We start from the raw sequence: 56,020 nt of genomic DNA, 5'->3' as shown, positions 1-56,020 counted from the left end.
AGATCGAGCAGCCCGCTCCGGCTGCCGGGCGGGTACGACTGCGCATTGAGGCGTCCGCGTTCAACGCGGCCGACAACGGCATGCGAGGCGGATTCCTTCCGATCCCGATCGAGCTGCCACACGTGCCGGGCTACGACGTCTCAGGCACCATCGACGCAGTGGGCGCGGGCGTGGATGGGCTCACGATTGGCGCCCCGGTGATCGCCTTCCTGCCGATGGAGCGCGACGGCGGAGCAGCCGAGTACGTCGTAGCACCGGCGAACGCTGTTGTCCCAGCCCCGACGAGTATCCCGCTGGCCGATGCAGCGGCGCTGCCCTCTGTAGCACTGACTGCATGGCAGGCGCTGTTCGACGAGGGCGAGCTCGAGGCGGGCCAGCGGGTCCTGATCGTCGGCGCCGGCGGCGTCGTAGGTAAATACGCCATTCAACTCGCCAAAAGAGCAGATGTGCACGTCATCGCCACGGCCAGCCCGCGCAGCATCGATGCCGTCCGCGCAGCCGGCGCGGACCAGATCGTCGACCACACCGATACGGACCTGCTCGGCGCCCTCGACGGGCAGGTCGACGTGCTGTTGAACCTTGCACCGATCGATCCGGAGCAATTCACCGAGTACGTCGCCGCCGTGCGCGACGGCGGGATCGTCGTGAGTACCACAGCGTTCATGACCACGCCCGGCGACGACACCAGAGGGGTGCAAGCGCGGACGGTGTTCGTCCTGCCCAACCGTGACCGGCTCGCTCAGCTGGTGTCCCTCGTCGACGACGGCGCACTCACCGTCGAGGTGACACGCCGGATCCCGCTCGCGGAATTGCCCGCCCTCCATGCCGAGGCCAGCACCGGTCGCATCTCAGGGAAGGTCATCGTCATCCCAGCCTGAACCAGGACGGGCGACAAGGGCTGAGTGGAAGCGCCTCTTCATTTACCTGGGCGAGTGGCTCGACCCGCGGCGCAAGGCGGTTCGACCCCAGCTGTCTCCATGTGCCTTCACATAGTGCTTCCAGACGTAGTCCCAGGGAGTGACAACCAGGATGGCGGAGACGAAGAGAATGCTGAAGAGCATGTCGGCAGTGGCTTTATTCATGTCGTTGGCAATGAGGTGGGGCAGGGCTACGAGGCCCAGCCAGAGCACTTTCCAGATCACCTCGAACAAGAGAATCGGCAGCATCTTGATGGGATATCTGAGGCCCAGGAGTGCCAGGAGCGACATGGCCGTCAAAAGGCAGAGGACTACGCCGTCCATCAGGGGCAACGACGCGGCCTGGAGGAGGAGTGGCCATTTGACGATGATGAGGCCTACTGCCATGAGGAGGTAGCCGCCACGCATCATGTGCAAGCGGAAGGTAGGCAACTCAGCCTCGGTGGGTCGCTCCATTCCGGAAATCGGGGCTCCGGGATGGCGGTCGGTCTGGCGTGGGGTTGCGGCATGCAGTGACATGTTCATGTTCCTTTGATTGATTCTGTTCGATCGGCCGATGTGGCGCGGGGAGTTGCTGGGTCACCGTCCACGGTTTCGAAACGCCTTTGTGCCGGCTGAGGTAGCCGGCCCTCGACCAGCTGTTGTGTTCATGGCTCAACGGTGGCTGAAGGGGAGGGCACCGCACATCGGCCGGCAGGCTAGGACTCCTCGTCCGAAAGGACGGCTCATGGACCCAGCTGGTACCGCCTTTCGTCGCCGTCGCATCGACGTTGGTCGCTGTTGTTCCCGCCAAGGAGCCTCTAATGTGGGCTCATGTCCGAGTCGCCGCCCCGTTTGTGGGTCGAGCTCGTGCGGCCGGCGTCACTGCTGGCCCCGAGCACGCTGCCCCACTTGGACTCGACCGGCGTACGGACCGGCCGGGACAGGGCCGTCGACGCCGTCGCCTGTTGTGTCGGCGCCGTGCTGGGGGCGCTCTTCTTGAGCCCGGATCTGCGCGACAGCGCCGTGACGTTGTCAGCGATGCAGGTTGCCGTCGACGTTTCCTGTGGAGCGCTGGCCTGCGTCTCATTGTGGTGGCGGCGGCGTTGGGCGCTCGCCGTCGCGCTCATCTGTCTCCTGTTGGGGACGTTCTCGAGTTCTGCAACGCCAGCAGGGCTCCTGGCGTTGTCCTCCCTCGCGGTGCATCGCCCGGTCCGGTCGTCGCTTCTCGTTGTTGTGCTGTGGATCCCGTCCCTTCTGCTCTTCGCCGCCTACAGCCCTACCACCGACCCCCTGACGGTGTTCTTGCAGGTCACTCCACTGGCCCTCGCAGTTACCGCGTGGGGCATGTTCATCCGGGCCCGACGGCAGCTTCTCCTCACCCTGCAGGAGCGTGCCTTGCGGGCGGAAGCCGATCAGCGTCTGCATGAAGACACCGCGCGAATGGCGGAACGCACCCGGATCGCTAGAGAGATGCACGACGTACTCGCCCACCGCATCTCCCTGCTGGCATTGCACGCTGGTGCGCTGGAGGTCCGGCCCGACCTGCCACCGGCGAAGATCCGCGAGACCGCCGAGTTGTTGCGCTCCACCGCCCGCCAGGCGCTCGAGGAGTTACGCGATGTCATTGGACTGCTCCGGGAAGAACCCGGCCAGCAGTCGGGGCCACCCGCTCCACAGCCGACCCTGTCCGACATACGGCGCCTCGTCGAGGAATCCCGCCGAGCCGGCGCGAACATCGACTTCCAGATGCACGTCGAACACCCCGAGATGGCCCCGAGCGGACTGGGACGCGATGCCTTTCGTATCGTGCAGGAGTCACTCACCAACATCGGCAAGCACGCCAATGGCACTGCCACGACGGTGCGGGTCACCGGTGCACCTGGTGCCGGCCTGCATGTGAGCATCCGCAACCGCGAGCCGCTCCACGCCCACGCCGGACCGGTACTGCCAGGTGCGGGTGCCGGTCTGCTCGGGCTTCAGGAACGAGTCGCACTGGCCGGCGGCACCCTCGTGCACGGCCCCGACGGCTCAGGGGACTTCGTGGTGGACGCCGAGCTGCGATGGTGACGGTGAAGGTACTTCTGGTCGACGACGACCCGCTGGTGCGTGCTGGATTGCGGATGATTCTGTCGTCGGCCGAGGATGTTCAGGTCGTAGGTGAAGCGGACGACGGCGTCCGCGCCGCGGCGGCGGTGCGCGAGCACCGGCCCCATGTGGTGCTGATGGATATCCGTATGGCCGAGATGGACGGTATTACCGCCACGGCCGAGTTGCGCCGGCTCGACCCACCGCCGCAGGTGATCGTGCTGACCACCTTCCAAGCCGACGAGCAGGTGATGAACGCGCTTCGGGCCGGGGCAAGCGGGTTCCTGGTCAAGGACACTCCGCCCGCCGACATCATCAATGCCGTGCGCCTCGTCGCCTCCGGCGAGGCGATCCTTTCACCGTCCGTCACCCGTACGCTGCTCTCCCACTTCAACGACGCCGCGGCGTCAGAACGCCACCGGATGGCCGCGCATCGGCTTACCCTGCTCACCGAGCGAGAACGTGAGGTTGCCGCCGCGATCGGGGCCGGTGCCTCCAATGCCGAGGTGGCTGCGACCCTGTTCATGAGCGAGGCGACAGTCAAAGCCCACGTCTCACGCCTGTTCACCAAACTGGACGTCACCAGCCGGGTGCAGATCGCCATACTCGTGCACGACGCCGCCCAATCGTGATGCTACCGAGCCTCCCGGACCAGGCTGCGTCGACCTCGGTGCTCGTCGATGGCGCAACCATCGTTTCCGACGGCGCAGGCGGTACCGGGGTTGACCTCACCAGCTACATGATTTGACCACTATCTCGATGATCGGAGACCAAGACGATGCAGGCGACACCATTTCTGACCTTCCAACCTGCCACCGGTAGTAGCGCTGCTGAAGCAATGACCATGTACGTGGAACTATTCGACGACGGCCAGATCCTTTTCGAGCAACGTCGCGGACCCGGTGACTACGGGGATGAGGGCACGATCTTTCTTGCCGAGTTCATAGTGGCCGGCCAGAAGTTCCGCTGCAGCGACAGTGCGATCACTCATGAGTGGAACTTCAGTCCTGCTATCTCCCTGTGGATCGACTGCCCCTCGATCGATGAGCAGCAGAGACTCTTCACTGCGTTGGCAGTTGAGGGTCGCGAGCACATGCCGCTCGGTGACTACGGCTTCGGGCCCTTCGGCTGGGTACAGGATCGCTTCGGGGTGAACTGGCAACTCGCAGCTCCGGCTTAGTCCTCACCGACCCGCTGCACGCGTCCTCGGCAAAAAGCGCGGCGTTGGCAGCCACTTCATCACTGAGAGCCGGCGTACTCTCCCGCTGCCGTCCTAGTGGCTATCGGTGTCGGCCCACCAAGGACCAGGCAATATCTCAAGGGACTGTCGGGGAAACTTCGTCGTTCTGGCCTGATGTAGGGTGCCTGTTTATGCCTGATGAACAAGAGCTTGGCCGGGAAACCGAAGATGAACCGCTTGCTGCCGTGTTGCAGGACGTGGTCCTGGATAGCCAGGACGTCAAGGAGTTCCTGACAGGGCTGACAGAAATCGCGGCTTCGGCGTTCTCCGGGTCTCACGGTGAGGTGTTCTGCGGTATCACTCTGCTTCGCCCCCGATCGAAAGTCACCGTTGCCAGCAGCAGCGAGAGGGCCCGCCAGATGGACGAGGTCCAGTACGGTTTCGATGACGGGCCCTGCCTGCGCGCCGCCCGGGAGGACTACACGGTCCACATCCGGGACTTCCTCACAGAGTCCGAGTTTCCCGAGTACCGCCGGGCTATCGCCTCATTCAGTATTCGCTCTGCGCTGGGAATCCCTGTCCGGCTCGACGACGGCGCAAGTGCCGGCCTGGACTTCTACTCCACGGAACCGGACGCCTTCGATGAGAAGGGAATCTCTGTTGCGGAAGGTATCGCCCGGGACGCCTCGAAGTCGCTGCGCCTGGCAGTGCGCATCGCGATACTCACCGACGCCACGAGGAACCTTGAAGCAGCGATGACCTCACGCACCACTATCGACCTGGCCGCCGGGGCGATCATGGCGCAGAACCGGTGCAGCCACGACCAGGCTATGGACATCCTGCGCTCGGCGTCATCGACCCGGAACATGAAACTGCGTGACCTCGCCGCTAGCATTCTGGCATCCATCGGACAACCAGCCCCCGTGACCACGCACTTCAACTACTAATCTTGGCTCCTCGGCTTCCCGCACCGGACACCCTCCCCAGTATCAGGTGATAGCCGAATCAACGCGCGCACCATGATGGGTCCCGGCTGTTAGTCTGGCGCCACCGCAGATCAAGGAGCACAGTGACGCCGAGTATCGACCCGCAGAACCTGACGCCCCAGCAGATCGAGCTGATCAACGAGGGCCGGAAGCTCGAGGGTATCGATCTGAGCCTGTTCGGCTACTTCGGCGGCCCCGAACTGCAGGGCGCGTGCATCGGCCGGATGCAGCTCGACGAGGACGGCCAGCTGCCGGCGTCGAACTACGACTCACCCGAGGACCGCCTGAAAGCTTTGGTACTCGCGCAACTCCTCCGCGGAGCGCTACGGCAGTCGGTACCCATCGTCCTGTCCGGGATCTTCGACGACATCTTCGCCCTGCGCACGATCGAGGCCGCCGGCACGGACGTGCAGGGGTACATCACCTCGGCCGGGGCGAACGTGGTGTCCATGCTGCCCTCGGCGTACCGGCGCCATTACACAGCTGACTTCATGCAGCGATTCGCGGTCGTAGCGGCCGAGGTGGCCGCGGAGTTCGAACTCGGATGGGACAGCCCCCGCACCTTCGCCCATGAACTTGCTGCCTATTGCTTCGCCAGGAAGGGTATTCGGCACGCCGACGCCGAATACGACACGAACCTGGGCGCAGTGAACCTCGACCGGATGACCATCGGTCTGCTTGGCGACGGCACAGTGCTGGAGGAGACATACTTTTCTGCCCCGGACGGTCAGGATCCTGAGGCGCCGGCATGGTTCGTACCCTACGACCCGGCGTCGCGCGTGAACGCGTACCTGTATCCGGAAGGGATGCCCACGACCGAACAGGTCGACCTGCTGGAGCATCAGGTCACCAGCGAGGTGCCGGAGAAGTACGCGGGAGCGCATCGGCGCCAGGCGCTGGAGGACGGGACCCTGGTAGACATCAGCCCCTACGCCTCCAGCAGGTACTTCCTGTGCCCGGTAGCCGTCGAGAAGACCGTTATCGACTCCCTGGGGTTCACGGGCCTGCCGGCTGATACCGGGTGGGTGGACCTGCTGCTGCACATCGCCTGGCACGGCGCCGCCGAACACCCTGCCTGGAAGAGCTACGACTACGTCGCATCCGGTTTCGAGGGAGAGCAGGTCTACGTCGCACTGGTCGCCGGGACCGACGGGACGGACAGTCCGGTTCTGACCATCCAGTACCTCGGTGAGGTCGAGGAGCCGGGCGTCGATTAGACGGCAGTAAGTGCGTAGCGGACCTTCACGCTGAGGCCGCACGCTTCGCCGCGGTCCTGCCGGGGGTCGTTCAGGCGCATGCCACCTGGAGGTGCGCCGCCCGACGCTGGAAGCTGCAGAGTCCCCAATGGGGTAGGTGTACTATCTGGGACATCAGCGGAGGTGGGGGACCTTGGAACGTTCTGTGGGTATGTTCGCAACCGCACGGCATCTCCTTCCAGCAACGTTGGTCGCCGTGGCTTTAGCGGGATGCTCCAGCGGACCCGGGGTGAACCCGGACACCTCGCCGATAGCCACGTCCGACTCGATCCAGGTCCCGCTCCCAGCCACTGCCGCAGCACAAACGACATCGCCGTCGGTCGAGTACGTCTCGTCCGACGGACCGTTTCCCACCCTGTGCAGCGATATCTTCGGCGAGCTGATAGCCAATGCGGCAGGTGTCGGTGAATTCGGTGCGGCTGTTTTCGTCGACACACCCGACGCTGCGTCCAATGCAGAGTCATCAGTTTGTGCCTGGAGATTTGAGGACCCCGACGCTAGGACACAACTTGGCCTGGAGCCCCCCTCCAGTCGAACCGACTACGACGTGGAAGTTGAGACGAACAAGTACGCGGGGCTCGACTTCCAGGTGGACGACGCCCAGCCGGACCTCCGGTGGACTGACGCAGATGCAGAGATCCTCATTCGCTCATTCGTAGAAGCGCATGAACGCCTGGACAGAGGGACGGAAGTCCCAAGAATTGTGCCTGACAGTAGATATCCGACTGCGAGGCATGGATCCGATGTTGTCACGGCGGTTACCGGTGATCTGTGGACTCGAATAACCTTCTGTGAATGTTTCTCGGCGGTCTGTGGTCAGGCCGCGGTAAGCATCGCTGCAGCTATAACCCCACGCGTCATGGCCGACTCGCCATCGTCCCGGTGAAGGAAACGGTGGAAGGGTGATGCACCGACTGCAGCTGTGATTGCAGCCCGGTCCATCAGTCCGGCCACTCTGCTCGAGGCTCCCACAACACCGAGGGCTTCACCGCTTGGGTCCTTTCGGACTTCTGGCCGAAATCCTCAGGAAATGAGCACTCGGTACGGTCGACTCTTCAACGCGCGTGGAGGAGATCATCGTGAGTGACAATTTCGGTCGGGATGCAGCGGAGACCCTGGTCAGTGGTCTTGGCAGGCGCAGGTTCATGGGGGTTGTCGCGGCGTTCGGGACGCTGACGGCGGCGACGGGGTGCACCAGTACGCAGGCGGCGGCGCCCGGCGGTTCGGGGACCGCCTCAGCTGCGGGGACCGCGTCAGGGGCCGCGGGGAGCACGCCGTCGGGCGGGTTCGGGGAGATCCTTCAACCCAACAGTGGAACCATCTCCGGCGACGCGTACCTGGCGTCGACCCCGGAGGACGTCCTGTGGGGGTATGTACCTACGGTGCATGCCACTCCGGTGCTGTCGATCCCCTCAGGGCAGACCGTCACGATCGATGCGTTGTCCCACGAGGGGATCCTCGAAGACCAGGGACGAAACCCGCTCGAGTACTTCGGTGGGCTCGGTGTGCCGGAAAGCAGCATCCTCCAGGACGCCGTGAGCATCGCGGCCGAGTACAACAGGACGCCCAGGAACTTCGACAAGGACGGCCCCCATATCGTCACCGGCCCGGTAGCAGTCGAGGGAGCGGAACCAGGTGATGTCCTGAAGATCGAGACCCTCGAAGCAATTCCACGCGTGCCATACGGCGTGGTATCCAGCAGGCACGGCAAAGGTGGCCTTGCCGTGCAACCGGACGTCCTACCACCGGCGGGCATCACCCTCGAGGAAGTGATGCCTCCCGTCACTACTGACAACAGGGCATCAGGTATCCCCTCGGACTACGGGAACGTTTCGGTGTTCACGGCCATCGAAGACGGCAAGGCAGTGATGACCAGTGGCGACATGAAAGTGAGGTTCGCCCTACGTCCCTTCCTGGGAATGATGGGTGTCGCGTTCGCCGAGTCCGATGGACTGACATCACCGGAAGCCAATTCTGTACCGCCCACGCTCGGCGGAGGCAATATCGACATCCGCCACCTGGGCCCCGGATCCACTTTCTACCTACCAGTGAAGGCAGACGGGGCGCTGTTCTACGTGGGTGACCCGCATATGGGCATGGGTGACGGCGAAGTCGCTCTGACTGCAATGGAAGGTTCACTACGCGGCACGTTCCGGCTCACCGTGTGCAAGCCCGGATCAGGAGATGCTCCTTCGGTTGCCTATACGTACCCCTTCGGCGAGACGAAGGACGCATGGATACCGATCGGGCTCTCCGATCCGGACGGTCTCGCTGGGGGAGGAGTCACCGGGGACCTGAACGTGGCCATGCGGCGGGCCATCATCAATGCCCTGGACTTCCTCCAGAATGATCGAGGGATGGACCGCGCCATCGCGTACGCCTATCTTTCCGCCGCCGCGGACTTCGCAGTATCCCAGGTCGTGGACAGGACCGTGGGCGTCCACGGCCTCATCAACAAAACCGACTTCGCCTAGCGACATCTTGGTGCTCAGGGCCACCAGGCATAGCGGCCCCGATCCACGGGGGAGGAAAGTGCCTCAGCCACGCAGCGCCGCTGCTTCGCCGAGCCATCGCGCGTACAGCGCCCACGGATCGTCGACGCCCGCGGAGAGGCGCCGAACATGCTCCACGAGCTCCGGTGTCACGGTGAACCACTCCGACCGATCGAGGCGGGAGTCCGCGAACTGGACGTGCCGACGGTGTTCCACCAGCCGGTCGCCGCGTTCGAACGCCAGGAGCTCGTCGTGCCAGATCTTCGCCAGGCGCTGTCGCGGGTTCGCCGTCGTACCGATCTTGATGCGGTCCCGGAAGCGGAGGTAGTAGACGACGTCGACGCGCGGCGGGGGGAGGCCGTCGTCGAGGATGTCGCCGACGCGCCACTCGCAGGCCGCGCAGGCCCAGCCGGACGGATACCGGACACCGAGCCTCGAGCCGCAGGCCCGACAGGGGCTGGGTAGCAGGTCCGTGGTTCCCCAGAGCGCGTCCGACCATTCGGCCACCAGGGCCACATGCGCCGCACAGAGCGCGAAGGGGGCGTCACCGAGGACGCGGCCGCACGGCCGCCCGTCGTCTGCCGGCAGGACGCAGCCGGACGGAGGGGTCGGGGAATCGAACACGTCGTCGATCCTTCCGGTCGGTCCGGGTCCGCGCAAGCCGACGGCCTGTCCGGGCGGGCAGGGGGCAAGCTGGCAGAATGGCGGGGTGACTTTCCCCGAGCGTGCTGCAGAGATCGACCTCGACGCCCTGCGGCACAACATCCGGCACCTGCGCGATGTCGCGCACCCTGCCCGCGTCATGGCCGTCGTCAAGGCGGACGCATACGGGCACGGAGCCGTGCCGGTCGCACGCGCCGCCGTCGAGGCCGGAGCGGCCTGGCTCGGGGTCGCCCATGTCAGCGAGGGCGTCGCGTTGAGGAAGGCCGGCATCGAGGCACCCATCCTCGCCTGGCTGCACACCTCGGGCACGGACTTCACGGCCGGCGTCGAGCATGGTCTGGACCTCGGCATCTCCGGCTGGGAACTGGAGCACGTCGTCGCCTCGGCGCGCGAGTTGGAGCGGCCAGCCATCGTGCACCTGAAGATCGACACGGGCCTCGGACGGAACGGCTGCCCACCGGACAGGTGGGACGCCCTGCTGGCCCGGGCCGTGGAGTACCAGGAGGCGGGGCTGATCCGCGTCGTAGGGATCTTCTCGCACCTGGCCGTCGCCGACGAGCCCGCGCGGCCCGAAACCGACCTGCAGGTGCAGGCCTTCCGCGAGGCGGTCGCCGCCGCGGAGAGCGCGGGGATCGACGTCGAAGTGAGGCACCTCGCGAATACCCCGGCCACCTTCTCCCGCCCCGACTGCCACTTCGACCTCGTGCGTGTGGGACTCGGCATCTACGGACTCTCACCCTTCTCGGACCAGGGCTCCGCCGATCTGGGCCTGCAACCCGTGATGACCTTCAGCACCGTCGTCTCGAACTGCAAGGAGGTGCCCGCGGGGCAAGGCGTGTCCTACGGGTACGCCTACCGGACGCACAAGCCGACGACGCTCGGGCTGATCCCGGTCGGCTACGGTGACGGCGTGCCCCGCATCGCGACGGGAGCGCCGGTCCTCGTCGGCAACCGCATCCATCCCGTGGTCGGGCGGATCGCGATGGACCAGCTCGTGATCGACTTCGGGACCACGGGCCTGGTCGATACCCCGGACAGTCCGCTGGGGAAGCGCGCGGTGCTGTTCGGCGCAGCGGACTCGCCTGCCGTCGAGGATTGGGCTGCCGCTGCCCAGACGATCAACTACGAGATCGTCACCCGGATCAGCGACCGCGTGGAGAGGGTGTACCTCGAGGCACCACGGGAGGAATCCGCTGATGGATACGCCTGAGTGGAGCGCCGCGTTCGAGGTCCGCTCGGCCGCGCAGCTGCAGCTTCTCGCCGGGAAGCTGGCGGTGCATCTCCGGCCGGGTGACCTGCTGGTGCTGTCCGGTGAGCTGGGCGCCGGCAAGACGACGTTCACGCAGGGACTCGGGCGGGGGCTCTTCGTCGCGGACCGGATCATCTCGCCCACTTTCGTGCTCGTGCGCCAGCATTCGGCGGTGGGCGGCGGACCGGGCCTCGTCCACGTCGACGCCTACCGGCTGGAGAGCGCTGCCGCCGTGGACGATCTCGACCTCGAGGCAACCATGGCGGCCAACGTCACCGTCGTCGAGTGGGGAAGGGGCCGGGTGGAGCACCTGAGCGAAAGCCGGCTCCACATCGACATAGGGCGTCCCCTCGGTGGCGGTTCAGGGGGTCTTCCCGCTGCCCTGACCACTACGTTCGACGACGACGGCGAGGACGAGGTACGCAGCGTCACCCTCTCAGGGTTCGGTCCGCGCTGGTTCGGACGGCAGCCGGCACTGGCGCTCGACTAGGCTGGACCGGTGCTTCTCCTCGCCCTCGACACCTCCGCCGCGGCCACTGTCGCGCTCCTGCACGACGACGTCGTCGTCGGCCGGTTCAGCAGTGCCGACACCCGCTCGCATGCCGAGGTCCTCGCTCCGGCCGTGCAGCGCATCCTCGCCGACGCCGGCGTCTCGGGCTCCGACCTCGATGCCGTCGTCGCCGGAGTGGGACCGGGTCCGTTCACGGGCCTGCGCGCCGGACTCGTCACCGCGAGGACCCTCAGCTTCGTGTGGGGCGTCCCGCTCCACGGAGTCATGAGCCTCGAGGCGCTGGCGTACGACGCCGTGGCGGGCGGCGCCGTCGCGGACGGGCGCGGTTTCCTCGTCGGCACGGACGCGCGCCGGGGAGAGGTCTACTGGGCGGCGTACCGAGCTCCCGCTTCCTCCGGCCGCCGGCTCCCGGAACTGGTGAGCGGTCCACACGTAGGCGCGGCGAGCACCCTCCCGAAGGGTCAGCCGCTGGTGGGCCGTGCTGCGAGCCTGTACCCGGACGACGTCGAGGGGGTCCAGGCGTTCGCCGCCGCTGACCCTGACGCCGTGTCGCTCGGTCGGGTCGCCCGATCGCGCCTGCTCGCCGGCGAGTCGCTGCCGGACACCACGCCGCTGTACCTGCGTGATTCCGATGCCAGGGTCCCCGGTCCACGGAAGCGGGCGACGGCGTGAACTTCACGCTTCGGGACCTCGCGTTCGAGGACATCGAGATGATCGGGCGGCTCGAGAACGAGCTGTTCCCGACCGACGCCTGGCCTCTCGAGATGTTCTACGCCGAGTTCTCCCGGACGGATACGCGACGGTACATCGTGGCGGAGGTCGATGGCCGGGCCGTCGGCTACGCGGGCGTCATGGTGATCGACACGACGGCGGACATCCAGACCATCGGCGTGCTTCCCCGCTTCGAGGGTCAGGGCATCGGGCGGGCCATGCTCACCGAACTGCTCGATGAGGCCCGCCGCCGTGGGGCCGACAACGTGATGCTCGAGGTCCGTGCCGATAACCCGCGCGCTCAGCAGCTGTACACGAGGTTCGGCTTCGAGAAGATCCACACGAGGAAGACCTACTACCGCGACGGCGTGGACGCCTGGGTCATGCGACGTGTCCTGTCGGACGGCGGAGGCACCACGCCATGACAGCCATGCAGCCCCTGGTCCTGGGGATCGAGTCCTCCTGTGATGAGACCGGCGTCGGCATCGTCCGCGGTACGCAGCTGCTGACCAATACGGTGTCCTCCTCGATGGACGAGCATGTGCGCTTCGGTGGCGTCATTCCCGAGATCGCCTCGCGTGCCCACCTCGAAGCTTTCGTGCCGACCCTGCAGGCGGCGCTCGACGACGCCGGGGTCACCCTCGATGAGATCGACGCCCTTGCCGTCACCGCCGGTCCGGGTCTCTCGGGAGCCCTGATGGTCGGTGTCTCAGCCGCCAAGGCGCTCGCCGTCGCCACGGGCAAACCGCTGTATGCCATCAACCACCTCGTGGCACATGTGGGCGTCGGGATGCTCGGCGGGACCTTCGCGGACGGCCTGCCGCCGAATCTGGGCGCGCTCCTCGTCTCAGGCGGGCACACGGAGATCCTCCGCGTCGGTAACATCGCGAGCGACGTCGAGTTGCTGGGGTCCACGATCGACGACGCCGCAGGCGAGGCCTATGACAAGACAGCGCGCATCCTCGGCCTCGGCTATCCGGGCGGCCCGGCCATCGATCGTCTGGCCAGGGAGGGCGACCCGAAGGCCATTCGTTTCCCCCGCGGCCTCTCGCAACCCAAGTACATGGGTACGGCGGAGGAGCCCGGACCGCATCGCTACGACTGGTCCTTCAGTGGGCTCAAGACCGCGGTCGCGCGCAGCGTGGAGCAGTACGAGGCCGCGGGACTCGAGATTCCGGTCGCCGATATCGCCGCGTCCTTCCAGGAAGCCGTGGTGGACATCATCACCATGAAGGCCGTCCTCGCCTGTCAGGAGCACGGCATCTCGAACCTGCTGCTCGGGGGAGGGGTGGCGGCGAACCGGCGGTTGCGCGAGGTGGCTGCCGAGCGCTGCGCCGCCGCGGGCATCACCCTGACCGTACCGGCGCCGTCGCTCTGCACCGACAACGGCGCCATGGTCGCAGCCCTTGGTGCGCAGATCGTACTGAACGGGGGGCTGCCGAGCGGCATCGCCTTCGGGCCGAACCCCTCGTTGCCCGTCACACGCATCGTCATCGCCGGCGAACCGGGGCCCGACGGGCCATAGACACCCGACGACTGTGACCGCGTCTCCGTCGAGCTCGAAAGGCGGGAGGAACAGGAGCGCGAGCGCCCTGCCGGGTCTGCCCGCCGCTCCTCCTTCCGAGACAACACGTTGGAGGATGTCCTGATCCGGAACGTCCTGCTGAATGCGCACAAGCGGAGGTTGTTGGCCATGCCCGACTGAGCTGGATGCCCGATGAGATCTGTTGACCGGGCTGCGGCCGCGGGTCCGACCCCGATGTCAGCCCTCCGGCTCGGGAGAACGGTGGATTCCACGGCAGTGGGCCGGATCCACGGGGAATCCGGCCCACTGCGTTGCACCAGGTGGAGCTAGAGGGAGCCCCTGCGGTCGGTCGCGTTGCCGTCCAGGAATGTGTCGTCCTGGAGCCCCGCGCTGTCCGAGGGGACGCCGGTTCCCGGGACGCCGTCGACGGCGGGAACAGGATCGACATCGATGACGTCGTCGTCCACCATGATCGGCGTGGACTCCGGCACCACCGGTGCGGAGTCGACCACGGGCACCGTCTCGACCGGGGCAGATTCGACCACGGTCTCGTCGTCGTGCTTTTTGCCGGCAGCTGCCGCGGCGACGCCCGCAACCGCGGCCGCCGCTGCGACGCCCACTCCTGCGGCGACCTTGCCGGAGACGCCGGCCTTGCCACTGTCACCGCGTGATGACGCAGCATCATCCACAGTCGGGGTTCCCGCCGTGCCGGCGACGGATCCGCGCCACGCACCGGTGGCGTAGCTTTCGGACTCGATGAATTCCTTGAACTTCTGCAGGTCCGCCTTGGCCTGGTTCTCGACGACGTTCAACTTGTCGCCGACCTTCTCGATGAGTCCCTCGGGCTCGTACTCGAGGACGAGATTGACACGGGTGGTTCCGCCGAGGTCCTCGAAGGATACGGTGCCTGCGTTGGTTGCACCTTCCGTCGCAGCCCACGAGACCTTGCGGTCGGGCACCTGCTCGAGGACTTTCGCCTCCCACTGGCGCCGGATGCCGCCGATCTCCGCGACCCACTCCAGGCGGTCGTCGCTGAGCTGCGTGATCTGCTTGATGCCGCCCATGAACTGGGGGAATTCCTCGAACTGCGTCCACTGGTTGTACACGGTCGTCACTGGAAGATTCACTACAACGGTTTCTTCGACCTTCGTGCTCATCATGCCTCCCTCAGATTGTGCGTGCGGTCGCTGACCACATCATCATCAGCATGCTTAGCTTATGGTCTGAGATCGAGTCCCGCCAGTGCCGCGCATCGCCAGGAAGGCCGTCAGGAAGGCGGATCGCCGACCGTGGCGTATTTCCTGCGCCAGTCGCGGCCTTCCTCGCCGCCGTACATCGTCCAGTACTCGCGGCCAGAGGTGATGACGTCGTCGGCCACGGTCCAGAAGGACACGACGCGGAAGATGCCTACGTCCTCCTGGGGCACCTGGACCTCGGAGACCACGACGTCGCCCGCGTCATGGATGGAGAGGACATCGATGCTCCAACCATTGGGTTGCTCGGAGTTGACGGCGACCATGTTGTCCCGGCCGCGGATGATCTCGCGCGTGACGGGCCAGAAGACCTCCACGTCCTCGGCGAGCGTCTGCCCGACGGCGTGCCAGTCCCTGCTCCACACCGACGACCAGTACCGCCGGACGACCTCGGTAGATTCCATAGGCCGATGCTACCGGCGAGCGCCCGCTTGGAGGAGGTGCGGAGAGACCGCTGACCCGAACCCTTCGATGGTCCTTGCGATGGCCGTACCGGGTGGCGTGTCCCAGATCTCCTGGTTGAAGATCTCCACCTCGATGTCGCCCCGATAGCCGGCCTCCTGCACGTCCGCCGTGATGGCCGCGAAGTCGATGACCCCGTCGCCCGGGTAGTGGCGGGCCAGCAGCACATCGGCAGGCAGGGGAGTCTGCCAGTCACAGACCTGGTAGCTCGCGATGCGGTCCTCCTGCCCTGCGCGGGCTATTTGCTTCGTCAGCTCGGGGTCCCACCAGACGTGGAAGGTGTCGACGACGACGCCGACCACCGCGGGAGCGAAGGGAGCGGCGAGGTCGAGTGCCTGCCCGAGTGTGGAGATGACGGCGCGGTCCGACGCATACATGGGGTGCAGTGGTTCGAGGGCGAGCCTGACGCCGGCCGCCTGTGCCTCCGGCGCGAGTTCGGCGAGGGCATCCTCGACCATCGAGCGTGCCCCGACCAGGTCCCTGGAACCCTGCGGGATTCCGCCGGCCACCATGACGAGTACGGCCGCAGAGCCGGGGGCTCCTGCTGCAGCGAGCTGCGCGGTCTCCTCGATGGCCCTCCGGTTGTCGTCCATGGCCACCCGGCGGGCCGGACCCTCCGGGACCGTGAAGAACCCGCCGCGGCACAGGCTCGAAAAGCGGAGCCCCGAGCCGGCGAGGAGTCGTGCAGCCTCGGGTAGCGACGCGGCCTCGACCGAATCCCGCCAGAGGCCGATGCTCGTGATCCCGGCGCCGGCCGTAAGATGCAGGGCCTCGGCGAGGGGTGCGTATTTGATGGTGGCCTGGTTGATGGACAGGCGCGGATCCGGCGCCGTCATGCCGCCACCCCGCTGACCCGCAGGAGACCGTGCCAGCGCTCGCGGGCGAGGTCCGGCTGCTCGAGCGCGCCGCACTCGTTGGCGAGGCGAACGATCTCCGAGAGGTGCGGCAGGCTGCGGGCAGCATGCAGGCCGCCGACCATCCCGACACCGGGCTGATGCCCGTTGAGCCAGCTGAGGAAGGCCACACCCGTCTTGTAGTAAAACGTGGGCCGGGCGAAGATCTGGCGGGACAGCGCCTCGGTGGGGCCGAGGATCCGCTGGTAGGCATCGTGGTCCTCGGCGTCGAGCGCCTGCACCGCTGCCGAGCCGTGCGGTCCGAGGGCGGCGAAGGCGCCGAGCAGGGCGTGGGAGTAGCCCGAGGAGTCGCCGCCGATGAGGGACACGTAGTTGAAGTCGTCTCCGGTGAACATCCTGACGGGCGCATTGAGCTGCGAACGGACTGCACGTTCCGACCCGGCATCCAGCAGGCTCATCTTGACGCCGGCCACCTTGTCGGGGGAGTTGGCGATGATCTTGAGCAGCGTCGACGACGCCGCCTCCGTGTCGGTCGAGCCGAAGTAGGTCCCGAGCTCGGGATCGAAGGCGCTGCCGAGCCAGTGCAGGATCACGGGAGCTCCAGCGGCGGCCAGCACCTCGGAGTAGACGCGCTCGTAGTCCTCCGCCGTCCGGGCGGCACGCGCGAGGTGCCGGCTGGCCATCAGGACGACGGACGCTCCAGCGTCCTCGGTGAGGTGCAGCTGCTCCTTGTAGGCGTCGATGACGGCGTCGAGCGTGATGACGGCGTCATCCACGTGGTCCGTGTTCACTCCGACCACCAGGGCCCCACCGACGGAACGGGCTTCCGCCGCGCTGCGCGAGATCAGCTCCCGCGTCGCGGCGGGATCGAGTCCCATGTTCCGCTGGGCGGTGTCCATGGCATCGGCGACGCCGAGGCCCCAGGACCAGAGGTGGTGGCGGAAGGCGAGCGTCGCGTCCCAGTCGAGGTCGGCGGGGGCGCCCGGCACGTTGTCCGACGTGGTTCGCGGAACTACGTGCGCGGCCGCGTACACCGTCCTGCTGGCGAGCGGCGCGACCGGCCTGGTGAAGGCCGGGGCGGGATTCAGTTCGGCGGCGGAGGTGGTCCCCGCCGCATCGACGAGCGTGATCATGCCAGGGTGACCGCGTCCTCGAGGGGGAGCGCAGTGGTGCGCACGTCCTCCAACTCGAGCCGGCGCCCCGAACGCGAGCTCTCGAGGCCCTGCTCGGCGAGGTACATCCCGCGGGCTCCGGCGAGGAAGTCGTAGGGGTGCGGTGCATCCTCGAGGACGTGGCGGAGGAAGTCCTCCCATTGCGTCTTGAAGCCGTTCTCGAACACCTCGTTGGTGGGGACGTCGATCCAGTCGGCGTCGTAGTCGTGGGTGTCCTCGAGGTCGGGGTTCCACACGGGCTTCGGGGTGGCGTTCCTGGGCTGGATCTTGCAGCCGAACAGGCCGACGACGGCGGAGCCGTGCGTGCCGTCGACCTGGAACTGCACGAGCTCCTCGCGGTTCACGCGGACCGTCCAGCTCGAGTTGAGCTGCGCCACGATGCCGCCCTCGAGTTCGAACACGGCGTACGCGGCATCGTCGGCGGTAGCGCGGTAGGGCAGGCCCTGTTCGTCGACGCGCTCGTCGATGTGCGTCACGGCGCGGGCGTACACGGACTCGACCTTGCCGAAGAGGTTCTCCAGCACGTAGCTCCAGTGGGGGAACATGTCGACGACGATCCCGCCGCCGTCCTCGGTACGGTAGTTCCAGCTGGGGCGCTGCGCATCCTGCCAGCCGCCCTCGAAGACCCAGTAGCCGAACTCGCCTCGGACGGAGAGGATCCGGCCGAAGAATCCGGAGTCGATCAGTCGCTTGAGCTTCTGCATGCCGGGCAGGTACAGCTTGTCGTGGACCACGCCGTTCTTGATGCCGGCAGCTTCGGCGAGGTTGGCCAGCTCGAGGGCATCGGACGCCGTCTCGGCGGTGGGCTTCTCGGTGTAGATGGCCTTGCCGGCAGCGATGGCCTTGCGGATCGCGGCCGAGCGCGCCTTGGTCACCAGGAAGTCGGCGTAGATTTCCCACGTGGGGTCCGCGAGGACGCTGTCCAGGTCTGTCGAGTAATGCTCGATGCCGTGCTTCGCCGCGAGTTCGGCGAGCTTTGCCTCATTGCGGCCCACCAGGATCGGCTCCACCTGGACGCGCGTACCGTCCGAGAGGAGGACCCCGCCCTGGTCACGGATCGCGAGGATGGAACGGACCAGATGCTGCCGGTATCCCATGCGTCCGGAGACGCCGTTCATGATGATCCCGATTGTCCTCGTTGACATTGATACTCCTTGGTTCCGGCGATTTCGCATAGGTCCTAGCGCTTCGGAAAACGCTTACCGTGAGTGTAGGGGAAGAACCCGGGAGGGGCAATAAAGCACACCGGAACGATCGCTCAGGAGGTTTCCGTGCCTGTCACGCGTCGGGAGCGGAACGGCGCGGGAGCTCGCGCCGCGTGCACTGGTCCGGACGAACCCACGCCTCGCGGGCGATCGAGAATTCGACCCACTGCGCCAGCACCGCCGTCGACGTCCAGGCCATCGCGAAGCCACGGACCGTCTGGCGGGAGCCCGTCGGGTACTCGAGGTCCACCCACAGGGCCGGGGCAGGGGAGGTTGACTCCGTGATCCCACTCGTCGGCGCTTCGAGCTGGATCGGCGGGACGAACTGGTGTGTCGTCGGCGGCAGGCCGTGCCAGCCGGCGGCCCTAGCCATGAAGGACGTCCCGGGGTGCCACGAGGAGCGCAGTTCCGGTGGGAGCCGGGCGGGCGGACGCGAGGACGGACGAAGCATCAGTGTTCGACGTCGTCCGGTCCATGCCACCACTCTACGAGCGTGACGGCGGCGTAAGGGTCCGGGTCAGGCGGCGTGCGGCGTCCGGGGAGTCAGCGCCCGACGTCGGCATCGCGCTGCGTCCACCCACGCCTCCCGGGCACGCGAGTATTCGATCCACTGCGCAAGGACCGCGGACCCTGTCCACGCCATGGCGAAACCCTTCATGGTCCTCGTGGAGCCATCGGGATAGTCCAGCTCCACCCAGAGCGCAGGGGAACGCACCGCCTCGGTGATGTTGCCCTCGGGGGTACCGAGCTGGAGCGGAGGGATATACCTGTCCGTGCTGGGTGGGATGCCGTGCCACCCCGGTCGTTCTGCCATGCGACGAGGGTATGTCGTCGGTCCGACACCGTGGCCGGAACGGGCACGGGCCGGAGGGGCGTGGCCCGGGCCGGGGATGTCCGGGCCGCCTGCGCCCGCGGCACTACTCCGGTGGACCGTCAGCCGGTCCGGCATGGGCACGGATCATGTCGTCGCAGAACGGGGCACGCTGCCTGGGCGGGAGGTCGTCGATCAGTTCGTTCACGGCGAGGGCGAGCAGGTCGCATTCGAGCGGCGGCAGGGGTATGAGACCTGCCAGGTACGCCTCGATCTCGTACTCGTCGACCTCGCCACTGAGCGAGAAATAGCGCAACCACACTTCACCGACGGTAAAACCGGACTCAACAATGGCAGCATTGATGAGAGTCCGGTGTTGCTCCGCGAACGGGAAGGTGGTCACCGTGCCTCACTTTCCTCCGAGCCACCCTGTCCGTTCACGATATCCGCGGTGAGCTGGCTGAAGGGGACTCGCGTGGCGCGTGCGCGGGCGGTCAGTGCGACGGCTGCCTCGTACTCGGTGAGCCCCTCGCGCTGCATGAGAATTCCCTTCGCTACCCCGACCAGGTCCCGCGAACGCAGGGACGCCCGAAGCTCACTGCTGATGCGCGTCGATGCCTCGGTGGTCTGCACATGCCCGAGGAGGGTAGCGGCGGCCACGGCAAGGTTCTCCAGCCGGGCGCGGTCGGCATCGTCGAAGACCCCTGGCATTGTCGAATACACCTTCATGGCGCCGATGGACTCACGTCCGCGGAGGAGGGGGACACTCAGGCATGACCGCACTCCCGCCTTCGCAGCTTCGGTACTCCAGCCGGGGAAGCGCTGATCGGAACTGGTGTCCCTGATGGTGATCGGGGACCGCGTGGACCACGCTGTGAGGCAGGGGCCCTCACCCAGGGTGTACTGGAGGTCGTCGGCGGTGCGGACGAGCGCATCGGTCGCGCCGACGCTGACCCGGTCCGATTCGTGAATGAGTGAAACACCGGCACCGAACGCACTCGGCGTGGTCTCCCGCGCGACCTGGGCCAGGAGGTCCACGGCGTGCTGAGCGCTCTCCTGCGTCAGTACCAGGCCCCGGATGCGGCCAAGAGTCGCACCCAGCTCGCTGGACAGGGGTAGTGGATCCATCAGTAGCCTCGAACGTCATGCCAGGCTTGATACTGGCGCCACGGGCCTCCTGCTAGACCACGATCGCGCGTTTCCGGCGATCCGCTGTACCCAGTCTAGCGGGGCGGATGACGGTTTCCTCGGTCGAGTGGAAGTCTTCTACAGCGAGGGACAGCTGGTTAGGATTATCGCGACGAAGTCACCGTCGCGGCGCCCGAATCCTGGCTTCGCAACGTGCATGTGGCGGCGGGCAGCCGTCCATCGATCGAGTGAGAGGGACTCCACAGCGATGACGAATGATTATCTGCAGAAGATCCGCGTTGCCGCGGCGGACAAGGAGGACATCGAGTTCGAGCTCGACCGCGCCGAGTTGATGCTGCAGGAGGCTGTCACCGAGGCGCTCAGTCACGGCGAGGACATCGCCGCGGTTGCGGAGGTGGCCGAACTGCCTCCCGAGGACGTCGCGAAACTGCTGGTCCAGAAGGCCGAGCCGGGCCCGGTCCTGCCGTCCTGACCCGCACCTCCCCCTGCCCTGAACCATCAGCGCCGTGGTGTGCTGCCCCGGATGATCGTCTCCGTAGGGATGGCCTCCGGTCCCGCGCCGACCCCGGCCGTCCCGCCGTCGTACGCGGTTCCCGTAGCGAGCTGGAGGGCGCGCCGGCCGACGTCCTCGAGCGGGATCCGGACTGTGGTGAGGGCGGGCGTGATGTCGCGGACGGTAGGGATGTCGTCGTAGCCGGCGACGCCGATTCCCGTACCGGGGACTATCCCGGCGTCACGCAGCGCCGAGACGACGCCGACCGCCATGACGTCATTGACGGCGAAGACGAGGTCCACGGACGCGCCCGATGCGAGCAATTCCTGCGTGCCGCGATAGCCGCCGTCACGCGTGAAGTCGGCGTGGATGATGCGCTCGGGCGGCAGCGTGATGCCGTGCTCCGCCAGTCCTTCGGTGAAGCCGTCGAGCCGTTCCTCCGCGGTCCTGATCTCGGGCGGGCCGGCAATGACCGCGACGTCGCGATACCCGAGCCCGGCGAGTGCGACTGCGAGGTCGCGCGCTCCGCCGTAGTTGTCGAGGAGGACCGTCGCGAACGGAGCCGCGTCCTGGCTGATGAAGGCAACCTTGCCGCCCGTGTCCTCGAAGGAGGACAGTTCTAGGCGCAACTGCTCCTCGAAGGCAGATCCCGTGGTCCGGGAACCGGCAAGGATCATCACGCGCGGTCGCTGGCCCCGCAGGGCCCGCACGGTGTCCAGCTCCCGCTGGGCATTGCGACCGGTGACGGCGATGGTCACCACCAGCCCTTCCTCGCTCGCCGCATTGATGACGCCGGCGGCGATGCTGGAGAAGTAGGGGTCCGCGATGTCGGCGACGAGCAGCGCGACGGTGGTGGTGCTGCCCTTGGCAACGGCTTGCGCGAAGAGATTGGTGGTATAGCCGAGACGCTGGGCGGCTTCCACGACACGCTGCCGGTAGGCTTCGTTGACCTTGCGCGCACTGCCGTTCAGGGACCTCGACGCCGTGGCGAGGGAGACCCCGGCCTCGCGGGCGACATCGTGCAGCGTTGCGGGACTCTTGCTGGCCGGTGCCGACATCGCTCGTACTCCTGATGGTGCGGGTGCAGGCCGATCCGGCCACGCCCTTCGGATTCTTCGGAAAGGGCCATTGTCGCATGACGGGATGAACCGCTTCAGCCCGCCAAGCCGCTTCGGTAAGCGCTTTCTCTGCTAGTGTTCCCGAGATCGCAATCCTGTCCGACGATGGAGGAACCGTGCCCCTGCCGAGTCCGGCCGATGTGTCCGCGCCGTTGAAGAAAGCAGGCGGCGAGGCGGACGCCGCCCTTGCCCGTCCGCTTCGCGCGGCCATCCTCGGGACCGGGGGCGTCGCGCACCTCCATGCGGCAGCCCTCGCTGCCTCGACTGCCGTGCACCTGGTGGCCGCTGCCGATCCCTCGGAGACGCATCTCGCCGCGTTCGCCGCCACGTATGACCTGCCGTCCCGCTATTCTTCACTGACCGACATGCTCGCCGCAGAAGAGGTCGACGTCCTCCATATCTGTACCCCGCCAGGGGGGCACGCCGAGCAGGCGTCGGCGGCGTTCGCCGCAGGGGCGCACGTCATCGTCGAGAAGCCGGCGGCCCTCAGCCTGCGCCAACTCGATGACATGATCGACGCCGGCCGGGCAGCGGAGCGAGGACTCGCCGTCGTCTTCCAGCAGCGGTCGGGTTCGGCTGCCGCCTGGGTGAAGGACCTGCTGGATTCCGGCGCGCTGGGCCGCCCCCTGTCCGCACTGTGCCAGACGCACTGGTACCGCACCGCCGACTACTTCGCCGTCCCGTGGCGTGGGACCTGGGCTACCGAGGGCGGTGGCACCAGCCTCAGCCATGGCAGCCACCAGATCGACCTGCTGGCCTACCTCCTGGGCGAGTGGCGGTCGGTGAACGCCACGCTGTGGCGGCTGCAGCACGACATCGAGACGGAAGACCTCTCGCACGCATCCCTCGTCTTCGAGTCCGGAGCGGTGGCTTCCGTGGTCTCGACGGTCCTCGCTCCACGGCAGTCCAGCCTGATCCGCATCGACACGGAGAACGCGACGATAGAGCTCGAGCACCTGTACGGGCACGGTCATGCGCAGTGGAAGATCAGCCCCGCGCCGCACATCGATGAGGAGACCGCCGCGTCCTGGCGCCTGCCCCAGCACGAGATCCCGAGCGGGCACGATGCCCTCCTCGCCGAGATCTACGCATCGCTCGTCGCCGGACACGGGATGCCCGCGGTCGTCGCCCATCCGAGCCGAGCCCTCGAGATCGTGACGGGCATGTATGCCTCCGCTCGGGAGAGCCGGTGGATCTCCCGCACCGAACTCGCCGAGCCCGCGCTGCGCGGCTCCCTGGCCGGACCCGTCATCGAGGCGCGGACGGGCGAGCATGCGGGCGGTGCGACGGCGTGAGCGGAGCCGTCGACGTCCTCACGCAGGATGGGCGCACGGCCGGCGTCCTGCTCGACGGCGGGCGAGAGCCGTCCGCGCATTCCCCGCGCCCCTTCCTGCATCCGGTCCTGACACCCGGGGGACGCACCGTTTCCGACTACCGACCGGCTGACCATCTGTGGCACTGGGGCCTCGGGATCGCAGTCGCGACGATCGACGTCGTCGGGCAGGAACACCCCGTCAACCTGTGGGGCGGCCCCACTTACGTCCGCGGCGAGGGGTACGTGCAGCTGGCCAACAACGGCTCCCAGCGGCTGCGTCACGACGCTACCAGCGAGGACGCGATGTGCCAGCAGTTGGCGTGGTGCGCTGCCGACGGTACGGCCTTCCTCTCCGAGGAGCGGACCTGGAGTGTAGGGGCGGTGCCCGTGGACGGCGTCGAGTGGTTCCGCACCACCGTTCGCAGCAGGTGGAGGAATATCAGTGGGGGAGCGCTGGTGTTCGGGAGCCCGACGACGGCCGGCCGTCCTGATGCCGGCTACGGTGGGTTCTTCCTGCGCCTGGCACCGACCTTCGACGGCGCCGACGTCGTCGCGGCGGACCCGGACGTCGACCGCCTGCGCGCCCCAGGAACCGGAGTCCGCGTCCACGAGGCGCAGGCCATGGGCAGCACCGGACCTTGGCTGGGTATGAAGTCGGTGGACGCCTCGGTCCTCATGGTGCAGGAGCCCGGCAACCCCGGTGGATACTCGCCCTGGTTCGTCCGGAGCGCCGGAACGCCCATGCTGTGTGCGGCGCCGTTCTTCCGGACCGTGATGCGGCTGGAGCCGGCCGGGATCCTCGACTGGTCCTGGTCCCTCCTCGTCGCCGACGGGGCGGTGGGGGAGGCAGCGTTCGCGGAAGCGGCGCGAGTGGCTGTCCTGCCGCGACGAGGATCAGCCGACACCGCCGCCGCTTAGGCTGTGCCCATGGCCCTTATCTACGATGTGACGCTCCGTCCCTCCAAGCTGGATCTGCTCATTCCATGGCTGGCGGAACAACCGTGGGCCGAGGGGCTGGACGGCGCACTCGAACGCGCGGCCTCTTTCCGCTTCGACGACCCCGAGGGGGAGGTCGGTGTCGAGACCCTGCTCATCGGTGCCGGTGGTGCGCTCGTACAGGTCCCCCTGACCTACCGCGGCGCGCCGGTCGAGGGCCTGGAGGAGCATCTCGTCGGGACGCTCGACCACCCTGCCCTCGGCCAGCGGTGGGTGTACGACGCCGTCGCTGACCCGGTTTATCTTGCGGCCATGGCGGACGCCGTCCTCGACGGTGCGCCCCAGGCAGGGCAGTTCCACGAGGTCGACGGCGAACTGGTCGAGATCGAACCGACCGTGTCACTGGAATGGAACAGGCGGAATCGCCGGGCGTCCGCGACGGTTCGTACTGACGTCGTCGAACTTGCCACGCCGCGCGGTCCTGTCCTGCTGTTCCGGGTGCTCGATCCGCGCGCAGCGGCCCTGGGGCGGACTGCATTGCTCGCGTCACGCGACGATTGGACTGCGCAGGTGGCCGCTGCCGGCTAGGGCCGGATGCCCGATCAGCTGTCTGTCAATCAGGACCGCGGGTGACCGCAACGGGGCCTATCGTCGGTGCATGGAACTTGCGTCCCTGACTCAGGAGAACCTCGGTAAGTCTGTCAGCATCACGCTTCGGCCCGAACAGGAAGCGTTCGTTGCGCCGGTTATGCAATCGATCGCCGAAGCCTACGTAAACCCCACGGCCTGGCCACGTCTCGTCGTCGACGGGGACGACGTGCTGGCCTTCATCATGGGAAACTTCGATCCCGACCATGAGATCGAAGCATTCCGTGCCGGGATCTGGCGACTCAATGTAGCCGCATCCGCTCAGGGTCGCGGGGTGGGACGGTTTGCCGTCGGTGGTTTGGAGGAGGAGGCGCGGGACCGCGGCGTAAAGCGCATCTCTGTGCTGTGGGAACGCGGAGAACATAGTCCGGAAGGGTTTTACCTCAAGCTCGGTTTCGTCCCCACAGGAAAAGAACTCTTCGGAGAGACAGTCGCCTTCAAGGACCTCGGTCCCCGAGGAAAAATGGCCCCCTGAGGGATCCGCCAGCGCCACAGCTTCTCGACCAACACTGCTGAGGCCGACGCGACGTGCCGGGAGCCGTCCGGTCTGCGAGTCGGAGGCGAGATGGACCCGCCTGGGGCTCCTTTCCATCGAATCTGCGGTAGGTCTACGATCTCCCCGTGGGATCCATCGAAGAGGCTCTGGCAGCGCTGCCGTCCCGCGACCGCACCTGCCTGCAACATCTCATCGATGTCGCACGAGAAGCTGCGCCCGAGGCTGTGGACGGGGTGAGCTACGGAGTCCCGGCTCTGATCCTTGAAGGGAAGCCACTCCTCGGGGTCGCTGCTACGGCGCGGCACCTCGCGGTCTATCCGTTCTCGCCAGCAGTCATCGAGGCCATCGTGCCCGCGCTTGGCGCTTTCTCGCGATCAAAGGGAACAATACGGTTCTCGGCGGCCCGTCCGCTGCCGGATGACGTTGTCACTCGCATGGTCCAGCTTCGCAGCCTAGAGATCACTGAGCCGGAAGCGTACTCGGCCAGCAACAAGCGCAGACGTCCTCCAGCGGCATCTTGCAGTTGCCTTGCCCCATTTGCTCTCGGCAACTCGCTGCTGATGCGCCCGAAACGACGACGCATCCTGGAACTGTTCATCAACCTGCCAGATCAAAGGGTTTCCGGTGGCCTTCACCTCGGAGGAAAGGCACCCCTGCTCAGCGCGCGTCAGCTCGATGTGCAGCGGAAGGAACTGGGCAACAACCGCCGCCTGGTCCCGGCCGCCGCCTACAGGCCGAGTGACTCCAGCACGGGCAGCTCGGCGCGCGCCCGGTCCCTGGCCTCCGCGGCCGTCCTGGCGGCGACGGCAAGACCTGCGATGCGCTGGGCCTCGGCGAGGGTCACGCTGTTCAGGACCGCGCCGACGCCGGCAAGGGCCCTCGGGGTCATCGACAGCGTCGAGACCCCGAGCCCGACGAGCACGACGGCGAGGGCAGGATCGGCCGCGGCCTCGCCGCAGACACCCACGGGCTTCTCGTGCCCCTCGGCGGCCGAGCCCTCGACGGTCAGTTTGACCATGCGGAGGACCGCCGGCTGCCACGAGTTGTTGAGGGCCGCCAGCGAGCCGAGCTGCCGGTCTGCCGCCATGGTGTACTGCGTGAGGTCGTTGGTGCCGAGGCTCGCGAAGGACACCTCACCGAGGATCGCCTCGGCCATGAGGGCCGCCGAGGGAACCTCCACCATGACGCCGGGGGTCTGCAGGCCGGCGTTGCTGCACAGTTTCGCGAAGTCGGCAGCTTCTTCGGCGGTCGAGATCATCGGAGCCATGACCCACACGTCGGCGGTGGCTTGCGACGCAGCGTCGGCGATGGCCTTCAGCTGGCGCTCGAGCACGCCGGGGGACGTGAAATCCGTGCGGTAGCCGCGAACGCCGAGTGCGGGGTTCGGCTCGGAGGAATCGGTGAGGAAGGGCAGCGGCTTGTCGGCGCCGGCGTCCAGCGTGCGCACCACTACCTTCTTGCCCGGGAAGGCGTCGAAGACACCCTTGTAGGCCTCGATCTGCTCCTCCGACGTCGGCTCCGTCTCCCGCTCCAGGAAGCAGAACTCGGTGCGGAGGAGACCCACGCCCTGGGCCTTCGCCTCGGCGGCCTTGACGGCATCCTTCGCCCCGCCGACGTTGGCGAGCAGGGGGACCGCGTGACCATCGGAGGTGACGCCCACGCCGCCGAAGACGGTCAGTGCTGCTGCTGCAGCCCTGTACGCCTCGGCTGCCGCTTCCTCGTCGGAGCCGGGATTCAGTGCGATGGTTCCAGCGGCGCCATCGACGAACACGAGGGTGCCGCTGTCGATGCCCTCCACGCCCGTGGCGGCGACGACGGCGGGAAGGCCGAGCGAGCGGGCGATGATCGCGGTGTGGGACTGCGGTCCGCCGCCCGAGGTGACCAGGGCGAGGACCACGCCCGGGTCCAGCGTGGCGGTGTCGGCCGGGGCGAGGTCCTCGGCAACCAGGATGAAGGGAGTGTCCGACGCCGGTATCCCGGGGGCCGGGAGGCCGCGGAGTTCCGCGACGATCCGTGCCCGCACATCGAGCACGTCGGCGGTGCGCTCGGCCATGTAGCCACCGAGGTTGTGGAGCATCTCGGCGACCGACGCGCCGGCCTCCCAGACCGCGCGCGCCGGGGACATCCCGTTGTTGATGAGCTTGGCGGCGGACTTGAGCAGCATGGGGTCGGCCGCCATGAGGGAGGTCGCCTGGAGCACGGCCTTCCCGTCGCCCTTGGCAATCCCGGCGCGACGCTTCAACTCCTCCTGCACAGCCTTCGACGCCACCTTGAGCGCGGCGACGGCCTGCTCCGGGGCGTCGGGAGTGTCATGGCGTTCACCTGCGGGAGGTTCGCTGACGGGCATCGGCATGTGGCGGACGGGGCCGATCACTCGACCGGGGCTGACTCCGACCCCTGCGAAATTCTCCATTGAACGTCCTCTTTTCCTTGCCGGTGATGGGTCTCGGTCTAGCACCATTGTGCCGCGTGAAGCAAAAAGAAAATGTGAGCCACTTCATATAACGCTGCTATAGGTGCTACGGTAGCAGGCATGAAAAAGGGAGGCGAACCAGCGCCTAAGACCAGGCTGCTCAGGGCCGCCGCCGCGCTGCTCGCCGAGTCCAACGGCGAGCCCGTCTCGACCCGGCAGATCACCCAGGCGGCCCGGGTCACCGCACCGACGCTCTACCACCACTTCGGAGACAAGGAGGGCCTGTTCGACGCAGTCGTCGCCGAAGGTTTCTCGGAATACCTCGATGCCGAGCGGAACCTCTCGGCATCGGGACAGCCGATCGAGGACCTCCGGATGCACTGGGACAACCACGTGCAGTTCGGGCTCGACCATCCGCACCTCTACCTGGTGATGTTCGGCAACATCCGGCCCGAGCGCCGACCGTCGATGGTGGCCAGCGCGGAAGCCTTCCTGGAGGAGGTCCTGGCCCGTGCGGCCGCGGCAGCCCGCCTCGTGGTCTCTCCACATGAAGCTGCTCGCAGCATGCTCGCGGCCAATGTCGGCGTGACCCTCATGCTCATCGCGGAACCCGCCGCGAAGCGCAATCTCGAACTCTCCGCCATGACGCGGGAAGCCGTGATCTCGGCGGTGGCGACGGATTCCGAAGGTGATCCGACGACGGACACGGAAGGGACCCCCTCCGTGGTCGTGGCGGCGATCGCGCTCAATGCCGCACTGCAGTCATCGCATCCGGACCAGCTCTCCAGCTCCGAACTGAAGCTCTTCCTCGAATGGCTCCAGCGCATCTCCACCAGATCGGGAAGCTGACGCTCCCTGATGACCATCCATCCCTCTCCGCAGAGTTGCGGGGACAACGGTAAGGAAGAAACGTGGCAACACAACTAGAAGCGAGGTCCGGCACCAGTGCCCGGGTCCGCGTCCAGAAGTTCGGGTCGTTCCTCTCGGCGATGATCATGCCGAACATCGGCGCGTTCATCGCCTGGGGTCTCATCACGGCCCTGTTCATCCCGGCTGGATACTTCCCGAACGAGACGATCGGCGCCCTTGTCGGTCCGATGATCACGTTCCTCCTGCCGCTCCTGATCGGTTACACCGGCGGCAAGATGGTGTACGACGTCCGTGGCGGCGTCGTCGGGGCGACGGCGACGATGGGTGTGATCGTGGGAACGGACATCCCCATGTTCATCGGCGCCATGATCATGGGTCCGCTCACCGCCTACCTTATGAAGAAGATCGACTCGATTTGGGATGGCAAGATCCGCCCCGGCTTCGAGATGTTGGTCAACAACTTCTCCGCGGGCATCTTCGCCGGCATCATGGCCATCTTCGGCCTGCTCGCCGTCGGCCCGCTGGTCACGCTCTTCAGCGACGCTGCGGGAAGAGGAGTCGATTTCCTCGTCAGCAACGGTCTGCTGCCGTTCACCAGCATCCTGATCGAGCCCGCCAAGATCCTCTTCCTCAACAACGCGATCAACTACGGCGTACTTACCCCACTCGCCACGCAGGAGGCCACCGAGACCGGCAAGTCGCTGCTGTTCCTGCTCGAAGCGAACCCCGGCCCGGGCCTCGGCCTGCTCCTCGCCTACGCCATCTTCGGTCGCGGCATGGCCAAGGCCTCCGCTCCCGGTGCGATCATCATCCAGTTCCTCGGCGGTATCCACGAGATCTACTTCCCGTACGTCCTGATGAAGCCCCTCATGGTCCTCGCCGTCATCGGTGGCGGCATGGCCGGCATCTTCACCCTCGTCCTCACCGGTGCCGGCCTCCGTTCGCCCGCCGCTCCCGGCAGCATCATCGCCGTGTACGCCGCCACCGCGTCGGACAGCTTCCTCGGCGTCACCCTGTCCGTCCTGATGGCCGCTGCGGTGTCGTTCCTGATCGGTTCGATCATTCTCAAGACCTCCAAATCCACCGACGATGACATCGCCGGTGCGGCCAGCAAGATGGAGGGACTCAAGGGCAAGAAGAGCTCCGTGGCCGGCAACTTCCGCTCCACGTCCGCAACCGACGGACCCATCCGGAACATCGTGTTCGCCTGCGACGCCGGTATGGGCTCCTCCGCGATGGGCGCCTCGGTCCTCCGCAACAAGATCAAGGCGGCCGGCTTCCCGGACGTCAAGGTCACCAACCTCGCCATCGCCAATCTGAAGGACGACTACGACGTCGTCGTGACGCACCAGGACCTCGCCGCCCGCGCCGAGCCCCTGACGCAGAGCGCGACCCACGTGTCCGTCGACAACTTCATGAACAGCCCACGGTACGACGAGATCGTGGAGCTGGTCCGTGCCAGCGCGTCGGCCGGAAGCGGCGTCGATCCGAAGAACCCGACGCCGGCAGCGGTTGCGGCCGAGGCCGACGCCGACGGCGCAACCACCGGCGCCAATGACGTCCTCGCGGAGGAGAGCGTTGTCCTCAACGGCCGGGCCACCACCCAGGAGGACGCCATCAACGAGGCGGGCCGACTGCTGGTCGAGCGCGGTGCGGTGGACTCCACCTACGTCGCAGCGATGCACGAGCGCGAGAGGTCCGTACCCACCTACATGGGTAACTTCCTGGCGATCCCGCACGGCACCAATGCCGCCAAGGACCTGATCAAGCGGTCGGCCGTATCGATCGTCCGTTACCCCGAGGGCATCGACTGGAACGGCAAGCAGGTGAAGTTCGTCGTGGGCGTCGCCGGAGTCAACAACGAGCACCTGTCCATCCTGTCCGCGATCGCCCGGGTGTTCTCGGACAAGGACCAGGTTGCGAAGCTCGACGAAGCGACGTCGGTCGACGAGGTCCTCGCCCTGTTCGGGAAGGTCAACGCCTAGTGAAGGCAGTACATTTCGGTGCCGGCAACATCGGACGCGGCTTCGTGGGGCTCCTGCTCCACGAAGCCGGGTACGAGGTGGTCTTCGCCGACGTCGCGGACGCCCTCATCGACCAGTTGGCCTCCACGCCCAGCTACGAGGTCCACGAGGTCGGTGAGAAGCCGACGATCAAGACGGTGGACAACTACCGCGCGTTGAACTCGCGGTCGCAGGAACAGGACGTGATCGTGGAGATCTCGACGGCGGACATCGTGACCACGGCGGTGGGCCCGAACGTGCTGAAGTTCCTCGCGCCGGTGATCGCCCAGGCGATCGCCCTGCGGAGTGACGATCTTCGGCCGTTGCAGGTCATGGCCTGCGAGAACGCGATCAACGCGACGGACACCCTGCGCCGTGAAGTGGAGCAGGCGTTCGACGGCCCTGCCTCGGACCTCACGGCGAGGGCGGTCTTCGCCAACACCGCTGTGGACCGCATCGTCCCGAACCAGGCTGCCGGCCAGGGCCTCGACGTGACGGTGGAGACCTTCTTCGAGTGGGTCATCGACCGCACCCCCTTCGAGGGCAACGCTCCCGACATCCCCGGGGCCACCTACGTCGACGATCTCGCACCGTACATCGAGCGGAAGCTCTTCACGGTCAATACCGGCCATGCGTCGGCGGCCTATTTCGGCTACGCCGCGGGAGTCGAGAAGATCGCCGATGCCATGGCGGACGATGCGATAGCGGCGAAGGTGCGTGCCGTGCTGGAGGAGACCAAGCAGCTCCTGGTATCCAAGCATGGTTTCGAGGCGGCGGAGCAGGAGGCCTATGTGCAGAAGATCCTGCGCCGCTTCGAGAACCAGCACCTCCCCGACACCGTGGTGCGTGTGGGACGGGCACCGTTGCGGAAGTTGAGCCGGAAGGAACGTTTCGTCGGCCCGGCTGCCGAATTGGCGGAGACGGGGACGCATCCGGCGGCGCTGCTCGAGGCCATGCAGGCGGCGCTGTCCTTCACCGCTGCGGACGATCCCGAAGTCACCGCCCTGGCCGAGATCCTGGCGACCCAGGAGCCGGGCGAGGCAACGACGTCGATCACCGGCCTGGAGGCGGGGCATCCGCTGCATGCGCCCGTGCGGGAGCTCATCGCGCAGCATTCGCCGGGTCACCACACCGCGTAGAACCACGACGGTGCGACGAGGAAGGGAGTAGCTTCGGCTGCTCCCTTCCTCGTCACCTGCCCTTGACGGATTCACCGGAAGATCCTAGCGTGGGAAGGAAAGCGTTTTCCAACCAGAGGATTCAACGATGAGTTCGGCACAGAAAACAGCAGTTCCCGCGTGCGTTGCCCTAGCCACCGGCGCCCTCCTCGCCTTCGGCGGTCTCTCGGTTCCGGCCGCGGCGCAGGGGCCGGGGTCCGGCAACGCGGCACCGATCGGGGGAGTGCAGCTCGAATATCTCGACCGCGGCCTCGTTGCCGCGGCAACACCGCAGGGTGTCTTCCTCAGCTGGCGCCTGAGGGCCACCGAGGTCACCGGCGCGACCGCCGCCGGCCTCACAGGCACCGACTTCACGGTCTATCGCGACGGCGTCGCCATCGCCACCGTGACCGACAGCACCAATTTCCTCGACACGGACGCCGGCTCGGATGCCGCACCAGGCGCGCGCTACAGCATCGCCGCCGTCGTGGACGGAGCGGAGGTGGAGGTCAGCGCAGAGGTGACTCCGTGGACCCAGGCCTTCACCGACCTGCCTCTCACCAAACCTTCCGGTGGCGTGACGCCCGTCGGCGAGGCCTACACCTACTCCGCCAGTGACATGAGCGTCGGGGATGTCGACGGTGACGGATCCTACGAGTACTTCGTGAAGTGGGAGCCTTCGAACTCGAAGGACGTCTCGCAGATCGGCTACACGGGCAACACCTACATCGACACCTACACGGCCGCAGGGCGCCTCCTCAGCCGGGTCGATCTTGGCGTCAATATCCGTTCCGGCGCCCACTACACGCAGTTCATGGTGTCCGACTTCGACGGCGACGGCCGCTCCGAGATGATGCTCAAGACCGCGCCGGGGACGAAGACCACGACCTACGGGCCCGACGGCGACGTCACGTCCGAGAGCTTCGTGACGATTCCGGCGGCGGACGTCGCCGCCGGCGTCACGGACGCCGATGACTACCGCCTGAGCGACGACGGCTACTACGAACACGTCGTCGGGATGTTCAAGGGCTGGCAGGACCACCCCGAGGTCGTCGCCAGCACCTGGCCCGCCACCCTCGAGGAGGCCTTCGGCATCGCGCCGCGCTACGAGTACCCGCTCTCGGACGCCGACGCCCGCGCCATGACGGACTACTTCATGGACGTCTATGCCCCCTCGCGGAGTGCGAGGAACAATCTCCGCGCCTTCGAGGGCTTCATCGTCGACGGGCCCGAGTACCTGAGTGTCTTCGAGGGAGCCAGCGGTGTCGAGCTCGAGACCGTCCCGTACGAACCGGACCGCGGCGATGACGGGCTGCTCTGGGGCGACTACGCCATGGCGCGCATCGAGCCCGGGAACCGCGTAAACCGGTTCCTCGCCGGCGTCGCCTACCTCGACGGCGAAAATCCCTCCGCCGTCTTCGCCCGTGGCTACTACACGCGGGCCAACGTCGTCGCCTACAGCTGGGACGGCGAGCGGCTGACGAAGGACTGGACCGTGGACTCGGGTCACGTGCCGATGACCAACCCGTTCAATGACGGCCCGCACGGCGGACGCGGCAGCAGCGAGGAGTTCGGTTCACTGACAGGGCAGGGATTCCACTCGCTCAGCGCGGCCGACGTCGACGGCGACGGCCGACAGGAAATCGTCTACGGAAGCGCCACGATCGACGACGACGGATCGCTGCTGTACAGCTCCTCCGACACCCTCCCGGCAGGCAGCGCGGCACCGGGCACGGAGGCGAAGCTGGGACACGGCGATGCCATCCACGTGACCGACATCGACCCGGACCGTCCGGGCCAGGAGATCTTCTCCGTGCACGAGGGAGCAACGGGCGCTCCCTACGGTTGGGCGATGAGGGACGCGGCCGACGGTGAGGTCCTGTTCGGCGGGTACACGGGCAAGGACACCGGGCGCGGCATGATCGGCGACATCGACCCGGCGGTCCGGGGCCTCGAGAACTGGGCGGTGGGCGTGCGATCAGCCTCCGGGCAGGTCCTTCCCGGCAACGGGCCCGGCACCAACATGAGCATCCGGTGGGCAGCCGACGGCACCACGCAGCTCGTCAACGGGACGGGCAACCAGACCACGACCATCGATGACGCGCGGCGCGGACGGCTCCTGACAGCCACGGACACGCGCACGAACAACGGCACGAAAGGCAGTCCCTCGCTGGTGGCCGACGTGTTCGGCGACTGGCGCGAGGAGCTGCTCGTCCGCACCGCAGACAGTTCGGCGATCCGGATCTTCACGAGCACCGAGGTGACGGACCGGAAGTTGTACACGCTGATGCACGATCCGCAGTACCGGGCCGAGATCGCCCGGCAGAACACAGCGTACAACCAGCCTGCCTACACGAGCTTCTACCTCGCCTCGGACACGGACTTCGCCGATGTCCCGGTACCCGACGCCTTCCTGCCCGGGGCGATTCCGGCCCTGCAGCGCCAGTTCGAGCAGCTCGTAGGCGCGGGCGGGATCTCAGGACCAGCGGTACAGCAGCTCCGTGCTTCCCTCGACCAGGCGCAGCGCGCGGTCGAGCGGGACCAGGCGGGCAACGCGGCGCGCGCCGTGGACACCTTCCTCGATCGGCTCGGACAGAAAAGCCCCGGATCGGTCTCCGACGATGCGCGCACCGCGCTCGCCCACTCGGGCGCTGTGGTGCTCTTGATGCTGGCCTGAGCGGCGTCGAGCCAGAAACGTCCGGCAGGACCGCGTGCGGACGGGTACGCGGTCCTGCCGGATTCCGTTGACAAGGGGCAGGGATGCCCGGTTCTCCGGTAGGTTGGCAGGTGTGAGCAACGCTTCCCATGACCTGCTGTCGATCGTCTACTCCAGCAGTGCGGCACATCCCTACGACGCGGAAGACCTGGGGGCGCTGTTGGCCCTCAGTCGTGAGAACAACGCCCGCCACCAGTTGACCGGCATGCTGCTCTACCGCAACGGGCGTTTCCTCCAGGTGCTCGAGGGTCCCGAGGACGTGCTCCGCCGTCGTATGTCCATCATCGCTGCCGATCCGGAGCACACCGACGTCCGGATCCTGCTGCAGGGGACGATCGACGAGCGGCAGTTCCCTGACTGGACTATGGGCTACGAGCCGGTATCCGAGGCCATGGAAGATGACGTTCCCGGTTACCGCACCACGTTCGCGGATCTCGACCGCGACGAGGATCCGTCCGACTCCCTGCAGGCGCTGCGGGAGCTGATCCGCTGGTTCCAGGATCGGGCCATCCAGCTGCGCTGACCGTGCCACCGGCGTCGACCGCGCCCTCCATCAGGGCCGGCGTGTCCTGCGGTCGGCCTTCCCAGGAGCGCGGAGCAGTCCGGCGTCGGGTGCCCTGCTGATTGGTGGTCACCGTCCGTTGTGCGGGATAGTGCAGGCATGCCTGATCCCGTGATGCGCCCGACCGCCGTCGACCCTGCATTATTCCTCGCTGCTGTCCCGCATCCGGTCCGACGCGGCGACGGGGAGGCCGTGCTCCACCTCATGGAAGAACTGACGGGCCAGCCGGCCCGGATGTGGGGGCCGTCGATCATCGGTTTCGGGTCCTACCACTACAGGTACGCCTCGGGTCACCAGGGCGATGCCGCGGCCGTCGGCTTCTCGCCGCGCAAGGCGCACCTGGTCCTCTACGGACTGACCTACGACAGTCGCTCGGAGGCGCTCCTGCCGGAACTGGGGAAGCACAGGCGCGGCGCGGGCTGCCTGTACGTGAACAGGCTGGCGGATATCGATTCCGCCGTCCTGGAGCGCCTGATCCGCGACGGATACCAGTACGCCACGACGGTCCTGCACAGCCCGTCCGCGTCCTGACGGCGGACCGGTGGAAGGATCAGTCGCCGATGAGTTCCCGGATGAAGGCGAGGTGCTCGACGTCCTGGAAGGCGCCGCCCTGCTCGTGCCCGTTATAGGGGTACACCTTCATCCGTGCGGGTCCGGCGTAGTGGTTGTGCGCGGCGAAGACGCACGACGGCGGGCATACGTCGTCGAGCAGTCCGACCGAGAACATGGCGGGCATGGTGCTGCGTGCTGCGAAGTTCACCCCGTCGAAGTAGCTGAGCGTCCGGAAGACCGCCTCGACGTCGTTCCGCCGCGTGCCCAGGTAGTTCACGATCTCGGAGTAGGGGGCGGTCGCCACGATCTCGGTGGCGTGCCGGACATGGGCGAGGAAGGGGACGTCGACGATCGCCCCGACCGGAGGTGTGTCATTCACGCGCTGCGTCAGTGCTGCTGCGGCAAGGGTGATGCCGCCGCCCTGGCTGCCGCCGGACAGGACGATGCGCGCCGGATCGACGGCGGGATGCTGCTGGGCGGCCTCGACCGCGTGCACCGCGTCCATGAAGAGCCGCCGGTAGTAGTAGGTGTCAGGGTCGGCGATGCCGAGCGTCAGGAATCCGCCGTGGTGCGGACCGGTCAGGGGTCCGTCCCCGGTATCGCCGGTCCGGTGCCCCGACCCCTGCCCGCGGAGGTCCATCACGAAATGCGCGAAGCCCGCGCTCGGCAGCCCCGTCCACTCGCCGAGCAGTCCACGGCCTCCGCCGTAACCGATGTAGGTGATGACGGTCGGCAGGGGACCACGGACGTGACGCGGCCGCAGCAACCACGCCTTCACCGGTTGGCCGTCGAAGCCCGCGAAGGTGACGTCCTCGGTGACGAGCTGGGAATAGCCTGCGTCCACCTCCTCGAAGACGGGGGAGGTGGCATGCGCGCGCTGCTCCGAAAGGGTCCTGTCCCAGAAGGCGTCATAGTCCGCGGGCTCATCGCGCTCCGGCAGGTAGCGCCTCAGCTCGGCAAGGGGGAGATCGAAGTGGGGCATGGCGTGCATCCTTTCATGGCGCGGATGGGCGAGGATAGTGGCCGTGCAGCCTTACCGGCTCGGACTGTTGACCATTGATACGATTCAACCTACGCTGTGGGATAACGCTTTCCCAAAGGCGTCCCACGATGGTGACGAAGAAGTTTTCCAGGAGGACAAAGATGTTCCGCACTCTCTCACGGCGCACCCTGACCGGCGTCGCAGCCTTGGCCGCTACCGGGCTGGTCCTGACCGGCTGTGGCGGTGGCGGCGATGAGCCGGCCGCCCTCGATACCGAAGAGCAGATCACCCTGAACTACACGTTCTGGGGCAACGATGATCGTGCCGCCCGCTATGACCAGGCCATCACGGCGTTCGAGGAGAAGTTCCCGAACATCACGATCAACGACACGTTCACCGACTATCCCTCCTATTGGGAGAAGCGCCAGACAGAAGCCGCGGGCGGTGGCCTGCCGGACGTGATGCAGTTCGACTACACCTACCTCCGCCAGTACGGCGACAACGGCCTGCTGCTCAACCTCGAGGAGTACTTCGACAACGGCGTCACCACCGACGCCATCGACGAAAGCCTCCTCACCACCGGGAAGCTCGAGGACGGCACGTTCGCCATTCCCACCGGCTACAGCGCCTGGTCGGTGTTCCAGAACCCGGGGCTGCTGGCCGAGGCCGGCGTCGAGCCCTACGAGGGTGGCACGAGCTGGGAGGACTACAACACCTACATGGCAGCCGTGACGGAAGCGGGCGGCGGCACGGTCTACGGAGGCACGGACACCACCCAGCGCATCCAGGACTTCGAACTGAAGCTGCGCCAGGACGGCCAGGAGCTGTTCACCGAGGAGGGTGAGCTCAACTTCACGCAGGAGGAGCTCGCGGACCACTGGAAGGAAGGCCAGGAGAACCGTGACAAGGTCACCGTGCCGCAGAGCAAGCTCGAGGAGATCAATCCGGTCTCCGGTTTCGGTGGCAACCTGACGACGAGCGAGATGAGCTGGAGCAACTTCCTCGGGGGCTACCTCGGTGACTCGGGTGCCGAAGAGATCACGATCGTCGCACCACCGACCAGCAACCCGGACGAGAAGGACCTGTACCGCAAGGTCGGCCTCATGCAGGCAGCATCCTCCTCGACCGAGCACCCGGAAGCAGCCGCGGCCTTCGTGGACTTCCTCATCAACAGCCCCGAGGTCGGCGAGATCTTCGGCGCCACGCTCGGCATCCCCGCCTCGGAGACGCAGCTCGAGGGCGCGAACCTCGAAGGACCGGACAAAGCGGTCAAGGACTACCTCGACTCGGTCGAGGACCGCATCGGTGATTCGCCCGCGGCTCCGGTCGCAGGATTCGGCGCCATCGAGCAGACCTTCTGGGATCTGGGCAAGTCGATCGGCCTGGGCTCCGTGACGCCCGACGACGCCGCGCAGCAGTTCTTCGACGAAGCATCCGTCACGCTCGGAAACTAGCAGGACAGGGAGTCAGACCGTGACTACGGACTCAGCGCACGCGCCAGCAGCAACCCGCACCGCCGAATCCGGTGCCCGTCCGGCGGACAGCCGCCGGACGGGCGCACCCCGGCCCCGCCGTCGCAACGGCGACACAATAGCGGGGTACGTCTTCCTCTCGCCCTGGCTGCTCGGCTTCGTGGGGTTGACGCTCGGTCCCATGCTGGCGTCGCTCTACCTCGCCTTCACGGACTACAACCTCTTCACCGCCCCCGAGTGGACAGGTCTCGAGAACCTCACGCGCATGGCCGAGGACGACAAGTTCTGGAGCTCGGTGCGGATCACCCTCATCTATGTCCTGGTGGGAACGCCCATCAAGCTCGCGGCCGCACTCGCGGTGGCCATGCTCCTGAACTACAAGGCGCGGGGTACAGGCTTCTTCCGGTCGGCGTTCTACGCCCCCAGTCTCATCGGGGCCAGCGTCAGCATCGCGATCGTCTGGCGTGCCATGTTCTCCACCGACGGTCCCGTCGACGGGACACTGAACCTCTTCGGCATCAACCTCGGCGGCTGGATCGGGAACCCCTCCCTGATCATGCCGATGATGATCCTCCTCGCGGTCTGGCAGTTCGGTGCCCCGATGGTCATCTTCCTGGCCGGCCTCAAGGGAGTACCGGCGGAGCTCTACGAAGCGGCGTCGGTCGACGGCGCGAAGCCCTGGCGCAAGTTCATCAGCGTCACCGTGCCGATGCTCTCGCCCGTCATCTTCTTCAACCTGCTGCTCGAGATGATCAACGCCTTCCAGGTGTTCGCCTCCGCCTACATCATCGGCTCGGGCACCGGCGGACCCGGAGGTGCCACCAACTTCTATACGGTGTACCTCTACACGAGGGCCTTCGCGAACAACCAGATGGGCTACGCCTCGGCGATGGCCTGGGTGCTGCTGCTCGCCGTCGGCGTCCTCGCGTTCATCCTCTTCCGCACCTCCAAGAACTGGGTCCACTACGCAGGAGACTCCAAGTGACCACCATCGAATCGAACCCCGCGGTCCCTGTCCCGTCGGATCCGGGGAGGCTCACGCAGCCTCCGCGACGACGCCGGCCCGCCCGCCGCCACATCCCGACAGCGCTCTGGATCATCGCCATCGTGGCCCTGACAGCGATCGTGCTGTACCCGCTGCTCTGGATGTTCTCGGCATCGCTCAAGCCGAACTCCGAGTTCGGCAGCAACCAGGGCTTCCTCCCGGAGAACCCGACGTTCGACAACTTCGTCAAGGTGATGCAGGGTATCGCCGGCATCCCGACGTGGAAGTTCTTCCTGAACTCGCTGCTCCTCGGCGTCGGCGCGGTGATCGGCACCGTCATCTCCTCCTCGATGGCCGCCTACGCCTTCTCGCGCATCACCTTCCGCGGCAGCAAGGTCCTCTTCGCCGCCATGATCGGGACGCTGCTCCTGCCGTTCCACGTGCTGATCATCCCGCAGTACATCATTTTCCGGAACCTCGGACTGATCGACACCTTCTGGCCACTGCTGGCCGGCAAGTTCCTGGCCACCGAGGCATTCTTCGTGTTCCTCATGGTCCAGTTCATCCGGAACCTGCCGCGCGAACTGGACGAGGCCGCGCGCATCGACGGCTGCGGGCACGGACGGATCTTCTTCTCCATCACCCTGCCGCTGATCAAGCCGGCCCTCATCACGTCGTCGATCTTCGCCTTCATCTGGAGCTGGAACGACTTCCTCGGCCCACTCCTGTACCTGAACTCCCCGGACAAGTACCCGCTGCCGCTCGCGCTGCGCATCTTCAACGACCAGACGAGCACCTCGGACTACGGGGCGACGATCGCGATCTCCGTGCTGGCCCTGCTGCCAGTGATGCTCTTCTTCATCATCTTCCAGCGCTTCCTCGTGGACGGGGTCGCCACCCAGGGCCTCAAGGGATGACCCGCCGCCAGCGTGAGGCGGTGCGCGATCGCCACGCAGCGACGCACGACGGCAGCTCCCTGCGCTGGCCCGGGGCGACGGCACGGTTCGCCCTCTTCGGGGAGGTCCTGTGGGTCGGGGTACTGTGCTGCGTGGCCAGCCTCGGGATAGTAACGATCCCCGCGGCCTTCGCGGCGGGATCCGCCCATCTGCACCGCTTCCTCCGTGCCGAGGACTCCCCGCTGAGGCAGTTCGCCGCCGACTTCACGGCGGCCCTGAGGACTGGATGGCTGGCGGGCCTGGGCGTCGTGTTGGCCGTCGGGTTGCTCCTGCTGGACATCATCGTCGCGAATTCGCGACTGCTGCCCGGGTGGCAGGTCATCCTCGCCGCCGGCGTCGTGCTGCTTGCCGGTGTGCTGGCCGCTCTGGCAGGAACGACGGCGCGCTGGCCGGCCTCACGATCCTGGCGTGCTGCAGGGCGTCGGTGGCTGAGGGACGCCCGGAAGGATCCGGCGGGGGTCCTGTGGCTCGTCGCCGCCGTCGTCCTGACGTTGATGGTCACCTGGCAGCTGCCGCCACTGGTGGTGCCCGGGGTGGGGTGCCTGGTGTTCGCAGCACTCGCGACCTCGGTCCGCCCGCGGCGCTAGTTCTTCCCCCTGTTCATCCCGACAACTCCTGGAGATCCCTTGCACTACGGCGGAGACTACAACCCCGAACAGTGGCCGGAGGATATCTGGCCCGAGGACGTGGCTCGGATGCGTGAGGCAGGGGTCACCATGGTGAGCCTCGGCATCTTCTCGTGGGCGCGGATCCAGCCGTCCGAGCACGAGTTCGACGTCGAGTGGCTCGACCGCATCATCGGCCTCCTGCACGACGGCGGGATCGCCGTGGATCTTGCGACGGCGACGGCGTCACCGCCGCCCTGGGCGACCGTCGCCTACCCGGAGATGCTGGCCGCCGACGAGTCCGGAGTAACCTACTGGCACGGGAGCCGCCAGCACTATGCTCCGTCGTCGCCCGTGTACCGGAGACTGGCCGCCGGTCTCGTCTCGCGGTTGGCCGAACGGTACGCCCAGCACCCCGCCGTCGTGCTCTGGCACGTGAACAACGAGTACGGGTGCCACCTGAACGTCGACTATTCCGACGCGGCCAGGGATGCCTTCCGGAACTGGCTGAAGAAGCGTTACGGATCGGTCGAAGCCCTCAACGAAGCGTGGGGCACCATGTTCTGGTCGCAGCGCTACGGCTCCTTCCTCGAGGTCTTCCCGCCACGCCGAGCGCCGTACAGCCACAATCCCGGCCAGCTGCTCGATTACCGGCGCTTCACCTCGGACATGCTGTTCGAGTGCTACCTGATGGAGCGGGACATCATCCGGGCCGCGGGCGCCGTCCAGCCAATCACCACCAACTTCATGGGGGCGTTCAAGCCGGTGAACTATGCGCAGTGGGCCCCCGAACTCGACGTCATCAGCGACGATCTCTACCCGGATCCCAATGACCCGGAGGGCTTCAGGGAGGGTGCATTCCACGGCGATCTCATGCGGTCGCTCAAGCCCGGGACGCCGTGGCTGCTCATGGAGCAGGCCTCCAGCGCCGTGAACTGGCGGCCCTCGAATGCGCCGAAGGCACCCGGCCAGCTCGCGGCTCAGAGCATGCAGGCGGTGGCTCGCGGAGCCGACGGCGTCCTCTTCTTCCAGTGGCGGCAGTCGCGGGCGGGATCGGAGAAGTTCCACTCCGGCATGCTCCCGCACGCGGGGACCGACACCCGCACGTGGCGTGAGGTGGTGGCCCTGGGCGCCGAGCTCGGCTCACTGCCCGGACTGCCCGCCGACGAAGGCTCGGCCCGCGTCGCGATCCTGCTCGACTGGGAGAACTGGTGGGCGATCGAGAACCCCGACCATCCCGCCGCGCTGGACTACCTGTCCCTGGTGCGCGGCTGGTACGACGCCGCGCACCGCCTGCACGTGCAGGTCGACCTCCTGCCGCCGACCGCCCGCCTCGAGCAGTACGACGTCGTCATCGCCCCCCAGCTCTACCTCCTGACCGAGCAGGCCGCCGCGAACCTCGCGGCGTTCGTCGGACAGGGCGGGCACCTGCTCGTCACGGCCTTCAGCGACGTCGTGGACGAGAACGACCGCTTCCGGTCGGGCGGCTTCGGCACGCAGCTGCGGGAGCTTCTGGGCGTCGTCATCGAAGACTTCGGTGCGCTCGTGCCGCCTGGATCCACGGGCCCCGGCCAGCAACACGCCAGGGTGGCGGGGAACGGCATCGCCTTCGCAGGTTCCCTGCTGGCGGAGGAGGCGCGTGTCGTCGACGCCGAGGTCCTGGCCCGGTTCGTCGGTGGCCGGGAGGACGGCCGGCCCGCCTTCACGGTCAGTAACCGGGGATCGGGGAGCGCGTACTACGTCGCCACGGTGCCCGACGACGACGGCGCCGGGCTCGTGCTCCGGACCCTGTTCGCGGCGGCGGGAGTGGAGCCGGTCCTGCCGGGACTTCCGCCCACGGTCGAAGCCATCCGGCGAGGCAGGCTGCTGACGGTCATCAACCACGGCACCGAAGCGGTCGACGTCGAGGTGCGGGGCGAGGACGCCCTCGGGGGTGGTGCCGTCGACGGCGTGGTGCTGCAGCCCTTCGGGTACGCCCTGGTCCTGATGGAAGGCTGAACCAGCCACCGGGCATCGCTCGTGCAGGTCCGGTACACCTCATCGACGTCGGAGGCAACGCGGCCATTCGCCCTGAATCCCATCGCTGGTGCAGCGAGGCGCGGCCTAGGCTCGGGAGTATGGAACAGCCGAGCGAGAACCACCACCTGAAGGACCTGGGCAGCACCGAGGGGATCGATCCGACCGACGTCGGCCAGATCCAGGACGGCCCGCTCACCGCTGCCGACGAGGTCGACCTCATCGCGAACCAGGCCGTACCGGACGGCGACCCGTCGGTCGAGACCATCGCCGGCAACATCGGCCTCGAGGACACCCCGGCGGACAACCCGACGACCGACGACCGCTTCACGGGCGGTCAGCGCTGACCGCTCGCGGCTAGGCGCGCAGCTGCTCCACCATGTCGAGCACGACGGCGCGCAGATCGCCGTCGTTCTCCGTCGCTATGCGCCGCTGGCGCTGGTAGCCGGCGCCTCGGCGCAGGATGCCCTCCACGTCGGCAAGCTCGCTGCTGCAGCCGAGTTTCGCGGCGATGGGCTCGAGCCGGTTGAGGACCTCGACGAGGTGTTCGGTGACGAGCTGCTCCTTCCCGTCGGCGTCGAGGATGATGATCGCGTCGAGGCCGTAGCGGGCTGCCCGCCACTTGTTCTCCTGGATGTGCCACGGCTGCATGGTGGGGATGCTCCCTCCGGCGTCGAGCGTCTCCGAGAACTCGTGGACGAGGCATTGGGTGAGGGCGGCGACCGCCCCGACGTCCTGCAGGGTGGACAGGCCGTCGCAGACGCGCATCTCGACCGTGCCGAGGTTCCCGACCGGCCGGATATCCCAGCGGATCTCGCTGACGGCGTCGATCACCCCGGTGGTGAACATGTCCTGCACGTAGGACTCGTACGCGGCCCAGTCGTCGAAGTGGAAGGGCAATCCGGCGGTGGGCAGCTGCTGGAACATGAGCGCGCGCTGCGAGGCGTACCCCGTGTCCTCCCCGCCCCAGAAGGGCGACGACGCCGAGAGCGCCTGGAAGTGCGGGAAGTAGTTCACCAGGCCGTCGACCACCGGGAGGGCCTTGTCGCGCGAATCGAGACCCACGTGGACGTGCACGCCGTAGATGACCATCTGCTGGCCCCACCACTGCGTGCGATCTATCAGCTTGGCGTAGCGCTCCCTGTCCGTGACCTGCTGCAACCGGGGAGCGCTGAAGGGATGCGATCCGGCGCAGAAAAGCTCGACGCCCATGGGATCGGTGACCTCCCGCACGGCCGCGAGGGAGCGTGACAGGTCTTCCTTCGCCTCTGCCACGGTGGTGCAGACCCCGGTGACGAGCTCCACGGTGTTGAGGAGCAGCTCCTGCTTGATATGCGGGTGCTCGTCGTCGTCCTGCAGTTCGGGATGATTCGCGCTGACGCCCCGCAGGACCTGGTTGGCCACGGAGACCAGCTCGCCGTTGTAGCGGTCCACGAGCGCCAGTTCCCACTCGACCCCGAGCGTTGACTGGGCTGACTGGGCGAAATCGATCTTCAAGAAGACACTCCTGGAACGGAACGGACGAAGGTGCTGGATGAGGCCCCGGTAGTGCGCCGTCGCGGGGAGGACCGTCCTCAAGTGTAATAACGACAACCTGCTACGGGCATCCCGCGACCGCATGTGTCACGGCGGTATGAAGGACGCCGGTCGCGGTTCGCGGTGGGGTGGGTAGTTCTCCCCATCGCCGACGCCACCCCGGCCGCATAGAGTGCAGGAAGACGTGGGAGGCCGAGGCCTCACCAGCACGTGAACTTACTGGGGGACGATCATGGCGATACCGGGGTACGACATCAGCGTGGGAGCATGCCGCGGCGTGCTGTCCACGGTGCAGGCGGACAGCGAGGCGATCGGCACTGCCCGTACCAAGCTCAGTTCGGCTGTCGACGCGGCGATCGGAGCGTCGAGGAGCCAGCAGATCGGTGACGCCCTGATCGGACTCTGGAACGACGTCCTGGTGCTGCAGTGCGAAGCGGCGACCACGCGCGTCGAGAACGCCGTGAATGGCGTCAGCGCTGCAGTGAACGCGTACGTCGAGGGTGACGCCGCCATGGCGGACACCGCCCGCAGCCAGGTCACGCAGATGCCGTCCCTCGCCATCGACGACGCGAAGGAGTAGCCATGGCTTTCGATACCAGCGGCCTGCAGCAGTGGGCGTCACCGGGGGAGCTGGAAGCGGCCGCCGGTGACATCGCCTCCGCGGGCGCCGACGTCTCGACCACCGTCGATGGGCTCTCCTCCACGTGGTCCGGACTCTCGGGAAGCTATCAAGCCCCGGAACAGGTGGAGGTGCTGGCCGTCTTCACCTCGATCACCCCCCACGGTGATGTTGTCGACCTGGCGGCCGGACAGGCGCAGACCGCCCTTGCCGCCTTCGCCGGCACGGTCCGGGAGCTCGAGGCTGAGCGGACCGCTCTGCTCGCCGAAATATCCTCCTTCGAAGCCGACCCGCCGACAGTGGACCCCGCCGATCCGGATTCGCCCGTGGACGCTGCCCAGCAGGGCTGGCTCCAGGGTGATATCGACCGGCTGGCCGGACGCTACGACGACGCGGTGACGACCTGCGTGGCTGCCCTCAAGGGCATCGACGGGACGGTGGACAACACCGTCAGCACCCTGAGCGGGCCCGAGGCCGGCCTGGTCGTCGCAGCGAGCACGAATTACTCGAGCACCCATACCTTCAAGCGCGTGGACATCACCGCCTACCGCCAGGTCCCGATGCCCTGGCAGCAGTTCCGCTTCACGCCGCTCGATCCGACCGGTCCGCTGACTGCTGCGGAGATCGCCGGCGACAGGTACCTGAACATCGGCGGGCGCGAGATCCATATCAGCAACCCCGACCATCCCGACTACGGACGAACCGTGTCGGAGCGCTATACGCGCAACGGCTTCGCCGCCGCGGTGGACTGGCGTCCGGAGGTCCACGAGCGCTTCTACGACTTGTCGTCCGCCTACCGGGCCCGGGTGGACGCGAACCCGGGCGACTGGAAGCCTGCCCCCACGTCGTCGACTCCCCGACCGACGTTCGGCGAACTTCCCCACGGACTCAAGGCCCTCAAGGTCGGCGGCGGTGTCGTCGCCGTCGGCATGGCCGGCCTGACGATCGCTGATGAGCGCGCCCAGGCCTACGACCGCCTCCTCGTGGAGTCCCCGAGGATGAGCGAAGCCGACCGCAACGCCCGTGCCAACGAGCTCGGTGCGGTGCGCGGCGGTGCGAAGACCGCCGTCGACCTCGGTGCAGGGGTGGCCGGTGCAGCCGTGGGAACGATGATCGGCGGTCCTGTGGGAACCGTGATCGGATTCGGCGTCGGCATGGGCATCTCCTACCTCGCCGACCAGGACCTGCCGGACTGGTTGGGCGGAGGCAGCGTGAAGGACGCAGCGGCGGATCTCGCCGAGAATGCGTACGACGGCACGAAGGAGGCGCTTTCGGATGCCGGGGATGCCATCTCGGAGGGCTGGAACTCGGTGTTCGGTTAGGCTGGCGTCACTGTGGACGGCTGCTGTATTCCCGACCGTCATGCCCCTCAGGCAACCGCCTGTTCCTGCCTGCAACGGAGTCCGATGTCCTGATGTCCCCGATACTCCTGATCACGATCCTGCCGTTGGGTCTCTTCCTCGCCTGGGCGAGCATCTCGATGATCCGGCAGAAGTGGATGTACCTGCTGGTCGGGGACAGCTTCCTGCCCGGCAAACCGAGCCTGGCGATGCTGCCGATCGGCATCCTGATGGCTTGCGCGCCCTTCAACGACCTCATTTACAGGCTGCCGCAGGCGGTGACTGGTCCCATCAGCCTGTTCCTCATGGCCTGCCTGGTGTCGGGCCTCGTCGGCTGCTTCTACGTCCCGCGGTTCCTTCAGCCCCGCTGGATGAAGGACTCGGATGATGAGATCAAGCGCGGCGGCGGCCTGTACGCCGCGAAGTACCGGAGCCGTGTGCTGCGCCAGGGTCCCACCGGTGAGCCCCTCGGCCCGACGGAAGAACGGAACGCGCCATGACGACGCACACCGACCAGCAATGGCAGTGGGAGACCGCGGGGCCCGTGACCCTGCCGCGGCTGGCCGCCTGGGAACGCCTGGACGAGGCCGGGGCCGCCCTGGTGCTCGCACATCCCCAGGTTCCGGAGGGTACCTTCCGGCCCAACCTCGTGGTGCGCCTGGGCTCTACGGGCGGACTTTCCCTGGCTGCGCTGTCCACCAGGGCTGTGATCGCGACTCTGCAGTCCTTCCCGCAGGCGCACATCGTCGGCCACGAGGAAGCGACCGTGGCCGATGTCCCTGCACGCCGCCAGACGTTCACCTATCTCCAGGCTGGACAGGCCGTGTGCGTCCTCCGGTGGTTCTGCGTCCTCGGGGACCTGTCCGTCGAGATCATCGGCAGCTTCGCCCCGGATCAGTCGGTCGGGATGGAGACCCTCCTGCACCGCATGGTCGAGCTGGCGAGGGTGGACAACATGTCCGTGGCCACCCGACCGGGGCAGCGAGCGTCGGCCGAGCCCGCACTTGATCCCGTCGCCTCCGAGCACCTCGGACGCCCGCTGGAAGATCTCTCCCGCATCGCCGCGGTCCAGCCGTTCGTGTCCGGCGGGCCCGTGATCAGTAACGAGGCGCTCGACCTGCTGATGGAGTGCGCGGACGGCAAGGGGGTCGGGATGGCTGACCGGTTCCGTCGTCGCGCCCAGATCGAGGAGTTGTCCGCCGCGGGCCTCATGGATGCATCGGGGAAGCTGGCGGCGGCGGGCCTGAGCCTGGTCGCACCGCTACGCGGACCCACCTTCTCCTTCGCGGTCGGCGCCCAGCGCGCAGATCTCGCGACGTCGGTCACGGCATGGGTGGGTGCGGACGGCGCCTTCCTGGTGTCCGGACCCGCGCCGGCGGCTGCGCGTGGTGCAGGAACGCCCGCGCTCGGGCAGGTGCAGGTGGCGCTGGTGAGTGCTGCGCACCTGCCATCCGTCCTCGTCGCCTGGCTCGGGGTCGGACCCGCATGGAGTTACATCGGGGAGAACGTGGCCGTCACCCGGGAGGCGTTCGCGCGCCGGCTGGAAACCGGAGCGCTGACCAGCGCGCCGGGACGTGATCCTGCGCTCGTCAGGTTGTGGGAGCAGCCGTGGCTCGCCTGGTCCCTGCAGGAGTCCGGCGCCGCTGCCCCCCAGAACACGTGGTTGTCGGCCGGAACAGCGGGGCAGCACCTGGCATTCGTCAACCAGGGCGGCAGCATGGAGCTCGAACCGTTCGCGTCGTCGGCGGTGTGGAGCGTGATGGCCCGCTTCGTGCACGACGGACTGGTTCGGGCGGGCGTCCGCTAGAAGTACCGTGGCATGGCAGGCACAATGGCGGTGTGCCCATCCTGAATAAAGACATGACCCTGTGCATCTCCCTCGCGTCGCGCCCGAGCAACGTCGGGACGCGCTTCCACAACTACCTCTATGAGGAGTTGGGGCTGAATTACATCTACAAGGCGTTCGCGCCGACGGACCTGCCATCCGCCATCGCCGGTATGCGGGGACTCGGCATCCGGGGCGCCGCGATCTCGATGCCGTTCAAGGAGGAGGTGATCGCGCTCGTCGACCACCTCGACGAGTCCGCGAAGGCGATCGATTCCGTCAACACCATCGTCAACGACGACGGCGTCCTCACCGCCTACAACACCGACTACGCGGCTGTGGCCCGGCTGCTCCGCGAGCACGCGGTCCCCACCACGCACTCGGTCCTCGTGCGGGGTTCCGGTGGCATGGCCAAGGCCGTCGTCGCTGCCCTGCGGGACTCCGGTTTCACGAACGTGACGGTCGTCGCGCGCAACGAGCGGACGGGCAGGGCGCTCGCGGACCTGTACGGGTTCGGCTGGCAGCAGGATGTGGGGGAGTCGACCGCCGACCTGATCCTCAACGTCACGCCGCTCGGCATGACCGGTACGGATGCCGACGCCGTCGCCTTCCCGCAGTCCGCCATCGACGCCGCCGAAGTGGTGTTCGACGTCGTCGCCGTGCCCTCCGAGACACCCCTGATCCGCGCTGCCCGGGCTGCGGGCACACCGGTCATCACGGGCGCCGAGGTGGTCGCACTGCAGGCGGAGGAGCAGTTCGTGCTCTACACCGGCATCCGCCCTACTCCCGAGCAGGTCCGGGCCGCGGGGGAGTTCTCCCGTCAGCAGGCCTGACCGTCGGGCCGGCACATGGACCGGCTAGACCCTGAACCACCGGACGCCATGGGGTTCGAGGGTCACCCCGGTGTGCAGGAGCGTGCTGTCGCCGCTGATGAGTTCCCGTGCCATGGGGGGTAGGCCGGACAGGGTCTGGGCCGTGACATCCTGCGGGGTGTCGGCGACGTTGACGAGCACGACGACGGTGGATTCCTCGCCGTCGAGCAGTCCCGGGCGCTGGTACCCGAGGACGTGCGGGTTGTTCGTGATGAAGGCAACGAGCTGTCCGCCGGCGAACTCGGGGGTCTGCTTCCGGACCTCGATGAGCCGGCTGAGACCGGCGAAGATGGCTCCGGCGTTCGTGGTAGCGGTGTGTCTGGCCTCGTAGCGGTCCGCTGGGTAGCCGGGCCGGCCCACCCACCGGCTGTCGCCTGCCCGGGCCGGGTCGCCGCGGTAGGAGTAGTCGTTGAGCTGGCCTACTTCGTCGCCGAGGTAGAGCAGTGGTATGCCGCCGGTGCTGAGGATGATCGAGTGGGCCAGGAGGATCCGAGCGACGGCGGCGCCATCGTCCTCGGCGGCTTCCCTGGCTGCTTCGAGACCGGCGAGGGACGCCGTCGTGCCGGAGATCCTGCAGTCGCCGGTGCGCGGGTTGTCCTGGAAGGGCACGCCGCGGGCGAAGCTGTCGGGGAACCGGTTGACGAAGAACGCGTTGAGGAAGCGGCGGTGGTCGTGCCCGTTGATGCCGAGTTCGGCGGCGTCCTCGTCGGAGAACGTCCAGCCGATGTCGTCATGGCTGCGCACGTAGTTGACCCAGGCGGTGCCGTCGGGGATGGCGTGCCGGCGTTCGAGGGCCTGGGCGAGCAGGGAGGCGTCCCGGGTGGCCAGTGAGTTCCAGATCAGGGCCATCTGCAGGGGGTTGTAGCTGAGCTGGCACTCGCCCGGGTCGATGTACTGCACCACCTCGTCGGGATGCACGATCGCTTCGGACTTGAAGAGCAGCGAGGGAGCTGCGAGCCGGCACACCGCGTTGAAGGCCTGCAGGAGGAGGTGGGCTTCGGGCAGGCTCTCGCAGCTGGTGCCGAGCTGTTTCCAGATGAACGCGACGGCGTCCATGCGGATGATGTCCACGCCCTGGTTGGCGAGGTACAGCATCTCGCCGGCCATGGCCCGGAACACCCGGGGGTTGCGGTAGTTGAGGTCCCACTGGAACGAGTGGAACGTCGCCCAGACCCACCGTCCGTCGTCGATCTGCACGAAGGAGCCGGGGTGGTCGTCGGGGAAGATCTCCCGGACGGTCTGCTCGTAGGCGTCGGGTACCTGCCGGTCGGGGTAGATCAGGTAGAAGTCCTGGTACTCGGGGTCACCGGCGACGGCACGCTTCGCCCAGTCGTGTTCGTCCGAGGTGTGGTTGAAGATGAAGTCGACCACCAGGGCGATGCCGTCCTCCCGGAGTTCACGGGCCAACTCGGCAAGTTCGTCCATGGTGCCGAGGGAGGGGTCGACGTCGCGGTAGCTGGAGACCGCGTACCCGCCATCCGAGTTCGCCGCCGGGGCCAGGAACAGGGGCATCAGGTGCAGGTAGGTGAGGCCGAGTTTCCGGAAGTACGGGATGCGCTCACGCATGCCCGCGAGGTTCCCTGCGTACAGGTCGACGTAGCAGACCCCTCCGAGCATCCGATTGGACTGGAACCAGTCCGGAGCCATGGCACGGGAGGCGTCAAGGGTTTTGAGGTCCGCGGGGCGTTCCTGCCAGGACGCCGCGGCGTCGAGGACCACCTGCAGCAGTTCGCCGTCCGCGCCCGGTCCGTAGATGCGGTGGAACAGTGACTGCAGCCGGGGGAACTCGGTATCGAAGCGAACCATGAAGGACTGCCAATCCGCGTCCGACGTCGCGTCGAGGCGCGCGGACTGGACTTCTGCCCGGATGCGGTCTTCGGGCAGGCTGGACGTCGAACTCATCCAGCAAGCCTATTCCAGCGGAAGGACGCCCGACGCGGTTCAGTTCTCCACGCGGGTGATGCGTTCGCGGAGCAGCGCCACGCCGGGTCCCTCCAGCTCTTCGAGGTAGGCGGGCCGCCCGGCCAGGCACATCACCAGCCCGAGCAGGCTGCCGCGTACCTCCGGACCGGCACCGACCTCGAACGGAGCATCCGCCGCCACCAGCCGCAGCCCCGCACCGTTGTCGCGGCTCGGAAGGGTGAAGTTCCTCGCGGCGAAGAACTCCGCCACCGGGAGCAACGACTCCAGGCCCGGCCGTGCCGGGAGGTGGAGGGGATACCGGATGTCCTGGGCGTGCACCACCACCTCGCCGAGGTAGGCGGCAATGTGCGACGACGGAGCCACGGTCGAGCCGATAACGGCCCGGAACTCCTGGAGCGTCCCGGCGGGCGTCGACCCCAGACACTCCTCGAGCCGGCGCTGATTGTGCACACCCGGCCGGAAGCCTGCCAGCACCATGCTCCGGATCCATCGCCACTGACCGACCGATGCAGCCGCCGTGAGATGCGCCGTGACCTCCTCGACGTTCCAGTTCCCGCACAGGGTAGGACCCCGCCATGCCTCCCCGGGGAGGGAGGCGAGGTCCCGGGCCAGGGCAGCGCGTTCCGCGTGGGCGCAGTTCCAGAGTGCCTCGGTGTCGCGTTCCATCCGCTGTCCTGTCCGCGATCAGGCGAACTGTTGTTCCCCGTACTTGGCCTGCACGGCCGCCCAGTCTCCCGTCCGGGCGATCGGGTCCATCCACATGATCTCCCACGTGTGCCCATCGGGATCGGCGAAGGTGCGCGAGCGCATGAAGCCGAACTCCTGCGCCTTGCCCTCGGTCGCGCCGGCGGTTATGGCCTGATCGACCATGGTGTCGATCTGGCGGGGCTCTTCGACACTGATCGCGTTGATGACGGCAGAGGTGGTTGTTGCGTCGGCCACCTGCTTGTCCGTGAACTGCGCCCAGTGGCTGTGCGTCAGGATCATCAGGTGGATCGTGTCGCTGATGGTGACGGCTCCGGCGTCGTCGTTGGAGAAGTTGGGATCGAGTGTCCAGCCGAAGCTGGTGTAGAACCGCTTCGACCTCGCCAGATCGCTGACGGGAAGGTTGATGAAGACGTTGGTGGCCATGATGGTTCTCCTGTTCCGGATTGTTCTCTTGGGTGCTGCTCGGGCCCCTCGTGGGCCGTTGTAGCTGTTGGACGTCACATCCCTCGAAGAATCATCGGTGGGCAGAGACCTCGGCCCACGCGTCGAGGCGGAGTTCCTGTAATCCGACCCTTGCCAAGCACACCGAAGAGGGCCACAGTGAGGTGGAAAACCACAGGGGAGGCCGACCATGAGTACTTCTGCCGAGCACGTGTCAGATGCACCCGCCACTACCGACGAACCCCAACTCAAGCGGGTCCTCGGGCCGAAACTGCTCCTGCTGTTCATAGTCGGGGACATTCTCGGAGCCGGCGTCTACGCCGTCACCGGGACCATGGCGGGTACGGTCGGCGGGCTGGTCTGGCTCCCGTTCCTGCTGGCCTTCGTCGTCGCGACAATGACCGCGTTCTCCTACCTCGAACTCGTGACGCAGTATCCCCAGGCAGCCGGGGCGGCCCTCTATACGCACAAGGCGTTCGGCATCCACTTCGTCACATTCCTGGTGGCGTTCGCCGTCGTCTGCTCGGGGATCACCAGCGCCGCGACGTCGGCCAATGTGCTCGCGCAGAACTTTTTCGGCGGGCTCGAGATCAACGGGTGGCTGGCCATGCCGGGCCAGGGTGTGATCACCCTCGTAGCCCTGGCCTTCATGCTGCTGCTGGCGGTGATCAACCTCCGCGGTGTGGGGGAGAGCGTGAAGTTCAACGTGGTCCTGACGCTCGTGGAGATGGCCGCGTTGTGCATCGTGATCGGCGTGGGCTTCCTTGCCATGGCCCAGGGCAACAGCAACGTGGGTGAGGTCTTCGTCTTCACCGATTACCAGGACAAGGGCCTCTTCCTCGCGGTGACCGCTGCTACGTCCATCGCCTTCTTCGCCATGGTGGGTTTCGAGGACTCCGTGAACATGGTCGAGGAGACGCAGAACCCTGAGCGGATCTTCCCGCGCACCATGCTGACAGGCCTCGGGATCGCGGTCATCTTCTACATGCTGGTTGCCATCTCCGTGGTCACGGTCCTGAGCCCCACCGAGCTGGAAGGCATTCGCGAGGCCGAAGGCGCAGCCCTCCTCGAAGTGGTCCACAAGGGATCGCCAGACTTCCCGATCGACAGGATCTTCCCCTTCCTCGCCGTCTTCGCGGTTGCCAACACCGCCCTCATCAACATGCTGATGGCGAGCCGGTTGATCTACGGGATGGCACGGCAGGGTGTGCTTCCCCGGCAGCTCGGCAAGGTCCTGCCGGTGCGCTGCACTCCCTGGGCAGGCATCGCGTTCTCGACGATCCTCGCCCTCGGCCTGATCGTCTACGTGACGAGCGACCCCGAGAGCAACATCGTCGCGAACCTCTCCGGGACCACAGCCTTCCTGCTCCTGTGCGTCTTCACCGTGGTGAACGTCGCCTGCGTGGTCCTACGCCGCAAGCGGGACGTCCACCGCAAGGTCTTCTTCACCTCTCCCGGTCCACTTCCGATCGTGGCCGCGCTCCTCTGTGCGTTCCTCGCCGGCCCCTGGGTGGGGCGCGATGTCGTGCAGTACCAGATCGCCGGTGGTCTGATGGCGATCGGCGTCGTGCTCTGGCTCATCACCTGGCTGATCAACAGGAAGACCAATACCGAGGTCGGGGACCCGACGGCGATCGACGGCTGAGCCGCCGCGGACCGGACGCCGGCATCGCTGCATGGAGATCCTCCGCTACGCGGCTTTCACGCACACGCCCGACGGCGGTAATCCCGCTGGCGTGGTGCTCGGCGCCGATCACCTCGACGCGAGGGACATGCAGGCCATTGCTGCCCGGATCGGCTACGCCGAAACCGCCTTCATCGTCCGGCGAACGCCTGGTGCCGCGACAATCCGCTACTTCGCCCCGGAGACGGTGGTGCCCTTCTGCGGCCATGCGACGATCGCCACCGGGATCGCGCTCGCCGAGCGCGAAGGTACAGGGAGGCTCCTGCTCTCCACGCCGGTGGGTCGGATCGATCTCGTCACGGACCGGGTGGGTGATCGCCTGATGGCGTCCCTCGTGACCGTTGAGCCGCGGGTGGAGGGTATCGACGGCGCAGTCCGCAGCCGGCTCCTGCAGCATCTCCGCCTGGCCGAGGGGGACCTGGACGCGGACCTTCCCGTTCTGCTGTCCTACGCCGGCAACGTGCATCCGATCGTGGCCGTCCGCGACGCTGCTGTCCTCCGGAACCTCGACTACGACTACGAGGGACTGAAGGCCCTCATGGCCGCGCAGGGCTGGGGCGCGACGGTCGCCGTCGTGCATCGCACGAGCCCGCTCGTCTTCGAAGCGCGGAATCCCTTCCCGCCCGGCGGAGTACGGGAGGACCCGGCAACCGGCTCGGCGGCGGCGTCCCTCGGCGCGTACCTCCGGGAACGTGCCGAGGTGGCTCCGCCCGCGACGCTGACCGTGCATCAGGGCGGCGACGTCGGCCGGCCCTCCGTGATTACCGTCGGCATACCTGTAACGGGCGGCATGACCGTATCGGGCGGAGCAGTCCGGATCACATCCTGAACGCCGGTGACCGCCGTCCTGGTCCGGTGGCGGACGTGCTCCCTGTGGGTTCGTCAGGGCGCTGCGATCGAGGCAACCAGCGCCGTGGTCACCGCGATGAGGTCGGCGGGTGCGAGCTCGACATCGAGCCCGCGCCGGCCGCCGGAGATGAAGACCGTGGAGTGGTCGAGGGCGGATGTGTCGATGACCACGGGAGAGGGCTGACGCTGCCCGATGGGCGAGATGCCACCGACGACGTAGCCGGTGCGCCGCTGGGCGGCGGCTGCATCCGCCAGGACGGCCTTGCGTCTGCCCAGCGCAGCGGCCAGCGCCTTGAGGTCGAGTGACCCGCTGACCGGGACGACGGCGGCGACGAGGAGGTGGTCGATACTCACCATCAGGGTCTTGAGGACTCGTGCGGGGTCGACGCCCAGCGCCTCGGCGGCTTCGAGTCCGTAGGAGGACACGCCGTCGTCATGGTGGTACGGCCGGGGGGTGAAGGCGATCCCGGCAGCCGAGAGGGCGGCGAGAGCGGGGGTGCCGCGGGAACCGGTCGAGGTCCTGCCCACGGCGCCTCCTTCGGATAGTGGAAAGCCGTTGCTGGGTAATCTACGCGGTCCTAGGTGGCGGCGCCCCCGCCCGGCGCGGCGAGCGTGTGCAGCGGGCCGTCGTCGAACGCCTCGAGCAGTGCCCGGATGTCCTTGTAGACCTCCACCGCTCCGGCGTCCCTCAGTTCCGCCTCGCTCGTACCGCCCGACGCCAGTCCGATCGTGGGGATCTTCAACTCGGACGCCGCCAGGACGTCCCACACCGAGTCGCCGACGAAGACGGCGTTCCGCGCTTCCAGCCCGCCGGCGTCGAGCGCTGCCTGCAGGATGTCGGGGGAAGGCTTGCTGTTCTCGGCGTCGGAGGAGCTGGTGGCCGCGGTGATGGCGTCGTCCGCGTCGATGATGCCGCGGAGGACGCCGAGTTCCTGCTGGGAGGCGGAGGAGGCGAGGACCACGGTCAGGCCGTCCTCGGCACAGCGACGGACCAGCTCACCGGCGCCCTGGAAGGGCCGGAGCGCAGGCCAGTAGGCCGAGAAGATCGCGGCGTGCGTCGAGTCGAGCTCGGTGTCCTGTTCCGGGTCACGGTCCTCCCCGAGCAGGTGTTCGACCAGCTTGTCCCCGCCCATCCCGATGGCCCTGTGGATCTCGGCCAGCGGGACGTCGTGCCCGAAGCGGCGGAAAGCCTGCCACCAGGCGACGGTGTGCTGGTAATTGGAGTCCACGAGTGTCCCGTCCACATCGAACAGGACCCCGTGCCGTTCCTTCGCTGATTCCGTGCCGTCTGCCATGTGTCCGCCTTCCACCCGTCGGGATTGGTTTCCCCACGAGTGTAGGAAGGCAGGGGGAGACCATGCGGTGGCATTGTGGTGCTTGCGATGGGCGGCGAGATGTGGCTCGCCAGGGGCATGGCTAGGCGGACGGAACGGGCTCGACGACGATCGCCACGCGGTCGTCGCCG

General features: G+C 67.2%; 58 protein-coding genes and 2 pseudogenes (2 of these 60 cut by a window edge). 38 read left to right on the top strand and 22 right to left on the bottom strand.

What is annotated here, in order from left to right; genetic code table 11:
* Positions 1-878, top strand: partial view of an NADP-dependent oxidoreductase gene (locus D6T63_RS13275; protein WP_120149515.1) — the 3' portion only. Its footprint begins 55 nt before the window's first position; 878 of the gene's 933 nt are visible here — the last part of the coding sequence; its start codon lies beyond the left edge, outside the window; it ends in the stop codon at positions 876-878.
* A 42-nt stretch (positions 879-920) separates the two neighbouring features.
* Here D6T63_RS13275 and D6T63_RS13270 read toward each other — a convergent pair whose 3' ends face one another.
* The gene (locus D6T63_RS13270; protein WP_182976998.1) at positions 921-1,436 is read right to left on the bottom strand and encodes a hypothetical protein; all 516 of its coding nucleotides are present in this window, start codon (positions 1,434-1,436) and stop codon (positions 921-923) included.
* Between the two features lie 294 nt (positions 1,437-1,730).
* Between D6T63_RS13270 and D6T63_RS13265 the strand changes: the two genes are divergently transcribed.
* From D6T63_RS13265 to D6T63_RS13240, 7 genes are all read left to right on the top strand, one after another.
* Positions 1,731-2,966 carry a sensor histidine kinase gene (locus tag D6T63_RS13265; RefSeq protein ID WP_120149514.1) on the top strand — a complete coding sequence of 412 codons (1,236 nt, stop codon included), beginning with the start codon at positions 1,731-1,733 and terminating at the stop codon, positions 2,964-2,966.
* A complete protein-coding gene (locus D6T63_RS13260; protein WP_120149513.1) occupies positions 2,960-3,616 on the top strand; it encodes a response regulator transcription factor in 657 nt (218 codons plus the stop codon). Before D6T63_RS13265 ends, D6T63_RS13260 begins: the two co-directional genes overlap by 7 nt.
* 146 nt (positions 3,617-3,762) lie before the next feature.
* Positions 3,763-4,164 (top strand): VOC family protein, encoded by a 402-nt coding sequence (locus D6T63_RS13255; RefSeq protein WP_120149512.1) that lies wholly within the window; start codon positions 3,763-3,765, stop codon positions 4,162-4,164.
* A gap of 191 nt (positions 4,165-4,355) precedes the next feature.
* Positions 4,356-5,111: a GAF and ANTAR domain-containing protein gene (locus tag D6T63_RS13250; RefSeq protein ID WP_120149511.1), complete on the top strand. Its 756-nt coding sequence runs from the start codon at positions 4,356-4,358 to the stop codon at positions 5,109-5,111.
* A 122-nt stretch (positions 5,112-5,233) separates the two neighbouring features.
* Entirely contained in the window at positions 5,234-6,367 is a 1,134-nt protein-coding gene (locus tag D6T63_RS13245) for a hypothetical protein (RefSeq protein WP_120149510.1), read from the top strand.
* A 268-nt stretch (positions 6,368-6,635) separates the two neighbouring features.
* Positions 6,636-7,292, top strand: coding sequence for a hypothetical protein (locus tag D6T63_RS18970; protein ID WP_147394375.1), 657 nt, complete (start codon positions 6,636-6,638; stop codon positions 7,290-7,292).
* 193 nt (positions 7,293-7,485) lie between these two features.
* Positions 7,486-8,880 (top strand): acetamidase/formamidase family protein, encoded by a 1,395-nt coding sequence (locus tag D6T63_RS13240; protein ID WP_235830740.1) that lies wholly within the window; start codon positions 7,486-7,488, stop codon positions 8,878-8,880.
* A gap of 63 nt (positions 8,881-8,943) precedes the next feature.
* Here D6T63_RS13240 and D6T63_RS13235 read toward each other — a convergent pair whose 3' ends face one another.
* Entirely contained in the window at positions 8,944-9,522 is a 579-nt protein-coding gene (locus D6T63_RS13235; protein ID WP_407923747.1) for a GIY-YIG nuclease family protein, read from the bottom strand.
* Positions 9,523-9,607: 85 nt separating this feature from the next.
* On the opposite strand from D6T63_RS13235, the gene alr reads away from it, so the two are divergent.
* From alr to tsaD, 5 genes are read left to right on the top strand one after another with little or no spacing between them, the layout of a single operon-like run.
* On the top strand, positions 9,608-10,771 hold the full coding sequence (alr, locus tag D6T63_RS13230) for an alanine racemase (protein ID WP_120149509.1): 1,164 nt from the start codon (positions 9,608-9,610) through the stop codon (positions 10,769-10,771).
* The gene (gene tsaE, locus D6T63_RS13225) at positions 10,758-11,300 is read left to right on the top strand and encodes a tRNA (adenosine(37)-N6)-threonylcarbamoyltransferase complex ATPase subunit type 1 TsaE (protein ID WP_120149508.1); all 543 of its coding nucleotides are present in this window, start codon (positions 10,758-10,760) and stop codon (positions 11,298-11,300) included. Before alr ends, tsaE begins: the two co-directional genes overlap by 14 nt.
* Before the next feature lie 9 nt (positions 11,301-11,309).
* Positions 11,310-11,993, top strand: a complete 684-nt coding sequence (gene tsaB / locus D6T63_RS13220) for a tRNA (adenosine(37)-N6)-threonylcarbamoyltransferase complex dimerization subunit type 1 TsaB (protein WP_120149507.1) — start codon at positions 11,310-11,312, stop codon at positions 11,991-11,993.
* Positions 11,990-12,457, top strand: a complete 468-nt coding sequence (gene rimI / locus D6T63_RS13215; RefSeq protein WP_407923746.1) for a ribosomal protein S18-alanine N-acetyltransferase — start codon at positions 11,990-11,992, stop codon at positions 12,455-12,457. Before tsaB ends, rimI begins: the two co-directional genes overlap by 4 nt.
* The gene (gene tsaD / locus D6T63_RS13210; RefSeq protein ID WP_120149506.1) at positions 12,454-13,557 is read left to right on the top strand and encodes a tRNA (adenosine(37)-N6)-threonylcarbamoyltransferase complex transferase subunit TsaD; all 1,104 of its coding nucleotides are present in this window, start codon (positions 12,454-12,456) and stop codon (positions 13,555-13,557) included. Before rimI ends, tsaD begins: the two co-directional genes overlap by 4 nt.
* 326 nt (positions 13,558-13,883) lie before the next feature.
* Here tsaD and D6T63_RS13205 read toward each other — a convergent pair whose 3' ends face one another.
* The 9 genes from D6T63_RS13205 to D6T63_RS13165 form a co-directional block, all read right to left on the bottom strand.
* Positions 13,884-14,717, bottom strand: a complete 834-nt coding sequence (locus D6T63_RS13205; RefSeq protein WP_407923745.1) for an SRPBCC family protein — start codon at positions 14,715-14,717, stop codon at positions 13,884-13,886.
* Between the two features lie 107 nt (positions 14,718-14,824).
* Entirely contained in the window at positions 14,825-15,214 is a 390-nt protein-coding gene (locus D6T63_RS13200; protein ID WP_120149505.1) for a nuclear transport factor 2 family protein, read from the bottom strand.
* A gap of 9 nt (positions 15,215-15,223) precedes the next feature.
* Positions 15,224-16,108 carry a sugar phosphate isomerase/epimerase family protein gene (locus D6T63_RS13195; protein WP_120149504.1) on the bottom strand — a complete coding sequence of 295 codons (885 nt, stop codon included), beginning with the start codon at positions 16,106-16,108 and terminating at the stop codon, positions 15,224-15,226.
* On the bottom strand, positions 16,105-17,259 hold the full coding sequence (locus tag D6T63_RS13190) for a dihydrodipicolinate synthase family protein (protein WP_120149503.1): 1,155 nt from the start codon (positions 17,257-17,259) through the stop codon (positions 16,105-16,107). The genes D6T63_RS13195 and D6T63_RS13190 overlap by 4 nt, the downstream gene beginning before the upstream one ends.
* Entirely contained in the window at positions 17,256-18,443 is a 1,188-nt protein-coding gene (locus D6T63_RS13185; protein WP_120149502.1) for a Gfo/Idh/MocA family protein, read from the bottom strand. Before D6T63_RS13185 ends, D6T63_RS13190 begins: the two co-directional genes overlap by 4 nt.
* A 133-nt stretch (positions 18,444-18,576) precedes the next feature.
* A complete protein-coding gene (locus D6T63_RS13180; RefSeq protein WP_120149501.1) occupies positions 18,577-18,876 on the bottom strand; it encodes a hypothetical protein in 300 nt (99 codons plus the stop codon).
* Between the two features lie 144 nt (positions 18,877-19,020).
* Entirely contained in the window at positions 19,021-19,317 is a 297-nt protein-coding gene (locus D6T63_RS13175) for a hypothetical protein (protein WP_120149500.1), read from the bottom strand.
* A 103-nt stretch (positions 19,318-19,420) separates the two neighbouring features.
* Complete coding sequence (locus tag D6T63_RS13170) at positions 19,421-19,717, bottom strand: hypothetical protein (protein WP_120149499.1); 297 nt, start codon at positions 19,715-19,717, stop codon at positions 19,421-19,423.
* Positions 19,714-20,442 (bottom strand): GAF and ANTAR domain-containing protein, encoded by a 729-nt coding sequence (locus tag D6T63_RS13165; protein WP_120149498.1) that lies wholly within the window; start codon positions 20,440-20,442, stop codon positions 19,714-19,716. The genes D6T63_RS13170 and D6T63_RS13165 overlap by 4 nt, the downstream gene beginning before the upstream one ends.
* Positions 20,443-20,710: 268 nt before the next feature.
* On the opposite strand from D6T63_RS13165, the gene D6T63_RS13160 reads away from it, so the two are divergent.
* The gene (locus tag D6T63_RS13160) at positions 20,711-20,935 is read left to right on the top strand and encodes a hypothetical protein (RefSeq protein ID WP_120149497.1); all 225 of its coding nucleotides are present in this window, start codon (positions 20,711-20,713) and stop codon (positions 20,933-20,935) included.
* Positions 20,936-20,961: 26 nt separating this feature from the next.
* On the opposite strand, the gene D6T63_RS13155 is transcribed toward D6T63_RS13160, so the two are convergent.
* A complete protein-coding gene (locus tag D6T63_RS13155) occupies positions 20,962-22,014 on the bottom strand; it encodes a LacI family DNA-binding transcriptional regulator (RefSeq protein WP_120149496.1) in 1,053 nt (350 codons plus the stop codon).
* 176 nt (positions 22,015-22,190) lie between these two features.
* Here D6T63_RS13155 and D6T63_RS13150 point away from each other — a divergent pair, with 176 nt between their 5' ends.
* From D6T63_RS13150 to D6T63_RS20120, 5 genes and pseudogenes are all read left to right on the top strand, one after another.
* On the top strand, positions 22,191-23,369 hold the full coding sequence (locus tag D6T63_RS13150; protein WP_235830739.1) for a Gfo/Idh/MocA family protein: 1,179 nt from the start codon (positions 22,191-22,193) through the stop codon (positions 23,367-23,369).
* A complete protein-coding gene (locus tag D6T63_RS13145) occupies positions 23,366-24,307 on the top strand; it encodes a DUF6807 family protein (RefSeq protein ID WP_182976997.1) in 942 nt (313 codons plus the stop codon). The genes D6T63_RS13150 and D6T63_RS13145 overlap by 4 nt, the downstream gene beginning before the upstream one ends.
* A 9-nt stretch (positions 24,308-24,316) precedes the next feature.
* A complete protein-coding gene (locus tag D6T63_RS13140) occupies positions 24,317-24,913 on the top strand; it encodes a maltokinase N-terminal cap-like domain-containing protein (RefSeq protein ID WP_120149494.1) in 597 nt (198 codons plus the stop codon).
* A gap of 70 nt (positions 24,914-24,983) precedes the next feature.
* Positions 24,984-25,448: a GNAT family N-acetyltransferase gene (locus D6T63_RS13135; protein WP_120149493.1), complete on the top strand. Its 465-nt coding sequence runs from the start codon at positions 24,984-24,986 to the stop codon at positions 25,446-25,448.
* Positions 25,449-25,594: 146 nt separating this feature from the next.
* Positions 25,595-25,900 (top strand): annotated as a pseudogene (locus D6T63_RS20120) (iron chaperone); the annotation flags it as partial.
* Between the two features lie 21 nt (positions 25,901-25,921).
* On the opposite strand, the pseudogene D6T63_RS20240 reads toward D6T63_RS20120, so the two are convergent.
* Positions 25,922-26,170, bottom strand: a pseudogene (locus D6T63_RS20240) (putative quinol monooxygenase); the annotation flags it as partial.
* 26 nt (positions 26,171-26,196) lie between these two features.
* Positions 26,197-27,882: a phosphoenolpyruvate--protein phosphotransferase gene (gene ptsP / locus D6T63_RS13120; RefSeq protein ID WP_120149492.1), complete on the bottom strand. Its 1,686-nt coding sequence runs from the start codon at positions 27,880-27,882 to the stop codon at positions 26,197-26,199.
* 120 nt (positions 27,883-28,002) lie between these two features.
* Here ptsP and D6T63_RS13115 point away from each other — a divergent pair, with 120 nt between their 5' ends.
* From D6T63_RS13115 to D6T63_RS13090, 6 genes are all read left to right on the top strand, one after another.
* Positions 28,003-28,731 carry a TetR/AcrR family transcriptional regulator gene (locus tag D6T63_RS13115; protein ID WP_120149491.1) on the top strand — a complete coding sequence of 243 codons (729 nt, stop codon included), beginning with the start codon at positions 28,003-28,005 and terminating at the stop codon, positions 28,729-28,731.
* A gap of 62 nt (positions 28,732-28,793) precedes the next feature.
* The gene (locus tag D6T63_RS13110; RefSeq protein WP_120149490.1) at positions 28,794-30,737 is read left to right on the top strand and encodes a PTS mannitol transporter subunit IICBA; all 1,944 of its coding nucleotides are present in this window, start codon (positions 28,794-28,796) and stop codon (positions 30,735-30,737) included.
* Positions 30,737-31,894: a mannitol-1-phosphate 5-dehydrogenase gene (locus D6T63_RS13105; RefSeq protein ID WP_120149489.1), complete on the top strand. Its 1,158-nt coding sequence runs from the start codon at positions 30,737-30,739 to the stop codon at positions 31,892-31,894. Before D6T63_RS13110 ends, D6T63_RS13105 begins: the two co-directional genes overlap by 1 nt.
* A gap of 127 nt (positions 31,895-32,021) precedes the next feature.
* Positions 32,022-34,589: a rhamnogalacturonan lyase gene (locus D6T63_RS13100; protein ID WP_120149488.1), complete on the top strand. Its 2,568-nt coding sequence runs from the start codon at positions 32,022-32,024 to the stop codon at positions 34,587-34,589.
* Between the two features lie 112 nt (positions 34,590-34,701).
* A complete protein-coding gene (locus D6T63_RS13095) occupies positions 34,702-35,151 on the top strand; it encodes a BLUF domain-containing protein (protein ID WP_235830738.1) in 450 nt (149 codons plus the stop codon).
* A 138-nt stretch (positions 35,152-35,289) separates the two neighbouring features.
* Complete coding sequence (locus D6T63_RS13090) at positions 35,290-35,721, top strand: DUF1801 domain-containing protein (protein WP_120149487.1); 432 nt, start codon at positions 35,290-35,292, stop codon at positions 35,719-35,721.
* A gap of 19 nt (positions 35,722-35,740) precedes the next feature.
* Here D6T63_RS13090 and D6T63_RS13085 read toward each other — a convergent pair whose 3' ends face one another.
* Entirely contained in the window at positions 35,741-36,724 is a 984-nt protein-coding gene (locus D6T63_RS13085; protein WP_120149486.1) for an acetylxylan esterase, read from the bottom strand.
* A 161-nt stretch (positions 36,725-36,885) separates the two neighbouring features.
* Here D6T63_RS13085 and D6T63_RS13080 point away from each other — a divergent pair, with 161 nt between their 5' ends.
* The 6 genes from D6T63_RS13080 (at position 36,886) to D6T63_RS13055 (ending at position 43,105) form a co-directional block, all read left to right on the top strand.
* On the top strand, positions 36,886-38,178 hold the full coding sequence (locus tag D6T63_RS13080) for an ABC transporter substrate-binding protein (protein WP_120149485.1): 1,293 nt from the start codon (positions 36,886-36,888) through the stop codon (positions 38,176-38,178).
* 19 nt (positions 38,179-38,197) lie between these two features.
* On the top strand, positions 38,198-39,181 hold the full coding sequence (locus D6T63_RS13075; RefSeq protein WP_120149484.1) for a carbohydrate ABC transporter permease: 984 nt from the start codon (positions 38,198-38,200) through the stop codon (positions 39,179-39,181).
* On the top strand, positions 39,178-40,098 hold the full coding sequence (locus D6T63_RS13070) for a carbohydrate ABC transporter permease (RefSeq protein ID WP_407923744.1): 921 nt from the start codon (positions 39,178-39,180) through the stop codon (positions 40,096-40,098). Before D6T63_RS13075 ends, D6T63_RS13070 begins: the two co-directional genes overlap by 4 nt.
* Positions 40,095-40,724: a hypothetical protein gene (locus tag D6T63_RS13065; protein ID WP_120149483.1), complete on the top strand. Its 630-nt coding sequence runs from the start codon at positions 40,095-40,097 to the stop codon at positions 40,722-40,724. The genes D6T63_RS13070 and D6T63_RS13065 overlap by 4 nt, the downstream gene beginning before the upstream one ends.
* A 39-nt stretch (positions 40,725-40,763) precedes the next feature.
* Positions 40,764-42,740, top strand: a complete 1,977-nt coding sequence (locus D6T63_RS13060; protein WP_120149482.1) for a beta-galactosidase — start codon at positions 40,764-40,766, stop codon at positions 42,738-42,740.
* A gap of 119 nt (positions 42,741-42,859) precedes the next feature.
* Positions 42,860-43,105, top strand: coding sequence for a hypothetical protein (locus D6T63_RS13055; RefSeq protein ID WP_120149481.1), 246 nt, complete (start codon positions 42,860-42,862; stop codon positions 43,103-43,105).
* A 10-nt stretch (positions 43,106-43,115) separates the two neighbouring features.
* On the opposite strand, the gene D6T63_RS13050 is transcribed toward D6T63_RS13055, so the two are convergent.
* The gene (locus tag D6T63_RS13050; protein WP_120149480.1) at positions 43,116-44,255 is read right to left on the bottom strand and encodes a glutamate--cysteine ligase; all 1,140 of its coding nucleotides are present in this window, start codon (positions 44,253-44,255) and stop codon (positions 43,116-43,118) included.
* Between the two features lie 271 nt (positions 44,256-44,526).
* On the opposite strand from D6T63_RS13050, the gene D6T63_RS13045 reads away from it, so the two are divergent.
* The 5 genes from D6T63_RS13045 (at position 44,527) to D6T63_RS13025 (ending at position 48,911) form a co-directional block, all read left to right on the top strand.
* Positions 44,527-44,874 carry a DUF6507 family protein gene (locus tag D6T63_RS13045; protein WP_120149479.1) on the top strand — a complete coding sequence of 116 codons (348 nt, stop codon included), beginning with the start codon at positions 44,527-44,529 and terminating at the stop codon, positions 44,872-44,874.
* A 2-nt stretch (positions 44,875-44,876) separates the two neighbouring features.
* On the top strand, positions 44,877-46,235 hold the full coding sequence (locus D6T63_RS13040; RefSeq protein ID WP_120149478.1) for a hypothetical protein: 1,359 nt from the start codon (positions 44,877-44,879) through the stop codon (positions 46,233-46,235).
* Positions 46,236-46,327: 92 nt separating this feature from the next.
* Positions 46,328-46,753 carry a hypothetical protein gene (locus D6T63_RS13035; RefSeq protein WP_120149477.1) on the top strand — a complete coding sequence of 142 codons (426 nt, stop codon included), beginning with the start codon at positions 46,328-46,330 and terminating at the stop codon, positions 46,751-46,753.
* Complete coding sequence (locus D6T63_RS19245; protein WP_182976996.1) at positions 46,750-48,060, top strand: hypothetical protein; 1,311 nt, start codon at positions 46,750-46,752, stop codon at positions 48,058-48,060. Before D6T63_RS13035 ends, D6T63_RS19245 begins: the two co-directional genes overlap by 4 nt.
* 32 nt (positions 48,061-48,092) lie before the next feature.
* Positions 48,093-48,911 carry a shikimate 5-dehydrogenase gene (locus tag D6T63_RS13025; protein WP_268878025.1) on the top strand — a complete coding sequence of 273 codons (819 nt, stop codon included), beginning with the start codon at positions 48,093-48,095 and terminating at the stop codon, positions 48,909-48,911.
* A gap of 24 nt (positions 48,912-48,935) precedes the next feature.
* Here the strand turns inward: D6T63_RS13025 and D6T63_RS13020 are convergent, their stop codons facing one another.
* From D6T63_RS13020 to D6T63_RS13010, 3 genes are read right to left on the bottom strand one after another with little or no spacing between them, the layout of a single operon-like run.
* Positions 48,936-50,852, bottom strand: a complete 1,917-nt coding sequence (locus tag D6T63_RS13020) for an amylosucrase (protein ID WP_120149474.1) — start codon at positions 50,850-50,852, stop codon at positions 48,936-48,938.
* 39 nt (positions 50,853-50,891) lie between these two features.
* A complete protein-coding gene (locus tag D6T63_RS13015; protein WP_120149473.1) occupies positions 50,892-51,539 on the bottom strand; it encodes a maleylpyruvate isomerase family mycothiol-dependent enzyme in 648 nt (215 codons plus the stop codon).
* A gap of 18 nt (positions 51,540-51,557) precedes the next feature.
* Complete coding sequence (locus tag D6T63_RS13010) at positions 51,558-52,004, bottom strand: VOC family protein (protein ID WP_120149472.1); 447 nt, start codon at positions 52,002-52,004, stop codon at positions 51,558-51,560.
* Positions 52,005-52,212: 208 nt separating this feature from the next.
* On the opposite strand from D6T63_RS13010, the gene D6T63_RS13005 reads away from it, so the two are divergent.
* Positions 52,213-53,667, top strand: a complete 1,455-nt coding sequence (locus D6T63_RS13005) for an APC family permease (protein ID WP_120149471.1) — start codon at positions 52,213-52,215, stop codon at positions 53,665-53,667.
* A 31-nt stretch (positions 53,668-53,698) separates the two neighbouring features.
* Complete coding sequence (locus D6T63_RS13000) at positions 53,699-54,535, top strand: PhzF family phenazine biosynthesis protein (protein ID WP_120149470.1); 837 nt, start codon at positions 53,699-53,701, stop codon at positions 54,533-54,535.
* Positions 54,536-54,588: 53 nt separating this feature from the next.
* Here the strand turns inward: D6T63_RS13000 and ybaK are convergent, their stop codons facing one another.
* The 3 genes from ybaK to D6T63_RS12985 all read right to left on the bottom strand — a co-directional run.
* Positions 54,589-55,083, bottom strand: coding sequence for a Cys-tRNA(Pro) deacylase (gene ybaK, locus D6T63_RS12995; RefSeq protein WP_120149469.1), 495 nt, complete (start codon positions 55,081-55,083; stop codon positions 54,589-54,591).
* 50 nt (positions 55,084-55,133) lie between these two features.
* Positions 55,134-55,850 (bottom strand): HAD family hydrolase, encoded by a 717-nt coding sequence (locus tag D6T63_RS12990; protein ID WP_120149468.1) that lies wholly within the window; start codon positions 55,848-55,850, stop codon positions 55,134-55,136.
* Positions 55,851-55,971: 121 nt separating this feature from the next.
* Positions 55,972-56,020 carry the 3' portion of a THUMP-like domain-containing protein gene (locus D6T63_RS12985; RefSeq protein WP_120149467.1) on the bottom strand. It continues 1,166 nt past the right edge of the window, so 49 of the gene's 1,215 nt are visible here — the last part of the coding sequence; its start codon lies beyond the right edge, outside the window — the gene reads right to left on this strand; the stop codon is at positions 55,972-55,974.

It is taken from the genome of Arthrobacter cheniae (genome assembly GCF_003602275.1).
In the GTDB taxonomy this organism is placed as follows: domain Bacteria; phylum Actinomycetota; class Actinomycetes; order Actinomycetales; family Micrococcaceae; genus Arthrobacter_D; species Arthrobacter_D cheniae.
This window is presented reverse-complemented; position numbering and strand designations above follow the sequence as displayed.

Coding starts and splice junctions, on each gene's coding strand:
- D6T63_RS13270 (WP_182976998.1), bottom strand. CDS start 1,436: ATGTCACTGCATGCCGCAACCCCACGCCAGACCGACCGCCATCCCGGA.
- D6T63_RS13265 (WP_120149514.1), top strand. CDS start 1,731: ATGTCCGAGTCGCCGCCCCGTTTGTGGGTCGAGCTCGTGCGGCCGGCG.
- D6T63_RS13260 (WP_120149513.1), top strand. CDS start 2,960: ATGGTGACGGTGAAGGTACTTCTGGTCGACGACGACCCGCTGGTGCGT.
- D6T63_RS13255 (WP_120149512.1), top strand. CDS start 3,763: ATGCAGGCGACACCATTTCTGACCTTCCAACCTGCCACCGGTAGTAGC.
- D6T63_RS13250 (WP_120149511.1), top strand. CDS start 4,356: ATGCCTGATGAACAAGAGCTTGGCCGGGAAACCGAAGATGAACCGCTT.
- tsaE (WP_120149508.1), top strand. CDS start 10,758: ATGGATACGCCTGAGTGGAGCGCCGCGTTCGAGGTCCGCTCGGCCGCG.
- tsaD (WP_120149506.1), top strand. CDS start 12,454: ATGACAGCCATGCAGCCCCTGGTCCTGGGGATCGAGTCCTCCTGTGAT.
- D6T63_RS13205 (WP_407923745.1), bottom strand. CDS start 14,717: ATGATGAGCACGAAGGTCGAAGAAACCGTTGTAGTGAATCTTCCAGTG.
- D6T63_RS13200 (WP_120149505.1), bottom strand. CDS start 15,214: ATGGAATCTACCGAGGTCGTCCGGCGGTACTGGTCGTCGGTGTGGAGC.
- D6T63_RS13195 (WP_120149504.1), bottom strand. CDS start 16,108: ATGACGGCGCCGGATCCGCGCCTGTCCATCAACCAGGCCACCATCAAA.
- D6T63_RS13190 (WP_120149503.1), bottom strand. CDS start 17,259: ATGATCACGCTCGTCGATGCGGCGGGGACCACCTCCGCCGCCGAACTG.
- D6T63_RS13185 (WP_120149502.1), bottom strand. CDS start 18,443: ATGTCAACGAGGACAATCGGGATCATCATGAACGGCGTCTCCGGACGC.
- D6T63_RS13180 (WP_120149501.1), bottom strand. CDS start 18,876: ATGGCTAGGGCCGCCGGCTGGCACGGCCTGCCGCCGACGACACACCAG.
- D6T63_RS13175 (WP_120149500.1), bottom strand. CDS start 19,317: ATGGCAGAACGACCGGGGTGGCACGGCATCCCACCCAGCACGGACAGG.
- D6T63_RS13165 (WP_120149498.1), bottom strand. CDS start 20,442: ATGGATCCACTACCCCTGTCCAGCGAGCTGGGTGCGACTCTTGGCCGC.
- D6T63_RS13160 (WP_120149497.1), top strand. CDS start 20,711: ATGACGAATGATTATCTGCAGAAGATCCGCGTTGCCGCGGCGGACAAG.
- D6T63_RS13155 (WP_120149496.1), bottom strand. CDS start 22,014: ATGTCGGCACCGGCCAGCAAGAGTCCCGCAACGCTGCACGATGTCGCC.
- D6T63_RS13140 (WP_120149494.1), top strand. CDS start 24,317: ATGGCCCTTATCTACGATGTGACGCTCCGTCCCTCCAAGCTGGATCTG.
- D6T63_RS13135 (WP_120149493.1), top strand. CDS start 24,984: ATGGAACTTGCGTCCCTGACTCAGGAGAACCTCGGTAAGTCTGTCAGC.
- ptsP (WP_120149492.1), bottom strand. CDS start 27,882: ATGGAGAATTTCGCAGGGGTCGGAGTCAGCCCCGGTCGAGTGATCGGC.
- D6T63_RS13115 (WP_120149491.1), top strand. CDS start 28,003: ATGAAAAAGGGAGGCGAACCAGCGCCTAAGACCAGGCTGCTCAGGGCC.
- D6T63_RS13100 (WP_120149488.1), top strand. CDS start 32,022: ATGAGTTCGGCACAGAAAACAGCAGTTCCCGCGTGCGTTGCCCTAGCC.
- D6T63_RS13090 (WP_120149487.1), top strand. CDS start 35,290: ATGCCTGATCCCGTGATGCGCCCGACCGCCGTCGACCCTGCATTATTC.
- D6T63_RS13085 (WP_120149486.1), bottom strand. CDS start 36,724: ATGCCCCACTTCGATCTCCCCCTTGCCGAGCTGAGGCGCTACCTGCCG.
- D6T63_RS13080 (WP_120149485.1), top strand. CDS start 36,886: ATGTTCCGCACTCTCTCACGGCGCACCCTGACCGGCGTCGCAGCCTTG.
- D6T63_RS13065 (WP_120149483.1), top strand. CDS start 40,095: ATGACCCGCCGCCAGCGTGAGGCGGTGCGCGATCGCCACGCAGCGACG.
- D6T63_RS13055 (WP_120149481.1), top strand. CDS start 42,860: ATGGAACAGCCGAGCGAGAACCACCACCTGAAGGACCTGGGCAGCACC.
- D6T63_RS13045 (WP_120149479.1), top strand. CDS start 44,527: ATGGCGATACCGGGGTACGACATCAGCGTGGGAGCATGCCGCGGCGTG.
- D6T63_RS13040 (WP_120149478.1), top strand. CDS start 44,877: ATGGCTTTCGATACCAGCGGCCTGCAGCAGTGGGCGTCACCGGGGGAG.
- D6T63_RS13035 (WP_120149477.1), top strand. CDS start 46,328: ATGTCCCCGATACTCCTGATCACGATCCTGCCGTTGGGTCTCTTCCTC.
- D6T63_RS19245 (WP_182976996.1), top strand. CDS start 46,750: ATGACGACGCACACCGACCAGCAATGGCAGTGGGAGACCGCGGGGCCC.
- D6T63_RS13020 (WP_120149474.1), bottom strand. CDS start 50,852: ATGAGTTCGACGTCCAGCCTGCCCGAAGACCGCATCCGGGCAGAAGTC.
- D6T63_RS13015 (WP_120149473.1), bottom strand. CDS start 51,539: ATGGAACGCGACACCGAGGCACTCTGGAACTGCGCCCACGCGGAACGC.
- D6T63_RS13010 (WP_120149472.1), bottom strand. CDS start 52,004: ATGGCCACCAACGTCTTCATCAACCTTCCCGTCAGCGATCTGGCGAGG.
- D6T63_RS13005 (WP_120149471.1), top strand. CDS start 52,213: ATGAGTACTTCTGCCGAGCACGTGTCAGATGCACCCGCCACTACCGAC.
- D6T63_RS13000 (WP_120149470.1), top strand. CDS start 53,699: ATGGAGATCCTCCGCTACGCGGCTTTCACGCACACGCCCGACGGCGGT.
- D6T63_RS12990 (WP_120149468.1), bottom strand. CDS start 55,850: ATGGCAGACGGCACGGAATCAGCGAAGGAACGGCACGGGGTCCTGTTC.